General features: G+C 73.8%; 51 protein-coding genes. 28 read left to right on the top strand and 23 right to left on the bottom strand.

Features of this window, described 5'->3' with window-relative positions; genetic code table 11:
• Positions 1-114: 114 nt before the first annotated feature.
• Positions 115-705 carry a DedA family protein gene (locus ACFWI8_RS28785; protein ID WP_311597239.1) on the bottom strand — a complete coding sequence of 197 codons (591 nt, stop codon included), beginning with the start codon at positions 703-705 and terminating at the stop codon, positions 115-117.
• A 197-nt stretch (positions 706-902) separates the two neighbouring features.
• Between ACFWI8_RS28785 and ACFWI8_RS28780 the strand changes: the two genes are divergently transcribed.
• The 5 genes from ACFWI8_RS28780 to ACFWI8_RS28760 all read left to right on the top strand — a co-directional run bounded on the left by ACFWI8_RS28780 (position 903) and on the right by ACFWI8_RS28760 (position 5,362).
• Positions 903-2,024, top strand: a complete 1,122-nt coding sequence (locus tag ACFWI8_RS28780; RefSeq protein WP_387097398.1) for a sensor histidine kinase — start codon at positions 903-905, stop codon at positions 2,022-2,024.
• Positions 2,024-2,662, top strand: a complete 639-nt coding sequence (locus ACFWI8_RS28775; RefSeq protein ID WP_387097400.1) for a response regulator transcription factor — start codon at positions 2,024-2,026, stop codon at positions 2,660-2,662. The genes ACFWI8_RS28780 and ACFWI8_RS28775 overlap by 1 nt, the downstream gene beginning before the upstream one ends.
• 143 nt (positions 2,663-2,805) lie before the next feature.
• Positions 2,806-3,249, top strand: a complete 444-nt coding sequence (locus ACFWI8_RS28770; RefSeq protein WP_387097395.1) for a hypothetical protein — start codon at positions 2,806-2,808, stop codon at positions 3,247-3,249.
• 14 nt (positions 3,250-3,263) lie between these two features.
• Entirely contained in the window at positions 3,264-4,520 is a 1,257-nt protein-coding gene (locus tag ACFWI8_RS28765) for a glycosyltransferase family 4 protein (RefSeq protein WP_387097392.1), read from the top strand.
• Positions 4,517-5,362 carry a hypothetical protein gene (locus ACFWI8_RS28760; protein WP_387097389.1) on the top strand — a complete coding sequence of 282 codons (846 nt, stop codon included), beginning with the start codon at positions 4,517-4,519 and terminating at the stop codon, positions 5,360-5,362. The genes ACFWI8_RS28765 and ACFWI8_RS28760 overlap by 4 nt, the downstream gene beginning before the upstream one ends.
• On the opposite strand, the gene ACFWI8_RS28755 is transcribed toward ACFWI8_RS28760, so the two are convergent.
• From ACFWI8_RS28755 to ACFWI8_RS28725, 7 genes are all read right to left on the bottom strand, one after another.
• Entirely contained in the window at positions 5,359-6,483 is a 1,125-nt protein-coding gene (locus ACFWI8_RS28755) for a universal stress protein (RefSeq protein ID WP_387097387.1), read from the bottom strand. The genes ACFWI8_RS28760 and ACFWI8_RS28755 overlap by 4 nt on opposite strands.
• Before the next feature lie 7 nt (positions 6,484-6,490).
• A complete protein-coding gene (gene kdpC / locus ACFWI8_RS28750; protein WP_387097384.1) occupies positions 6,491-7,084 on the bottom strand; it encodes a potassium-transporting ATPase subunit KdpC in 594 nt (197 codons plus the stop codon).
• A gap of 8 nt (positions 7,085-7,092) precedes the next feature.
• Positions 7,093-9,141 (bottom strand): potassium-transporting ATPase subunit KdpB, encoded by a 2,049-nt coding sequence (kdpB, locus tag ACFWI8_RS28745; protein ID WP_387097381.1) that lies wholly within the window; start codon positions 9,139-9,141, stop codon positions 7,093-7,095.
• Positions 9,138-10,799, bottom strand: a complete 1,662-nt coding sequence (gene kdpA / locus ACFWI8_RS28740; protein ID WP_387097378.1) for a potassium-transporting ATPase subunit KdpA — start codon at positions 10,797-10,799, stop codon at positions 9,138-9,140. The genes kdpB and kdpA overlap by 4 nt, the downstream gene beginning before the upstream one ends.
• Positions 10,796-10,888: a K(+)-transporting ATPase subunit F gene (kdpF, locus tag ACFWI8_RS28735; protein ID WP_387097376.1), complete on the bottom strand. Its 93-nt coding sequence runs from the start codon at positions 10,886-10,888 to the stop codon at positions 10,796-10,798. Before kdpF ends, kdpA begins: the two co-directional genes overlap by 4 nt.
• 151 nt (positions 10,889-11,039) lie before the next feature.
• Positions 11,040-11,621: a TetR/AcrR family transcriptional regulator gene (locus ACFWI8_RS28730; protein WP_387097373.1), complete on the bottom strand. Its 582-nt coding sequence runs from the start codon at positions 11,619-11,621 to the stop codon at positions 11,040-11,042.
• Positions 11,622-11,713: 92 nt separating this feature from the next.
• Positions 11,714-12,514 (bottom strand): alpha/beta fold hydrolase, encoded by an 801-nt coding sequence (locus tag ACFWI8_RS28725; protein ID WP_387097370.1) that lies wholly within the window; start codon positions 12,512-12,514, stop codon positions 11,714-11,716.
• 107 nt (positions 12,515-12,621) lie between these two features.
• Here ACFWI8_RS28725 and ACFWI8_RS28720 point away from each other — a divergent pair, with 107 nt between their 5' ends.
• The 8 genes from ACFWI8_RS28720 to ACFWI8_RS28685 all read left to right on the top strand — a co-directional run bounded on the left by ACFWI8_RS28720 (position 12,622) and on the right by ACFWI8_RS28685 (position 20,153).
• Positions 12,622-13,878 (top strand): alpha/beta fold hydrolase, encoded by a 1,257-nt coding sequence (locus ACFWI8_RS28720; protein ID WP_387097367.1) that lies wholly within the window; start codon positions 12,622-12,624, stop codon positions 13,876-13,878.
• Between the two features lie 66 nt (positions 13,879-13,944).
• Positions 13,945-14,535 (top strand): winged helix-turn-helix domain-containing protein, encoded by a 591-nt coding sequence (locus tag ACFWI8_RS28715; RefSeq protein WP_387097364.1) that lies wholly within the window; start codon positions 13,945-13,947, stop codon positions 14,533-14,535.
• Between the two features lie 13 nt (positions 14,536-14,548).
• The gene (locus ACFWI8_RS28710) at positions 14,549-14,737 is read left to right on the top strand and encodes a hypothetical protein (RefSeq protein ID WP_387097362.1); all 189 of its coding nucleotides are present in this window, start codon (positions 14,549-14,551) and stop codon (positions 14,735-14,737) included.
• Positions 14,738-14,850: 113 nt separating this feature from the next.
• Positions 14,851-15,549, top strand: coding sequence for a FadR/GntR family transcriptional regulator (locus ACFWI8_RS28705; RefSeq protein ID WP_387097359.1), 699 nt, complete (start codon positions 14,851-14,853; stop codon positions 15,547-15,549).
• Positions 15,550-15,590: 41 nt separating this feature from the next.
• The gene (locus ACFWI8_RS28700) at positions 15,591-17,015 is read left to right on the top strand and encodes a four-carbon acid sugar kinase family protein (RefSeq protein WP_387097356.1); all 1,425 of its coding nucleotides are present in this window, start codon (positions 15,591-15,593) and stop codon (positions 17,013-17,015) included.
• Positions 17,009-17,857 (top strand): ketose-bisphosphate aldolase, encoded by an 849-nt coding sequence (locus tag ACFWI8_RS28695; RefSeq protein ID WP_387097355.1) that lies wholly within the window; start codon positions 17,009-17,011, stop codon positions 17,855-17,857. Before ACFWI8_RS28700 ends, ACFWI8_RS28695 begins: the two co-directional genes overlap by 7 nt.
• 30 nt (positions 17,858-17,887) lie before the next feature.
• The gene (locus tag ACFWI8_RS28690) at positions 17,888-18,799 is read left to right on the top strand and encodes an NAD(P)-dependent oxidoreductase (protein WP_387097352.1); all 912 of its coding nucleotides are present in this window, start codon (positions 17,888-17,890) and stop codon (positions 18,797-18,799) included.
• On the top strand, positions 18,792-20,153 hold the full coding sequence (locus ACFWI8_RS28685) for a gluconate:H+ symporter (protein ID WP_387097349.1): 1,362 nt from the start codon (positions 18,792-18,794) through the stop codon (positions 20,151-20,153). Before ACFWI8_RS28690 ends, ACFWI8_RS28685 begins: the two co-directional genes overlap by 8 nt.
• A gap of 12 nt (positions 20,154-20,165) precedes the next feature.
• Here the strand turns inward: ACFWI8_RS28685 and polX are convergent, their stop codons facing one another.
• Entirely contained in the window at positions 20,166-21,890 is a 1,725-nt protein-coding gene (polX, locus tag ACFWI8_RS28680) for a DNA polymerase/3'-5' exonuclease PolX (protein WP_387097346.1), read from the bottom strand.
• 154 nt (positions 21,891-22,044) lie between these two features.
• Between polX and ACFWI8_RS28675 the strand changes: the two genes are divergently transcribed.
• On the top strand, positions 22,045-23,199 hold the full coding sequence (locus tag ACFWI8_RS28675) for a site-2 protease family protein (RefSeq protein ID WP_387097343.1): 1,155 nt from the start codon (positions 22,045-22,047) through the stop codon (positions 23,197-23,199).
• A gap of 125 nt (positions 23,200-23,324) precedes the next feature.
• Here ACFWI8_RS28675 and ACFWI8_RS28670 read toward each other — a convergent pair whose 3' ends face one another.
• On the bottom strand, positions 23,325-24,338 hold the full coding sequence (locus ACFWI8_RS28670; protein ID WP_387097340.1) for a glycoside hydrolase family 5 protein: 1,014 nt from the start codon (positions 24,336-24,338) through the stop codon (positions 23,325-23,327).
• Between the two features lie 176 nt (positions 24,339-24,514).
• Entirely contained in the window at positions 24,515-24,853 is a 339-nt protein-coding gene (locus tag ACFWI8_RS28665) for an ArsR/SmtB family transcription factor (RefSeq protein WP_387097337.1), read from the bottom strand.
• Between the two features lie 114 nt (positions 24,854-24,967).
• Here ACFWI8_RS28665 and ACFWI8_RS28660 point away from each other — a divergent pair, with 114 nt between their 5' ends.
• Positions 24,968-26,023: a zinc-dependent alcohol dehydrogenase family protein gene (locus ACFWI8_RS28660; RefSeq protein ID WP_387097335.1), complete on the top strand. Its 1,056-nt coding sequence runs from the start codon at positions 24,968-24,970 to the stop codon at positions 26,021-26,023.
• Between the two features lie 138 nt (positions 26,024-26,161).
• Positions 26,162-26,902: an alpha/beta hydrolase gene (locus ACFWI8_RS28655; protein ID WP_387097333.1), complete on the top strand. Its 741-nt coding sequence runs from the start codon at positions 26,162-26,164 to the stop codon at positions 26,900-26,902.
• Positions 26,903-26,936: 34 nt separating this feature from the next.
• Here the strand turns inward: ACFWI8_RS28655 and ACFWI8_RS28650 are convergent, their stop codons facing one another.
• Positions 26,937-27,443, bottom strand: a complete 507-nt coding sequence (locus ACFWI8_RS28650; RefSeq protein ID WP_387097330.1) for a GNAT family N-acetyltransferase — start codon at positions 27,441-27,443, stop codon at positions 26,937-26,939.
• A 203-nt stretch (positions 27,444-27,646) separates the two neighbouring features.
• Here ACFWI8_RS28650 and ACFWI8_RS28645 point away from each other — a divergent pair, with 203 nt between their 5' ends.
• Both ACFWI8_RS28645 and ACFWI8_RS28640 read left to right on the top strand, forming a co-directional pair.
• Positions 27,647-27,859: a hypothetical protein gene (locus ACFWI8_RS28645; RefSeq protein ID WP_387097327.1), complete on the top strand. Its 213-nt coding sequence runs from the start codon at positions 27,647-27,649 to the stop codon at positions 27,857-27,859.
• Positions 27,856-27,996 carry a hypothetical protein gene (locus ACFWI8_RS28640; protein WP_387097324.1) on the top strand — a complete coding sequence of 47 codons (141 nt, stop codon included), beginning with the start codon at positions 27,856-27,858 and terminating at the stop codon, positions 27,994-27,996. Before ACFWI8_RS28645 ends, ACFWI8_RS28640 begins: the two co-directional genes overlap by 4 nt.
• A 1-nt stretch (position 27,997) precedes the next feature.
• On the opposite strand, the gene ACFWI8_RS28635 is transcribed toward ACFWI8_RS28640, so the two are convergent.
• From ACFWI8_RS28635 to ACFWI8_RS28600, 8 genes are all read right to left on the bottom strand, one after another.
• The gene (locus tag ACFWI8_RS28635) at positions 27,998-28,501 is read right to left on the bottom strand and encodes a hypothetical protein (protein WP_387097321.1); all 504 of its coding nucleotides are present in this window, start codon (positions 28,499-28,501) and stop codon (positions 27,998-28,000) included.
• A 98-nt stretch (positions 28,502-28,599) separates the two neighbouring features.
• Positions 28,600-29,826: a helix-turn-helix transcriptional regulator gene (locus tag ACFWI8_RS28630; protein ID WP_311598767.1), complete on the bottom strand. Its 1,227-nt coding sequence runs from the start codon at positions 29,824-29,826 to the stop codon at positions 28,600-28,602.
• A 172-nt stretch (positions 29,827-29,998) separates the two neighbouring features.
• Positions 29,999-30,775, bottom strand: coding sequence for a class I SAM-dependent methyltransferase (locus tag ACFWI8_RS28625; protein WP_387097317.1), 777 nt, complete (start codon positions 30,773-30,775; stop codon positions 29,999-30,001).
• 4 nt (positions 30,776-30,779) lie between these two features.
• On the bottom strand, positions 30,780-31,076 hold the full coding sequence (locus ACFWI8_RS28620) for a DUF6087 family protein (protein WP_387097314.1): 297 nt from the start codon (positions 31,074-31,076) through the stop codon (positions 30,780-30,782).
• 145 nt (positions 31,077-31,221) lie between these two features.
• A complete protein-coding gene (locus ACFWI8_RS28615; protein ID WP_387097311.1) occupies positions 31,222-31,869 on the bottom strand; it encodes a LysE family translocator in 648 nt (215 codons plus the stop codon).
• A gap of 30 nt (positions 31,870-31,899) precedes the next feature.
• The gene (locus ACFWI8_RS28610) at positions 31,900-32,451 is read right to left on the bottom strand and encodes a GNAT family N-acetyltransferase (RefSeq protein WP_387097309.1); all 552 of its coding nucleotides are present in this window, start codon (positions 32,449-32,451) and stop codon (positions 31,900-31,902) included.
• A gap of 43 nt (positions 32,452-32,494) precedes the next feature.
• Positions 32,495-32,956 (bottom strand): MarR family winged helix-turn-helix transcriptional regulator, encoded by a 462-nt coding sequence (locus ACFWI8_RS28605; protein ID WP_387097307.1) that lies wholly within the window; start codon positions 32,954-32,956, stop codon positions 32,495-32,497.
• A gap of 94 nt (positions 32,957-33,050) precedes the next feature.
• Entirely contained in the window at positions 33,051-33,293 is a 243-nt protein-coding gene (locus ACFWI8_RS28600) for a hypothetical protein (protein WP_387097304.1), read from the bottom strand.
• 343 nt (positions 33,294-33,636) lie between these two features.
• On the opposite strand from ACFWI8_RS28600, the gene ACFWI8_RS28595 reads away from it, so the two are divergent.
• A complete protein-coding gene (locus tag ACFWI8_RS28595; protein WP_387097302.1) occupies positions 33,637-33,888 on the top strand; it encodes a hypothetical protein in 252 nt (83 codons plus the stop codon).
• Between the two features lie 27 nt (positions 33,889-33,915).
• Here the strand turns inward: ACFWI8_RS28595 and ACFWI8_RS28590 are convergent, their stop codons facing one another.
• A complete protein-coding gene (locus tag ACFWI8_RS28590) occupies positions 33,916-35,832 on the bottom strand; it encodes a nitrate- and nitrite sensing domain-containing protein (RefSeq protein ID WP_387097299.1) in 1,917 nt (638 codons plus the stop codon).
• Positions 35,833-36,142: 310 nt separating this feature from the next.
• Between ACFWI8_RS28590 and ACFWI8_RS28585 the strand changes: the two genes are divergently transcribed.
• The 3 genes from ACFWI8_RS28585 (at position 36,143) to ACFWI8_RS28575 (ending at position 37,876) form a co-directional block, all read left to right on the top strand.
• Positions 36,143-36,868, top strand: a complete 726-nt coding sequence (locus ACFWI8_RS28585) for a TetR/AcrR family transcriptional regulator (RefSeq protein WP_387097296.1) — start codon at positions 36,143-36,145, stop codon at positions 36,866-36,868.
• Between the two features lie 11 nt (positions 36,869-36,879).
• Entirely contained in the window at positions 36,880-37,110 is a 231-nt protein-coding gene (locus tag ACFWI8_RS28580) for a hypothetical protein (protein ID WP_387097294.1), read from the top strand.
• A gap of 91 nt (positions 37,111-37,201) precedes the next feature.
• Positions 37,202-37,876 carry a hypothetical protein gene (locus tag ACFWI8_RS28575; RefSeq protein ID WP_387097291.1) on the top strand — a complete coding sequence of 225 codons (675 nt, stop codon included), beginning with the start codon at positions 37,202-37,204 and terminating at the stop codon, positions 37,874-37,876.
• Here ACFWI8_RS28575 and ACFWI8_RS28570 read toward each other — a convergent pair.
• Together ACFWI8_RS28570 and ACFWI8_RS28565 are read right to left on the bottom strand one after the other, a co-directional pair.
• Positions 37,824-38,321, bottom strand: a complete 498-nt coding sequence (locus ACFWI8_RS28570; RefSeq protein WP_387097288.1) for a roadblock/LC7 domain-containing protein — start codon at positions 38,319-38,321, stop codon at positions 37,824-37,826. The genes ACFWI8_RS28575 and ACFWI8_RS28570 overlap by 53 nt on opposite strands.
• Positions 38,318-40,612, bottom strand: coding sequence for a nitrate- and nitrite sensing domain-containing protein (locus ACFWI8_RS28565; RefSeq protein ID WP_387097286.1), 2,295 nt, complete (start codon positions 40,610-40,612; stop codon positions 38,318-38,320). Before ACFWI8_RS28565 ends, ACFWI8_RS28570 begins: the two co-directional genes overlap by 4 nt.
• A 391-nt stretch (positions 40,613-41,003) precedes the next feature.
• Between ACFWI8_RS28565 and ACFWI8_RS28560 the strand changes: the two genes are divergently transcribed.
• The 6 genes from ACFWI8_RS28560 to ACFWI8_RS28535 form a co-directional block, all read left to right on the top strand.
• Entirely contained in the window at positions 41,004-41,801 is a 798-nt protein-coding gene (locus ACFWI8_RS28560; protein ID WP_387097283.1) for a hypothetical protein, read from the top strand.
• A gap of 261 nt (positions 41,802-42,062) precedes the next feature.
• Positions 42,063-42,926, top strand: coding sequence for a lysozyme (locus tag ACFWI8_RS28555; protein ID WP_387097281.1), 864 nt, complete (start codon positions 42,063-42,065; stop codon positions 42,924-42,926).
• Positions 42,927-42,987: 61 nt separating this feature from the next.
• Positions 42,988-43,722, top strand: coding sequence for a spermidine synthase (locus tag ACFWI8_RS28550; RefSeq protein ID WP_387097278.1), 735 nt, complete (start codon positions 42,988-42,990; stop codon positions 43,720-43,722).
• Positions 43,723-43,975: 253 nt separating this feature from the next.
• Positions 43,976-44,833 carry a response regulator transcription factor gene (locus tag ACFWI8_RS28545; RefSeq protein WP_387097275.1) on the top strand — a complete coding sequence of 286 codons (858 nt, stop codon included), beginning with the start codon at positions 43,976-43,978 and terminating at the stop codon, positions 44,831-44,833.
• 5 nt (positions 44,834-44,838) lie between these two features.
• Positions 44,839-45,942: a sensor histidine kinase gene (locus tag ACFWI8_RS28540; RefSeq protein ID WP_387097272.1), complete on the top strand. Its 1,104-nt coding sequence runs from the start codon at positions 44,839-44,841 to the stop codon at positions 45,940-45,942.
• A 355-nt stretch (positions 45,943-46,297) separates the two neighbouring features.
• The coding region (locus ACFWI8_RS28535) for a hypothetical protein (protein ID WP_387097269.1) at positions 46,298-46,560 on the top strand (263 nt) is incomplete at its 3' end.

Below are 46,560 nucleotides of genomic sequence, written 5' to 3'. Positions count from 1 at the left end.
TTTGATTCCGCAACGAACCTCACTCCCCCCCTACAGAACCACCCGCTCCCCGCCCGCCGCCGCCGGGGCCGGGCGGGTGCCGCCGCCCCACGCCCGATCCCGCGGCCACGCCCGTTACGCGCGGCGCTTGCCCGCTCCCGGGCGGGTGACGCGGAAGGCGATGAACGCCAGCAGGGCGATGGCGACGCCGACCAGCACCACCTTGGAGTACACGGATACCAGGTCGGTGACGCGCTCCCAGTCCTCGCCGAGGCGGTAGCCGGCCAGGACGAAGAGGGAGTTCCAGATCGCGCTGCCCAACGTGGTGAGCAGCAGGAACGTGGAGACCCGCATCTTCTCGACGCCGGCCGGTACGGAGATCAGGCTGCGGAAGATGGGGATCATCCGGCCGAAGAAGACGGCCTTGGCGCCGTGCTTGGCGAACCAGGCCTCCGTCTTCTCGATGTCCGAGACCTTGACCAGCGGCAGCTTGGCGGCGATGGCGATCAGCCGCTCGCGGCCGAGCAGCGCGCCGACCCAGTAGAGGGCCATCGCGCCGACGACCGAGCCGATGGTGGTCCACACCAGTGCGGCCCACAGGCTCATGTTCCCCTGGCTCGCGGTGAAGCCGGCCAGCGGCAGGATCACCTCGCTCGGCAGCGGGGGGAACAGGTTCTCCAGGGCGATGGCGGCGCCGGCGCCGGGGGCGCCGAGCGCCTCCATCATGTCCGTGGCCCAGCCGGCTATGCCGCCGAGCTCTTCGGACGACTCGGCCGAGGCGGCCAGTAACACGGGTGCGGTGGATTCGATCACGGTAAAGACCGTACAAAATCTGCCGGGCGGCCCGCGATGCGGGCCGCCCCAAAGCACGGGTGAGGAAAACCGCAGTACGCCGGGGTCGTGGCGCCGGTTAGCGTGACGGCATGAACGAGGCCCTGCGCCGCTGGCTGCGCGCGGTGGCCGGCCTGGCGGAGGGCGGCGCGACCGGGCTGGCCGTGCTCCCCCTGACACCGCTCGTCGCGGTGAGTCTGCTGCCGCCGCTGCCGGCGTGGCGCCGCCGCGTGGTGGCGGCCGCCGGGCGTCTCGCCGACCTCGAGCGGGCGCGGCTCGCCCGGTTCCTCGGCGAGCCGGCGCCGACCGGCGCGCCGGGGCCCGGCGCGTTCGGCTATGTCGCGGCGCGGCTCGGCCCCGCCGTGCTCGGGGTGCTGGTGCTGGCCGCGCTGCTGGCCGGCGTCGTCTACTCGTCGATGCTGCTGTGGCTGTGGTTCGTGGCGCCGGACGATCCCGTCACGGTTCTCTCCTCCGGGGTCGGCGGGGTGCTGCTGCTGTTCCTCGCGGTCCACGGGGTGCTGGCCGTCTCGGCGCTCGAGGTCCAGCTGGCGCGGCGGTTCTTCGGGCCCGGCACGCAGCAGGCGATGCAGCGGCGGATCGACGAGCTGGCGGCCAGCAGGGCCGGCGTGGTGGAGGCCGTGCACGACGAGCGGCGGCGGATCGAGCGCGATCTGCACGACGGGGTCCAGCAGCGTCTGGTGGCGCTCGGCATGCTGCTCGGCCGGGCCCGCCGCCATGGCGCCGACGCGGACCACGCCGACGAGTTGCTGGCGCAGGCCGTGGCCGAGACCCGGCTGGCGCTGGCGGAGCTGCGCGAGGTGGCCTGGCGGGTCTATCCGGCGGTGCTCGACGAGGCGGGGCTGCCGGCCGCGCTCGAGTCGGTCGCGGAGCGCGCCCCGCTGCCGGTCGTCCTGGCGTACGCGGTGCCCGAGCCGGCGCCGCGCGCCGTGGAGACGGTGGCGTACTTCGTGGTGTCGGAGGCGGTGACCAACGCGGTGAAGCACTCGGGCGCCGGGCGCGTGACGGTCCGTCTGGAGCGGGACGGTGACCGGCTGACGGTGACCGTCACGGACGACGGGAAGGGCGGCGCCGACCCGGGCGGCGGCGGCCTCACGGGGCTGGCCCGCCGGGTCGCCGCGCTGGACGGGGTGCTGGGGGTGGCCAGCCCGCCGGGCGGCCCGACGACGGTCAGGGCGGAGCTGCCGTGCGGGTGATGCTGGCGGACGACTCGACGCTGCTGCGCGAGGGCCTGGTGCGGCTGCTGACCGAGGAGGGCCACGAGGTGACCGCCTCCGTCGGGGACGCCGAGGCGCTGCTCGCCGCCGTGGACCTGGACCCGCCCGAGGTGGCCGTGGTCGACGTGCGGATGCCGCCGACCCACACCGACGAGGGGCTGCGGGCCGCGTTGGAGATCCGCCGGCGCCGTCCCGAGGTCGGGGTGCTCGTGCTGTCGCAGTACGTGGAACGGCGGTACGCCGCCGAGCTGTTGGGCGGCGGCCCGGAGGGCGGGGTCGGCTACCTGCTGAAGGACCGGGTGGTCGAGGTGGACGAGTTCCTCGACGCGCTCGCCAGGGTGGGCGCCGGGCGGACCGCCTTCGATCCCGAGGTGGTGCGCCGGCTGCTGGCCCGCAGCTCGCACGTGGACCCGCTGGCCCGGCTGACGCCGCGGGAGCGCGACGTGCTGCGGGAGATGGCCGAGGGCCACACCAACTCGGCCATCGCGGCGCGGCTCTTCGTCTCCCGCAGCGCCGTCGAGAAGCACATCAACGCGATCTTCGACAAGCTGGAGCTGCACGGCGGCGCCGGCTACAGCCGCCGGGTGCTGGCGGTGCTGCGCTATCTCGACTCCTGAACCGCCTGAACCGTTATCAGCGGTGTGCGCCGGTTTTGACCCCGTTCCGCCGGGTACGAGCAGGAGTTCAGAAACCCGGGCGCACCACCGAGGGCGACCCGGGCGACCTGACCGACGACGAAGTCCCGGAAAGGATGGCGCACATGGACGCTTGGGGCCTGCTGGCAGGCCTGATCGCCTACACCCTCTGTTCCCTGGTCGCCGCGCGCGCCGCCTTCGCCGTGCAGCGCTCCCGCCTGATCGCGCAGGAGCCCCTGTGGCACCACGGCCAGGACCCGGTGGAGAGCTTCGAGAGCCACGACAGGTCGAGCGCCGCCACGGGTGCTTTCCTCTTCGGAATCGCATGGCCACTGACCGTGCCGGGGTACTGTGTCTACCGCTGCGCCACCTTCGTGATCACCGCGCGTCCGCGGGAGACCGACCACGAGCGCGAGCGCCGCGCCCAGCAACTCCAGCGGCGGATCCACGAGCTCGAACGGTCGCTTGACATGCCATCGCTCGACGAACGGCCCCACGATCCGTCCGTGCGGAGGGCTGTCACGACTCACGTTCCATCCGATGGCGCGCAACCACGCGTCACCCCCTGAAGGTCTATGTCGGCATGAAGATTTCCTTCCTCCTCCATAACGGCTATGGAATCGGAGGAACCATCAAGACCACGTTCAACCTGGCCGAGGCGCTCGCCGAGCGGCACGACGTGGAGATCATCTCGGTGTTCCGGCACCGGAAGGTGCCGAACTTCCCGCTCGACGAGCGGGTGCGGATGCGGCACCTGGTCGACCTGCGCACGGAGAAGGAGCACCCCCGGCACGTGCGGCCGGCCCGGGTGTTCCCCGCCTCGGAGTACCGCTACCCGCAGTACAGCGAGTTGACGGACGAGCGGATCGAGGAGTGCCTGGCGTCGCTCACCTCGGACGTCGTCATCGGCACCCGCCCGGGGCTGAACGTGCACCTGGCGTTGCAGGGCCCCCGGTCCGCGGTGCGGATCGGGCAGGAGCACCTGACGCTGAAGACCCACCCGCCGGCGCTGCGCAACGAGTTGCGCCGGGCCTATCCGCGGCTCGACGGGATCACCACCGTCACCGAGGCGGACGCCGAGGCCTACCGGACCCGGATGCGGCTGCCCGGGGTGCGGCTGATGGCGCTGCCCAACAGCATCCCCGAGCCGTCGATCCCGCCGGCCGACGGCGACGCGAAGATCGTCGTGGCGGCGGGCCGGCTGGTGCGGTCCAAGCGGCACGAACTGCTGGTGCGCGCCTTCGCGCGGGTGGTCGCCGAGCGCCCCGACTGGCAGCTGCGGATCTACGGCAACGGCGACCAGGAGGAGCCGCTGCGCGAGCTCGTCAACGAGCTCGGGCTCTACAACAACGCCTTTCTGATGGGCAAGGCGACGCCGATGGACGGCGAGTGGGTCAAGGCCTCGATCGCGACCGTCACCTCCAGCTTCGAGCCGTTCGGGATGACGATCGTGGAGGCGATGCGCAGCGGCCTGCCGGTGGTCAGCACCGACTGCGAGTACGGGCCCGCCGAGATCATCAGGGACGGCGAGGACGGCCGTCTGGTGCCGGTGGGCGACGAGGAGGCGCTGGCCGGGGCGCTGCTCGACCTGATTCGCGACGACGCGTTGCGGCACCGGATGCGCGCGGCCGCGCTGGAGAACTCCCGGCGTTACGACCCGGTGCCGGTGGTGGCGCAGGCCGAGGCGCTGTTCGAGGAGCTGCTCGAACGGAAGCGTTCGCTGCGCGGCAGGCTGCGGTTCCGGGTGCCGGCTCCGGCACACGTGGCGCACACGGTGCGGGATCTGGCGATGGCGGCGGCCATCACCACGGTGCGAGGGCTGCGGAAGGTGCGGCGATGAGCGAGACGGTGACCGGGGTGCTGGAGGAGACCCCCCACGCGGACTGCCGGGCGACGGCCGACGGGGTGCTGACGCTGGACCTGGCGCTGCCCTCGCTGACGGCGCCGCCGAGCCTGGAGCTGCGGCTGCGGGCCAAGGAGGGCGAGCAGCCACGGCACGCGCTGCCGGTGGAGTCGGCCGGCGCGGACGGCCGGTGGCGGGCGGTGCTCGGCGCGGAGCCGGTGCTGGCCGAGGGCCGGTGGGACCTCTACCTGCGGGTGGCGGAGGACGGTGACTGGCGGCGGGTGGCGCCCGGGGTGCGGGACCTGCGCGCGCTGCTGGCGCGTGAGCCGGCCGCCGTCGAGGGCCCGTTGGCGGTGCGGGTGCCGTACCGCACCAAGGACGGCTGGTTCGCGGTCCGTGCCTGGCTGCGGCCGGCGCTGGCCGAGGCGGGCCCGATCACGGTGTCGCCCGAGGGCTCGATGACGGTGCGAGCCCGGCTGCTCGGCGCGAAGCCGGGGCGCGGCGCGGCGGCGGTGGTGAAGCTGCGCGGCGGCGGCAAGCGGGGTCCTGCGCGGGAGGCGGAGCTGGTCGACGAGGGCGCCGGGGTGTTCTCGTTCACCGTGCCGTACGCGGAGTTGGTGGCGGAGGAGTCGGCGGAGGCGTCCGCGGTCTGGGACGTGTCGGTCCGGCCCGCGACCAGGGCGGCCCGGGTGCGGGTGGCGCGGCTGCTGGACGACGTCGCCGACAAGAAGGCCGTGTTCGTCTACCCCGCGACGCGGGTGGGTGAGGCCACCGTCCAGCCGTACTACACGGTCGACAACGACCTCGCCGTCCGCGTGGACCGCCAGGACCGGGCCTAGCCGGAGGACCGCCGCCCGCGCCGGAGCAGCCGGCCGTGGGCGGCCTCCTCGTGGGTGACGACGTAGCAGTCGAAGTCCTCGCCCGAGCCCTGGACGATGGCCGTGGCGATGCTGCGGTGGAACAGCGCGCCGAGCCGGCCGCGGCGGGTGGCGCCGATGACGATCTGCGACGCGTTGTGCTCGCGGGCGAAGTCCAGCACGGCGGCGGCCGGGTCCTCCGCGGTCACCTCGTGGTAGCTGCCGCCGGCGCGCTCCACCAGGGCGCGCTGACGGTCGAGCAGTTCCGGCGCGGCGCCGGCGAGTCCGTCGGCGCGGACGACGTGCACGGCGAGCAGTTCGCCGCCGGCGCCGCGCGCGACGATCCGTTCGGCGCGGCGGACCAGGGTGTCGCCCTCCGGCCCGCCGGACAGCGCGACCACCACCCGCTCCCTGGCGGCCCAGGGGCGGTGGATGTGCGCCTCGGTGCGGTAGCGCTGGAGCGCCTCGTCGACCCGGTCGGCGGCCCACAGCAGGGCGAGTTCGCGGAGCGCGGTGAGGTTGCCGACGCGGAAGTAGTGGTTGAGGGCGTCGTCGACCTTCTCCGGGGCGTACACGAAGCCGTCGCTCATCCGGCGGCGCAGCGCGTCGGCCGACATGTCGACGACCTCGATCTGGTCGGCGGCGCGCACCACCGCGTCCGGCACGGTCTCGCGCTGCCTGACCTCGGTGATCCGCTCGACCACCTCGTTGAGCGACTCCAGGTGCTGGATGTTGACGGTGGTGAGGACGTCGATGCCGGCGGCGCGCAGCTCCTCGATGTCCTGCCAGCGTTTGACGTTGCGTGAGCCCGGCACGTTGGTATGGGCGATCTCGTCCACCAGGGCCAGGTCGGGGCGGCGGCGGAGCACGGCGTCCAGGTCCATCTCGGTGAACGGCGCGCCCCGGTGGACGAGAGTGTGGCGGGGCACGGTCTCCAGGCCCTCGGCCATCAGCCGGGTCATGCGGCGGCCGTAGTCCTCCATGAAGCCGATGACGACGTCCACGCCGCGGCGGCGCTGGCGGCGGCCCTCGGCGAGCATGGCGTAGGTCTTGCCGACGCCGGGGGCGGCGCCGAGGTAGACGCGCAGGGTGCCGTGGGCCATCGGCCGGTCACTCCCTTCCGTCGAGCCCGGCGAGGGCCAGGTTGAGTTCGAGGACGTTGACGCGTTCGGCGCCGAGGAAGCCGAGTACCCGGCCGCCGGTGTGGTCGGCGACGAGCTGGCGGACCCTCCCGGGGTCGAGGCCCCTGGCGTCGGCGACCCGGTCGGCCTGGAGGCGCGCGTAGTCGGGCGAGATGTGCGGGTCGAGGCCGCTGCCCGAGGCGGTGAGCGCGTCGGCCGGGACCCGGTCCGGCGGCACGTCCTCGGTCCTGGCGACGGCGGCCCGGCGGCGGCCGACCTCCGCCGCCAGCGTCGGGTTGTCGGGGCCGAGGTTGCTGGCGCCGGAGGCGAGCGGGTCGTAGCCGTCGGGTCCCGCGGCGGACGGGCGGGGGTGGAACCAGTCGCGTCCGGTGAAGCGCTGGCCGATGAGGGTGGAGCCGACGGCGCGCCCCTGGTGGTGGGCGAGGGAGCCGTCCGCCCGATGGTGGAAGGCGAGTTGGGCGACGCCCCAGACGGCGAGCGGGTAGAGGGCGCCGAGCAGCACGGTGAGGAGCAGCAGCAGCCGCAGTCCGGCGGCGGCCTGTCTGAGCAGCTGTCGGGTCATGGCGGCGGTCACCGGATCCCGGGCAGCAGGTGCACGACGAGGTCGATCAGCTTGATGCCGACGAAGGGGGTGACGAGTCCCCCGAGGCCGTAGACGGCGAGGTTGCGGCGGAGCATGGCGGCGGCGCTGGTGGGCCGGTAGCGGACGCCGCGCAGGGCGACGGGCACCAGGGCGACGATGACCAGCGCGTTGAACACGACGGCGGAGAGGATCGCGGACTGGGCGCTGGCCAGGCCCATCACGTTGAGCCGGTCGAGCTGCGGGTGCACGCCGGTGAACATGGCGGGGATGATCGCGAAGTACTTGGCGACGTCGTTGGCGATCGAGAAGGTGGTCAACGCGCCCCGGGTGATGAGCAGTTGTTTGCCGATGGCGACGATCTCGATGAGCTTGGTGGGGTTGGAGTCGAGATCGACCATGTTGCCGGCCTCCTTGGCGGCCATGGTGCCGGCGTTCATGGCGACGCCCACGTCGGCCTGGGCGAGCGCGGGGGCGTCGTTGGTGCCGTCGCCGGTCATGGCGACGAGGCGGCCCTCGGCCTGTTCGCGGCGGATCAGCTCCATCTTGTCCTCGGGCGTGGCCTCGGCGAGGTGGCGGTCGACGCCGGCCTCGCGGGCGATGGCGGCGGCGGTGGCCGGGTTGTCGCCGGTGATCATCACGGTGGAGATGCCCATCCGGTGGAGTTCGGCGAAGCGTTCCCTGATGCCGGCCTTGACGATGTCCCGCAGCCGGATCACGCCGAGCACCCGGGCGGGCTCGCCGGGGGTGCGCTCGGCGACCAGCAGCGGGGTGCCGCCCTCGCCCGCGATGGCCTCGACCAGCGGCCCGATGGTGTCCGCCGGCCGGCCGCCCTCGGCGCGCACCCACTTCATGACGGCCGTCGAGGCGCCCTTGCGGATCCGGCGGCCGTCGCGCAGGTCGACGCCCGACATGCGGGTGTGCGCGGTGAACGGCACGAAGGTGACGTCGGTGACCCGCCCCTCCTCGCGGCCGCGCAGCCCGTAACGGTTCTTGGCCAGCACCACGATGGAGCGGCCCTCGGGGGTCTCGTCGGCGAGGCTGGAGAGCTGGGCGGCCTCGGCGAGCGCGTGCTCGTCGACGCCGGTGACCGGGATGAACTCGGTGGCCTGCCGGTTTCCGAGGGTGATGGTGCCGGTCTTGTCGAGCAGCAGCGTGTTGACGTCGCCGGCCGCCTCGACCGCGCGCCCGGAGACGGCGATGACGTTGCGCCGCACGAGGCGGTCCATGCCGGCGATGCCGATGGCGGAGAGCAGCGCGCCGATGGTGGTGGGGATGAGGCAGACCAGCAGCGCGGTGAGCACGGTGAGGGTCTGCTGGCGGCCCGCGTACGCGGCCAGCGGCTGGAGGGTGGCGACGGCGAGCAGGAAGACCAGGGTGAGGCTGGCCAGCAGGATGTTGAGGGCGATCTCGTTGGGCGTCTTCTGCCGGCTCGCGCCCTCGACCAGCGTGATCATCCGGTCGAGGAATCCCTCGCCTGGCCTGGTCGTGACGCGGACGGTGATCCGGTCGGAGAGCACCCTGGTGCCGCCGGTGACGGAGCTGCGGTCGCCGCCCGACTCGCGGATGACGGGCGCGGACTCGCCGGTCATGGTGGACTCGTCGACGGACGCGACGCCCTCGACCACCTCGCCGTCGCCGGGGATCAGCTCCCCGGCCTCGACCACCACGAGGTCGCCGACGGCCAGTCGGGGGCCCGGCACCCGCTCCTCGCCGCCGTCCGGGCGCAGCCGGCGGGCGACGGTCTCCTTCTTGGTGCGGCGCAGCGCCTCGGCCTGGGCCCGGCCCCGGCCCTCGGCGACGGCCTCGGCGAGGTTGGCGAAGAGCACCGTGACCCACAGCCAGGCGGCGATGGCGAAGCCGAAGAAGCTGGGGTCGACGATCGCGGCGACGGTGGTGACGAGTGAGCCGATCCAGACGACGAAGACGACGGGCGCGCGGACGGTGTGGCGCGGGTCGAGCTTGCGGGCCGCGTCGGGCAGGGCGGCGGCGAGCTGGCGCGGGGTGAACTCGCCCCGCCGGCGCGGGTGGTGGGTCACCTGAGCCCCTCCGCGAGCGGTCCGAGGGCGAGCGCGGGGAAGAAGGTGAGGCCGGTGACGATGACGGCGACGCCGGTGAGCAGCCCGGCGAAGACGGGCCGGTGGGTGGGCAGGGTGCCGCTGGAGACGGGCACCCGCTGCTGGGCGGCGAGCGAGCCGGCGAGGGCCAGGACCAGGACCATGGGCAGGAAGCGGCCGAAGAGCATGGCGAGTCCGAGGGCGGTGTTGTAGAAGGTGGTGCCGCCGGCCAGCCCGGCGAAGGCGCTGCCGTTGTTGTTGGCGGCGGAGGCGAAGGCGTACAGGGCCTCGGACAGGCCGTGCGGCCCGGGGTTCAGCAGGGCGTCGCGCGGTCCCGGGAGGGCGAGGGCCAGGCCGAGGCCGAGGAGCACGGCGAACGGCATGGCCAGCACGTAGAGGGCGACGAGGGTGATCTCGCGCTGGCGGATCTTGCGGCCCAGGTACTCGGGGGTGCGGCCGACCATCAGGCCGGCGATGAACACGGCCAGCACGGCGAGCACCACGAGCCCGTAGAGCCCGGAGCCGACGCCACCCGGCGAGATCTCGCCGAGCAGCATGTTGACGAGCAGCACGCCGCCGCCGAGCGGGGTGAAGCTGTCGTAGGACGCGTCGGCCGCGCCGCCCGAGGTGGCGGTGGCGGAGTGCCCGAAGAGCGCCGAGTTCCAGACGCCGAACCGCTGTTCCTTGCCCTCCAGGGCGGCACCGACCTCGCGGGGGACCGTGCCGTGGTGAGTGGTCTCGAAGACGGTGGTGAGGGTGAGTCCGGCGACCCACAGGGTGGTCGCCACGGCGAGCAGCGCCCAGCCGTGCCGGGTGGAGCCGACCATCCTGCCGAAGGTGCGGGGCAGGGCGCTGGGGATCAGCAGCATCAGGAAGATCTGGAGCAGGTTGGTGAGCGCGGTGGGGTTCTCGTACGGGTGGGCCGAGTTGGCGTTGAAGTAGCCGCCGCCGTTGGTGCCGAGCAGCTTGATGGCCTCCTGGGAGGCGACGGGCCCGCGCACGATGGTCTGGCTGCCGCCGTCCAGGGTGGTGAGGGTGTGGGCGCCGGCGAAGTCCTGGACCACGCCGCCGGCCGCGAGCAGCAGCGCGGCGACGAGGGACAGCGGCAGCAGGACGCGGACGACGGAGCGGACCAGGTCCACCCAGAAGTTGCCGAGTTCCTCGGTGCGTTCGCGGGTGAAGCCGCGGATCAGGGCGACGGCGACGGCGAGTCCGGTGGCGGCGGAGAGGAAGTTCTGCACGGCCAGGCCGGCGAGCCCAGCGAGCTGGCCCATGGTGGCCTCGCCCGCGTACCACTGCCAGTCGGTGTTGGTGACGAAGGAGACGGCGGTGTTGAACGCGCCGGAGGGCGGCAGCCCGCCGTGGCCGAGGGAGAGCGGCAGCACGCGCTGCAGCCGCAGCAGCGCGTAGAGGAACAGCACGGAGACGGCGGCGAAGCCGAGCAGCGAGAGGGCGTAGACCGTCCAGCGCTGCTGGGCGGCGGGGTCGACGCGGACCAGCCGGTAGACGAGGCGTTCCACGGCGAGGTGGCGCTCGGAGCGGTAGACCCGGGCGAGGTGGTCGCCGAGCGGGACGTGCACGGCGGCGAGCGCCAGCACCAGGACGCCGATGGCGAGCAGCCCGGCGAGCGTGTCGCTCACGAGAACCACTCGGGGAAGAGCAGGGCCAGTACCAGGTAGCCGGCGAGCGCGACGGCGACCACGAGGCCGACGATGTTCTCGGCGCTCACCTGCGCGCCACCCCCTTGACGGCCGCCGCCAGCAGGGCGAAGGAGACGACGGTCAGGGCGATGTAGGCCAGGTCGGGCATGGGGACCAGCATGTTGCGCGGTCCACGCGGCGCCCGGCGACCACACGCGGGGATCCACCCGAACGGCGGATCTACCGCGGCCTGGTCCAGTCGTCGGCGAGCCGGCAGAGGGTGTCGAGCGCGGCGGTGACGCGCCGGGTCTCGCCGGTGGTGAGCAGGTCGGCCTGGAGGCCGGCGTAGGCGTTGTTGAGCAGGGTGGCCCTGACCAGCGCCTCACCCGGGTCGAGGCCGCGCAGTTCGAGCGCCCGGGCGACGAAGCGGGCGCGGCCCGCGACGAAGGCGGGCGGGGAGCCAGTGAGCCGGCCGGCGGCCGCGAGCCCCTCGATCTCGTGGACGAGCCGGGTCCTCGGCAGTTCCTCCTCGCTCAGGTGCCGGTCCCAGGCGTCGCGGACGATCGCGCCGATGCCCACGGCCGGGTCGGCCCAGCCAGGCGTTGCGGCCAGCGCCTCGTGCTGCCGTTCGTCGAGCCGGTCGAGGACGGCGCGCAGCAGGGCGTCCTTGTCCTCGAAGTGGTGGGTGAGCACCCGGGTGGAGCGGCCGAGGGCGGCGGCGAGGGTGCGCAGCGAGAACGTGGCGAGGCCGGTCTCGGCGAGCCGGTCGATGACGTCGTCGACGAGGCGCGCTCGCCGCGCGGGGTCGGCGGTCCGTGCCATGCGGCACAGCCTAGGTGTCACGGTGTTCACGACGGAACGCCAGGGCGGTGGAGCCGTCCGGCGCCGTGCTCCCGCGTGGCGCTCGCGCACGCTTACGGGTGCGGGCCGGGTTCGCCGTTCCCCAGGAAGGCCAGGATCGCGCCCGCGACACCGCCCGGGTCCTCGTCGTGCACCCAGTGGCCGCGCCCGGGGAAGGTCACGAGCCGGGTGTCGGGCCGGCGCGCCGCCATCTCCCGCGCCAGCGCGGACGGCAGCACGGTGGATTCCCCGCCGTGCAGCAGCAGCGCGGGGCAGGTGGAGCCGAGCCAGTCGGGCCACCAGTCGCCGAGCAGCGCGCGCTGGGAGCGCAGCAGCGTCTCGGGGTCGAACGACAGGCCCCAGCCGTCGGGGTGTTCGGCCGCGCTCTCCAGGAAGTAGTCGGCGACCTGGCCGACCCGCTCGGTCAGCAGCGCGCGCAGCTCGGCGAGGCCGGCGGCGCGCCGTGGCCAGTCGCGGGTGTCGAGGACGGGCGGCTCGTTGCGGGCCGGTCCTTCGATGACGACGAGTCGGCTGACGAGGTCGGGGTGGTGGGCGGCGAGCCGGTAGGCGACGTTGCCGCCCATGGAGTGGCCGAGCACGGGCGGCGGCCCGGCGCGGAGGTGGTCGGTGAGGAATGCGGCGGCGTCGGCGAGGTACGCGTCGGGACGCACGTCGGCGACGGGCGTGGCGCTGCCGTGGGCGCGCTGTTCGAGGGCGATCACGCGGTGCGCCGGCGCGAGGCGGGCGGCGAGCGCGGCGAGGCCGCGGGCGCGGCCGAAGTGCCCGTGCAGCGCGAGCAGCGGGGCGCCCGGGCCGCCGAAGTCCACGTACGAGAGGTCGGTGCCGCGGACGGTGACGGGATGCGCGGTGGCCATGAGGCATAAGGGTAACAGTCGTTACCCTTACGCCTTGGGCGGCCGGATGCCGGACGCGTCCGAACGCGGTTCCATGGAGGAGGGCGCCGACCGGGAGGAGGCACCGGATGCTGTACGACGACCGGATCGCGGCGGGGCGCCGGCTGGCGCGCGATCTCGCGGGGCTGCGGAAGCGGGACGTGGTGGTCCTCGGGCTCCCCAGGGGCGGGGTGCCGGTGGCCGCCGAGGCGGCCCAGGCGCTGGGCGCGCCGCTCGACGTCGCCGTGGTGCGCAAGCTGGGCGTGCCGTTCCAGCCCGAGCTGGCCATGGGCGCCATCGGCGAGGACGGCGCCCGGGTGCTCAACGAGGACGTGGTGCGCACCGTGCGTGTCTCGGACGCCGAACTGTCCGAGGTGGAGGCCGCCGAGCGGGTCGAACTCGACCGGCGGGCCCGGGAGTACCGGGGCGGCGGCGGGCGCGTCTCGTTGGCCGGCCGCACCGCCGTCATCGTGGACGACGGCATCGCCACGGGCGCGACCGCCCGCGCCGCCTGCCGCTCGGCGCGGGCCCGCGGCGCGGCGCGGGTGGTGCTCGCGGTCCCGGTCGCGCCACGCGACTGGCGCGAACGGATCGGTGACGACGCGGACGAGTTCGTCTGCCCGGAGACGCCGGCCGAGTTCGTCGCCGTCGGTCAGTTCTACGAGGCGTTCGAGCAGACGAGCGACGCCGAGGTGATCGCCTGCCTGCGCGGCGGCGACCGCCGCGAGGTGACCATCGACGCGGGCGAGGGCGTCCGGCTGCCCGGCGAGCTGACGCTCCCCGAGGGGGCGCGGGGCGTGGTCGTCTTCGCGCACGGCAGCGGCAGCGGCCGGCTCAGCCCACGCAACCGCTTCGTCGCCGAAGCGCTCAGCGGCGCGGGCCTCGGCACCCTGCTGTTCGACCTGCTGACGCCGCGTGAGGAGCCCGACCGAGCCAACGTCTTCGACATCGGCCTGCTGGCGGCCAGGCTGCGCCGTGCCACCGAGGCCGTGCCGGACGACCTGGCGGTCGGCTACTTCGGCGCGAGCACCGGCGCGGCCGCCGCGCTCTGGGCGGCCGCCGAACCCGACTCCCGCGCCACGGCCGTCGTCTCCCGGGGCGGCCGCCCCGACCTGGCCGACGCCCGTCTCTCCGCCGTCACCGCCCCCACCCTCCTGATCGTCGGCGGCTCCGACCCGCAGGTGCTCGAACTCAACCGCTCGGCGCGCGAGTCGCTGCGCGGCGAGAGCCGGCTGGCGGTGGTGCCCGGCGCCACCCACCTCTTCGAGGAGCCCGGCGCGCTCTCCGAGGTGGCCGAGCTGGCCCGCGACTGGTTCCTCGACCACCTGCCGCCACGCGGCCGCTAGGCCGGGCCGCCGCGAGATGCGAAAGGAATATTGCGCAACTTTCCCTTCGGGTTGTACGGTCGTCGCATGACGGCCAAGGAGACCCGCCACCTCACCGATCTCGGCGCCCTCAAGGCGTTCGGGCATCCGCTCCGGCTGCGCCTGTACCGGGCGTTGTGCGTGGCCGACGCCGCCACCGCCTCCCAGCTCGCGGAGGAGGTGGACGAGACGGTGTCGCTGGTCAGCTACCACCTCAGGAGGCTCGCGGCGCACGGCCTGATCGAGGAGACCGAGAGCCCGCGCGGGGACGCGCGCGAGCGCTGGTGGCGGCGGGTCTCCGAGCACGTCAGCGTCCACGACGACGCCGTCGACGACGCACCCGAGGCCGCGGCGGCCCATGCCGCGCTGATGCGCACCATGTTCCGCCAACAGGTCGAGATGCGTGAGCGCTATCTGGACGAGCGGGCCGCCTGGGGCCCCGAGTGGCGCCAGGCCGACTTCGACAGGGAGTCGCTGCCTCGCCTCACGCCCGCCGAACTACGCGAGCTCGCCGAGGAGTTGCGGGAGCTGACCAACCGCTGGGAGGACCGCGCGCGGGCCGCCATGGCGGCCGGCGACACCGAGGGCCGGGAGAGCGTGGCCATCCATCTCTACGGCTTCCCGTTCCGTGGCGCGTGAGAGGCGGGGACCCGTGCACCCGGACGCCCACCTGGCCATCCACCGGCTCGGCGCGCACCAGCCGCGCCCACCCCACCACCCGGTTCGCCGGCCCCGCGCGGTGCGCGCCACCGTGCGGGCGCGCGTCGGCTGGGCACTGGTCGAGGCCGGGCTCCGACTGGTGAGCGTCCGGGGATCGGTCGCCGAGGACATCTCGCGGTAACGCTCCCGAAGGACCCTTGACACCTCGCCCGCCGAGTGCGACCGTTTCGACAGTTCAGATCAGACATCTGATGTCTGATGTGTCGTCGTCGCGCCCAACGGAGGGCTTTCGCCATGTCCATTCCGGACGATCTCGCCGAGCAGCTGCTCAACGCCATCATCGACGGCACGTACCCGCCGGGCTCGACGTTGCCGCCCGAGGCGGAGCTGGCCGAGGCGTCCGCCGTCAGCCGGCTGACCGTGCGGGAGGCGGTCAAGCACCTGCGCGCGCAGAACGTGGTGCGGGTCGTCCGCGGCCGTGGCACGTACGTGAACCCGCCGGACCGGTGGACCGCGCTGGCTCCCGTGGTCAAGGCGGCCTCGCGCGGCACCGGCGGCGGCCTGTCCGAGGCGCTGATCGAGGCCAGGCGGCTGATCGAGAACGGCGCGGCCGAGCTGGCCGCCCACCGCCGCACCGAGGACGACCTGGCCGAGCTGCGCGAGCACCTGGCCACCATGCGGGCCGCCGCCGAGACCGGCGACACCGAGCAGTTCGTGCAGGCCGACATCGACTTCCACGACGTCGTGCTGCGCGCCTCGGGCAACCTCTTCGTCCCGCTGCTCTTCGAGCCCTTCGGCGCGCTGCTGGCCCAGGGCCGCCGCGAGACCTCCGCCGTCCCGCGGATCAGGGCCAACGCCATCGACCACCACGAGGCCGTGCTCGACGCGCTCGCCACCGGCGACCCCGAACTCGCCCGCCGGGCCATGAACGCCCACATGAACCAGACCGCCGACGACCTGCGCACCCACGTGCTCAAGCCCGCACAGCCCTGACGCCCCTCCGCCCCCCGCCCCTCCGACAGGAACGACGCACCATGCCCCACCCGACCCCCGAGGCGGACGTCCTCGGCGGCCTGCCGCCGGTCCGCGCCATAGCCGCGGCCCGGGTCGCCGACCGCATCGCCGGCGGCCCCCGCCTGGTCGTGCTCGACGACGACCCCACCGGCACCCAGACCGTCGCCGACGTGCCCGTCCTCACCTCCTGGGCCGTGGACGACCTCCGCTGGGCGCTGCGCCAGCCGGGCACCGCCTTCTTCGTCCTCACCAACACCCGCAGCCTCGCCCCCGCCGACGCCGCCGAGCGCAACCGCCAGGTGGTCAGGGCGCTGCGCGCCGCCGCCGAGGCGGAGGGCGGCGTCCGCTACGTGCTGGCCAGCCGCGGCGACTCCACGCTGCGCGGCCACTTCCCGCTGGAGACCGACGTGCTGGCCGAGGAGCTCGGCGGCGTCGACGGCACGGTCCTCGTCCCCGCGTACGTCGAGGCCGGCCGGCTCACGATCCGCGGCACGCACTGGATGCGGGTGGACGGCGGCCTGCTGCCGGTCGGCGAGAGCGAGTTCGCCAGGGACGCCACCTTCGGCTACCGCGCCTCCGCGCTCCCCGACTGGGTCGAGGAGAAGAGCGCGGGGCGCGTCCGTGCCTCCGAGGTGCTCACCATCACCCTCGACGACCTGCGCACCGGCGGCCCCGCGCACACCGCCGGGCTGCTCCGCACCCTGCGCGACGGCGCCACCGCCGTCGTGGACGCCGAACGCGACGACGACCTGCGGACCCTGGCCCTGGCGCTCGCCGCGGCCGAGGAGGCCGGATCCCGGCTCCTCTACCGGGTCGGCCCCTCGTTCGTCAGGGCACGCGCCGGACAGGCCGGCCGGCCCCCGCTCACCCCGGCGGCGCTGCCCAGGCCGGCCGGCGCCGCGCCGCACGGGCTGATCGCCGTCGGCTCGCACGTCTCGCTCACCACGCGGCAGTTGGCGCGGCTTCGGGAGCGCGGCGGGATCGCCGAGTTCGAGCTGGCGGTCGACACGCTGCTCGACCCCGAGCGCCGCGACGCGCACGTGGCCGCCGTCGCCGGCGCCGCCACCGCCGCGCTGGCCCACGCCGACGCCGTCATCCACACCAGCCGCACCCTGGTCACCGACGCCGACGCCGACGCCAGCCTCGACATCGCGCGCCGCGTCTCGGCGGCCCTCGTCGACACGGTCCGCCAGGTCAACGCGGCCCGCCGGCCCGCCTTCGTGGTGGCCAAGGGCGGCATCACCTCCAGCGACATCGCCACCGAGGGCCTCGGCATCGACCGCGCCTGGGCCCGCGGCACGCTGCTCCCCGGCATCGTCTCGCTCTGGGAGCCCGTCGCGGGCCCGGCCGCCAACACCCCCTACGTCGTCTTCGCCGGCAACGTCGGCGACGACGACGCCCTCGCCGACGCCGTCGACCTGCTCAGGAACGCGAAGACATGCTGATATCCGGAACCGACGCCCTGCGGCGGGCCGCCGCCGAGGGCCACGCCCTGCCCGGCTTCGTCGCCTACAACCTGGAGACCGTCCAGGGCATCACGGCCGCCGCCGAGGCCGCCGGCCGCCCGGTGCTGATCCAGGCCGGCTCCAGCCCCTTCAAGCACGCCGGGCGTGACGCCCTGATACGGCTCGCCCTGGACGCCGCCGCCGCGTCCGACGCCCCGCTCGGCGTCCACCTCGACCACAGCCGCGACCTGGACGAGATCACCGCCTGCCTGAGCGCCGGTTACACCTCGGTGATGGTCGACGGCTCACACCTGCCGTTCGCGGAGAACGTCGCCCTCACCCGCGAGGCCACCCGCCGCGCCCACGACCACGGCGCCTGGATCGAGGCCGAACTGGGCGCCATCGCCGGCGACGAGGACGTCTCGACCGACGCCGACGCGCGCGGCGCCGCCATGACCGACCCCCGGCAGGCCGCCGAGTTCACCGCCGCCACCGGCGTCGACGCGCTGGCCGTCGCCGTCGGCAACGTACACGGCTTCACCCGCGACCCCGTCCGCCTCGACCTCGACCGGCTCGCCGCCATCCACCGCGCCGTGCCCGTGCCGCTGGTGCTGCACGGCGCGAGCGGCCTGCCGGAGGCCGAACTGCGCGGCGCCCTCGCCCGCGGCGTCGCCAAGGTCAACGTCAACGCCGAACTGCGCCGCGCCTACCTCACCGCGGTCCGCGACCGGCTGCCGGACGCACTGCCCGACTCCGACGCCGTCGCCGTCTGGGCCGCCGGCCGCGACGCCGTCCGGGACGCCGCCCTGCGCGTCATCCACCAGCTCTCCCCCGCCTCCTGAACCACCACCCACACCTTCCGGAAGACCGTCATGCCCACTGCCACCCCCCGCGTCGCCGTGCTCGGCCTGGGCGCCATGGGACTGCCCATGGCCCGCAGGATCGCCACCCGACTCCCCGTCACCGTCTACGACGTCGCCGCCGACCGCCGCGCCCTGCTGGCCGCCGAAGGCGCCCGCGACGCGGCCTCCCCCGCCGACGCCGCCCACGACGCCGACCTCGTGCTGCTCGCGGTCCGCGACCGCGCCCAGCTGGACGCCGCGCTGTTCGGCACGGACGGCGCGGCCGGCGCGCTGCGCCCCGGCGCGACCGTGATCCTCACCAGCACCATCGGCCCGGACGCCGCCCGCGAGACCGCGGACCGGCTCGCCGAGCTCGGCGCGCACACCGTGGACGCGCCCGTCAGCGGCGGCCCGGTGCGCGCCAGCGAGGGCGACCTGCTGATCGTCGTCGGCGGCCACCCGGCGGCGCTCGACACCGCCCGACCGGTTCTCGACCTGCTGGCCTCCACCCTCACCGTGGTCGGCCCGCGCCCCGGCGACGGGCAGGCGCTCAAGGCCATCAACCAGCTCCTGGCCGGCGTGCACATCGCTGCCGCCGCCGAGGCCGTCGCGCTCGCCCGCGGTCTCGGACTCGACCCGGCCACCGTCGTGGAGAGCCTGCGGCACGGCGCCGCCGGCTCCTTCATGTTCGCCGACCGGGGCCCGCGCATGGTCGAGACCTACGCCGAGGGCCCGGACCCCGAGGTGAAGTCGCGCCTCGACATCTTCGTCAAGGACATGGGGATCGTCACCGACGTCGCCAAGTCGGCCCACGTGCCGGTGCCGTTGGCGGCGGCCGCCGAGCAGCTCTACCTGCTGGGCGAGCGCGCCGGCCTCGGTGCCCGCGACGACTCCTCGGTCGTGACGGTGCTCTCCCCGAGAGGGGCCACGGGCGATGAGTGACACCGGCCTGCTGCTGACGGCCGCCGGCGGCGTCGCGGCCCTGCTCCTGCTGATCATCAAGGGCCGCGTCCAGCCCTTCGTCGCCCTGGTCGTGGTCAGCGTCGCCGTCGCCCTCGCCGCGGGCGTGCCGGCCGACGAGCTCGTCTCCACGGTCGAGGAGGGCATGGGCTCCACCCTCGGCCACATCGCCACCATCATCGCGCTCGGCGCGATGATCGGCCGGCTGATCGAACTCTCCGGCGGCGCCCACGCGTTCGCCCGCTCCCTGATCGACCGGTTCGGCGCGAGACGGACCCCGCTGGCCCTCACCTCGGCCGGCTTCATCCTGGGCATCCCGGTCTTCGTCGAGGTCGGCATGATCATCCTGATGCCGATCGCCTACGGCGTCGCCCGCACCTCGCGCAGGCCGCTGCTGGTCTACGCGCTCCCGATGTGCGCCGCGCTGCTCACCGTGCACGCCTTCCTGCCGCCCCACCCAGGCGCGGTCGCGGTCGCCGAGACCATCGGCGCGGACCAGGGCCTGGTGCTGCTGATGGGCCTGCCCATCACGGCGATCGTCGTCGCCGTCGGCTACCTGATATCCCGACGGATCACCCGCCGCGAGTACCCGATGGACCCCGCGCTGCGGGCCTCCGTCTACGACGCCGAGGAGACGGCGACCGACGGCACGGACGGCGAACGCCCGCCCTCCTTCGGCATGGTGCTGACGCTGGTCGTCACGCCCATCGCGCTGATCCTGCTGGGCACCCTGGCCGAGAACTTCCTCGCCGAGGGCTCCTACCCGCGCGCCGTCCTCACGGTGCTCGGCGCGCCGCTGGTCGCCCTGCTGGTCGACGTCGCCCTGTGCGGCTACTTCCTCGGCATCCGGCGCGGCTGGGACCGCGCCAGGGTCGGCGAGGTGATGGCCTCGGCGGTGCCGGGCGTGGCGATGGTGATCCTGATCGCGGGCGCCGGCGGCATGTTCGGCAAGGTCCTGGTCGCCAGCGGCATCGGCGACGCCGTCGCCGACCTCCTGGACAAGACGGGCCTGCCGGCGCTGGCGCTCGGCTTCCTCATGACCATGGCCCTGCGGGCCGCCCAGGGCTCCACGACGGTGGCCCTCATCACCACGGCGGGCATCCTGACGCCGCTGCTGGAAAGGGGTGACCTGTCCACGGCCCAACTCTCCCTCGTCGCCCTGGCGATGGGCGCCGGCGGACTCGCCGTCTCGCACATCAACGACGCCGGCTACTGGATGTTCACCCGCCTCACCGGCCTCGACGTCTCCGCCGGCCTACGGACCTGGACGGTCCTCACCACCCTGATGGGCGCGACGGGCTTCGCCCTGACGGCGGCGGTCTGGCCCCTGCTGTAGCGATGCCGCCCCTCACGGCCGCAGAAAGCGACGCAGCTTCGTCAACGGCCACGTGTTGATGACCTCGGCCGGCGTCAGCCAGCCCCGCTGGGCCGTCGCCACCCCGAACCGCACGTTGGCCAGCTCCGAGACCGCGTGCGCGTCGCTGTCGATCGCGAAGCGGACGCCGTGTCGCCGCGCCAGCAGCACGTGTTCGTCGCGCAGGTCGAGCCGTTCCGGGTGGCCGTTGACCTCCAGCGCCGTTCCGGTGCGCGCGCAGGCCGCGAAGACCGCGTCGAGGTCGACGTCGATGCCGGCCCTGCGGCCCAGTTTCCGTGTCGTCGGGTGGCCGATGACGTTGACGTGCGGGTTCTCGATGGCCCTGATGAGGCGGCGGGTCTGGGCGGCGCGGTCGAGGCCGAAGTGGGAGTGGACGGAGGCGACGCACAGGTCGAAGCCGGCGAGGAAGTCGGCGGGCCAGTCCACCTCGCCCTCCGGGTCGATGTTGAGCTCGGTGCCGTGCAGCAGCCGCAGCCGGCGCCCGTACCGGTCGGCGAGGGCCCGCACCCGGTCCCGTTGGGCGAGCATCTTCTCGCTGGTCATCCGCTGCATCTTCAGCTCGGGCGCGTGGTCGGTGACGGCGTAGTAGGCGTAGCCCCGCCGCGCCGCCGCCTCCACCATCTCCTCCAGCGACGCCAGGCCGTCCGTCAGGTCGGTGTGCGTGTGCAGGTCGCCGCGGAGGTCGTCCTCGCCGACCAGCGTGGGGAGTTCGCCGCGCTGGGCGGCGGCCACCTCGCCGCGGTCCTCGCGCAGGGTCGGCGGGATCCACGGCAGGTCGAGGTGGGCGTAGACCTCCTCCTCGGTGCGGGCCGGCAGCGGCTTCTCCCGCTCGGCGTCGAAGACGCCGTACTCGGAGAGCTTCAGGCCCTTGCGCTGCGCGATCTCGCGGGTGCGGATGTTGTGCTGCTGGGCGCCGGTGAAGTACTGGAGGCCGGCTCCCCACGAGTCGGGCGGCAGCACCCGCAGGTCGATCTGGAGGCCCTTGGCGGTGCGCACCGACGTCTTCTTCAGCCCGTGCACGACGACCTCGGCGGCGGTCGGCAGCTCGGTGAAGGCCGTCATCACGGCCTCGGCGTCCTCGTCGGGGGCGGCGACCAGCACGTCGACGTCGCCGATGGTCTCCTTCATCCGCCGCACCGAGCCGGCGTAGGCGCACCGCTCGCAGCCGGTGGCGGCGACGAGTCCGGCGACGGTCTCCTCCGCGATCCGCAGCGCCTCGCCCAGCAGGATCCGGCCGCCGGAGGCCCGCATGAGTTCGACGCCGTGCAGGATGTTGTCGGCGGCCTTGGGGCCGAAGCCCTTGAGCCCGGTGAGCCGGTCCTCGTGGACGGCGGCCACCAGTTCGTCGACGGAGGCCACCTTCAGCTCGCGGTAGAGGGTCATGGCCCGCTTGGGGCCGAGGGTCGGGATGGACATCAGCTCCCGGACGCCGGGCGGCACCGTGGACCTGGTCTCCTCGATCGCGGCCACGTGCCCCGTGCTCAGGTATTCGGCGATCTTGTCCGCGATGGACTTGCCGACGCCCGGGATGCCCTTGAGCGCCTTGGCGTCGAGCCCCGACACGTCCTGCGGGAAGCCGCCGACGGCGCGTGCCGCGCGCTCGTAAGCGCGCTGCTTGAACGCGTCCCCGCCGGTGATCGCGATGAGGTCGGCGTACTCCTGGAGCAGCGCCTCGACCTCCTCGTTCGGCCGAGCCATGGGTTCAGTCTAGGAAGCGGGGCGCGCCCCGGCACGGCGAGCGGTCGCGGCCACGGCGCGGGGCGGCGCGCCGCGGCACGAGGAATGGCCCGGCCGGTCGCGGGTACTCGGCGCCGGTCAGTGGCACAGGGGGCCGAGGGTGAGGTGGTGACCCGTGCGCGCGACCTTCGTTCTGGGGCGGATCGCCGGCATCAGGATCGGGGTCAACTGGAGCGTCCTGGTCATCTTCGCGCTGATCGCCGCCGTGCTGGCCGCCGGCCGGCTGCCGGCCGACTACCCGGGGCGCGGCTGGGTGATCTACACCCTGGTCGGCATCGGGACCTCCGTCGTCTTCTTCGCCTCGCTGCTGGCGCACGAGTTGGCGCACGCCATCCTGGCCAGGCGCAACGGCGTCGAGGTCGACGACATCACGCTGTGGCTGCTCGGCGGGGTGACCCGGATGCGGTCCGAGGCACCGACGCCGGGCGCCGAGTGGCGGATCGCGGGCGTCGGCCCGTTGGTCAGTCTGCTGCTCGGCGGCGTCTTCGTGCTGCTGACGTGGCTGTTGCACGCCACCGGGGCGTCCGGGCCGCTGGTGGAGGGCGCGGCCTGGCTGGCCACCATCAACATCCTGCTGGCGGTCTTCAACGTCATCCCGGCCGCGCCGCTGGACGGCGGCCGGCTGCTGCGCTCGTTCCTGTGGTGGCGCACCGGCGACCGGCTGCGGGCGACCAACGGCGCGGCGCGCGCCGGACAGGTGTTCGGCTGGCTGCTGGTGGGTTTCGGGCTCTGGGCCTTCCTGTGGAGCGCGTCGTTCTCGGCGCTGTGGCTGGCGCTCGTCGGCTGGTTCCTGGTGCTCGCGGCGACGGAGGAGGCCAGGCAGGCCAGGCTGCGGGAGCTGCTGTCCGGGGTGGCGGTCCGGGACACGATGACGCGGGATCCGGTCACGGTGCCGTCCCGGGAGACGGTCGGCGAGTTCCTGTCCGGGGAGGCGCTGGCCGGCCGGCACGCGGCGTTCCCGGTGACCAGGGACGACAGCGGCGAGGACGGCCACGCGGTGGGGCTGCTGACGATGGACAGGGCGGAGCGGGTGGAGCAGGACGAGCAGGGCAGGACCACGGTCGGCGACATCATGCTGCCGCTGGACGAGACCCAGGTGAGCCGGCCGGACGAGCCGCTGTCCGAAGCGCTGACCAGGATGACGCCGGGCCCCGAGCACCGGCTGCTGGTGCTCGACGACGACGGCCACCCGGTGGGCATCGTCTCGCCGGCGGACGTCGACCGCACGGTGCGGCGGGTCGCGGCCGACCACGGTGGCGGCCGGGGGTGAGGTGGGTCAGCCGGCGGCGCGACGCTGGTCGGCCAGCCAGCGGTCCGCCCCGGCCGGATCGCCGAGGCCGGGGCGTCACTGGCGCTGGTCGAGCGCCCGCGCGCGGCGCACGCCGCGCACGGCGCTCAGTAGATGTCCGCCTCGCGGGAGGTGGCGGCGATGCCGTTGGCCCCGTTGAAGAGCCGCTGGCCCCAGGAGGTCAGCTGCGAGGCGTTGAAGCCGGTCACCAGGTCCAGGTACTCGACCCCGCCGCTGTTCCCCGACCACGACCAGCCGAGGTAGCCGATCCGCAGCTGCTGCGCGGTCGCCATGATGGTGTCCTCGTCCGGGTTGCCGTCCGAGTGGTTGTGTCCGAACTCGCCGACAACGATGGGGAGTCGGGCGTTGACGAACGCGTTGAGGTAGTCGCGCACCTCGGCCGCCGTGTCGTAGACCCCGTACATGTGGACCGAGAAGAGCGTGTTGCGGTCCGGGTCGGAGTTGAAGACGGCCTGCGCGTTGGACCGCATGGTCCCCGACCAGTCCTGGCCCCAGTTGGGCGCGTCCACCATCAGCGTGTGGTCGAAGCCGGCGTTACGCAGCCTGCTGATCGCGTTCCGCGTGTCGGCTGTCCACCCCGCGGCGTTGTTGTTGCCGTAGGGCTCGTTGCCGATGTTGATGACGACGTAGTTCTCCTGGCCGGCCAGCGCGCTCTGCACGCTGATCCAGTAGTCGGCGGCGCGGCTGAGCGAGACGGCGCCCGACTGCTCGCCGTAGCCGGTGGTGTCGTGCGCCTCCAGCACGCAGATCAGCCGGTTGGCCTTGCAGAGGTTGACGACGTTGGTCACGTCGGCGGCGTCGTTGCGCGTCCAGCGGTCGCCGGTGGAGAGCACCACCCGGACCGTGTTGGCACCGAGCCGCTTGATGTCGGCGAAGGAGTTGGTCTGCGAACGGAACCAGGTGTGGGCGTGGTTGACGCCCCGCATCACGAAGTCGTTGCCCGTCGACTCGACCAGCCGGCCGTTGCTGATCCGGAGGCCGACGGCGGCCGTGTCGACCGGCTCGGCCTGGGCGGCGCCCGGACCGCCGAGACCGATGAGACCGATGAGGGCCGCGAACGCGGCCACCACCAGAGCGCCTGAGCGCGTGCGTGCTTTCATGGCCTGCTCCTCGAGGAGATCCGTCCCGTGGGACTCCAGTGTTTGGGAGCGCTCCCAAAGCCCATCAGGCCAGCCTGTCCGAGCCATGTCAACCCACGCGACCCATCGAGCCCCGGACGAACCTCAGCACCAACGCGCGGCGGGGGCGCCGACGGGCGCCGCCCACCCCTCGCCGCTCACGCCCGGCCCCGGCCGCCCACCAGGGCGGGCAGCAGGCCGGGGAACGCCGCCTCGAACTCCTCGCGGCGCAGCGCGTTCATCCGGGACGTGCCGACGTAGTACTGACGGATCAGCCCCGCTTCGCGCAGCACGTGGAAGTGGTGGGTGGCGGTGGACCTGCTGACCGGCACGTCGAAACCGCCGCAGCTGATGTCCCGGTCCGAGGCGTAAAGATCGGCGACGATCCCCCGGCGCACCGGGTCGACCAGCGCCTCGAGCACCTGCTGCAGGCCGATCGCCCCGACCTCCGGATGGGGCGGGACCCGCTCCCGCCCGTCGCGCCGCGTTCTCACCACGCCGCCATGGTACGACGTTCATCAAAGTTTGACAGCCATCGTACTTATGGGCTTGGCTGAGGCGAGGACACGGTGAGCCGGCGACACGGCGACGTTCGAGAGGGATGAGGCGCGATGACCGCGACGGCGAGGACGGTACGGTTCCACGAGCTCGGCGGTCCCGAGGTGCTGCGCGTCGAGGACGTGCCGGTCGGCGACCCGGGCCCGGACGAGCTGGCGATCCGCGTCGACGCGATCGGCCTCAACCGGGCCGAGGCCCTGTTCCGCGCGGGCCACTACATCGAGGACGTCAGGGAGTTCCCGGCCCGGCTCGGCTACGAGGCGGCGGGCGTGGTCGAGGCGGTCGGCGCGGGCGTGACCGGCTTCGAGGTGGGCCAACCCGTCAGCGTGGTCCCGGCGTTCTCGCTCAACGACTACGGCGTCTACGCCGAGCGCGCCCTCGTCCCGGCGGCGGCCGTGCTGCCGCGCGCGGCGGGGATCGACGCGATCCAGGGCGCCGCCGTGTGGATGCCGTACGTCACGGCGTACGGCGCGCTGGTCGAGGTCGGCGGGATGCGGGCCGGCGACACGGTGCTGCTGACGGCCGCCGCCAGCAGCGTGGGCCTCGCCGCGATCCAGCTCGCCCTGCGCGTCGGGGCGGTGCCGATCGCCACCACCCGCTCCCCGGCCAAGCGGGCCGCCCTGCTGGAAGCCGGCGCCGCCGAGGTGATCGTCACCGGCGAGGAGGACGTCGTCGAGCGGGTCACCGAGTTGACCGAGGGCCGGGGCGCCGAGTTCGTCTTCGACGCGGTGGCCGGCCCTGGCGTGGTGGACCTGGCCCGGGTGGTGGCCCCCGGCGGCACGCTCTTCCTCTACGGGGCGCTCAGCGGCCAGCCGACGCCCTACCCGGGCTTCCAACTCGGCATGCCGGCGCTGAACATCCGCACCTACACGCTCCACGAGACCACGAGGGACGCCGAACGCCTGCGCCGCGCCGAGGCGTTCGTCACCTCGGGGCTGCGGACCGGGGCGTTCCGCCCCGTGGTGGACCGCGTCTTCCACGGCCTGGACCAGATCGTCGAGGCACACCGCTACCTGGAGGCGAGCGCCCAGGTCGGCAAGATCGTCCTCACCGTCGACCACGACGGGCCCGGCGAAAACCCGTTGGCGGACCGCGGCGGCCGCTGCTAGCTTGCTGGCGGCCGTGCGAGAGAACGAGGAGGTGGTACCCGTGACCGCGATATCGACATGGGTGCTCCCCTCCGGGGTCACGGTCGGGCGATAGGTCGTCCGGGAGCGCCGTTCAGCGCACTCCCGAAAGGCACGACCATGCCTCTTCACCTCACGTCCGAACAGCGCCTCGACGACGGCGTCCTGGAACGCGAGTTCACCCTCGGCGAGATCCCCGGCATCCTGTGGACGCCCCCGTCCGCGTCCACGCCGGTGCCGCTGATCCTGCTCGGCCACCCCCCGCTCGGACTGCGCCCGATGTACCCCCGCCTGGTGGCACGGGCCCGGCAGGCCGCGGCTGACGGCTTCGCCGCGGCCACCGTCGAGCTCCCCGGCAGCGGCGACCGGCCCCGTCGGGCCGCCGCCGAGCAGGCCCGCGCCGACCTTCGCCGGGCGCTCGAAGCCGGCGAGCGGGTCGGCGACGAGATCGTCGACGCGCTCATCCTGCCGCTCGTCGACCAGGCGGTCCCGGAATGGCAGGCCGCCCTCGATGCCCTCCTGTCGCTGCCGGAGATCGGCGGCCCGGTCGGGTACTCGGGGGGACTGATCTCCATCGGCGTGCGCCTCGCGGTGGTCGAGCCGCGCGTCGTGGCCGCCGGTCTGTTCGCCGGAAGCCTCGTGCCGCGCGCCATCTTCGAGGAGGCCCGCCGGGTCACCATTCCGCTGCACGTCCTGCTGCAGTGGGACGACGAGGGGAACGACCGGCAGGCGGCGCTCGACCTGTTCGACGCCTTCGGCTCCAGGGAGAAGACGCTGGTCGCCAACATGGGCGGGCACACCGGCGTCCCACAGTCCGCGGGGGACGCCGCGGCCCGGTTCTTCACCCGGCACCTGAGCTAGCAGCGACCACCCCCGGCCGGCAGGGCACGGCCTCTCACAGGTCCCGGCGCATACAGGTCCGGGGCCATCGGTCCAGGCCGTGTGCCGCCTCGCGGTCCCGGATCTTCCGCAGGCCGGGGGTGAGGTCGCTGTCGTCCAGGGGATGGAACCCGCAGCGCGCGTAGTAGGGGGCGTTCCACGGGACCTCGGTGAACGTGGTGAGGGTCAGGGCGGGCGCGCCCTCGCTCGCGGCGTGCGCGGCCAACTGGTCGAGCAGCGACCGGCCGACGCCACGGCGCGCGCTGTCCGGGTGCACCGACACCTGCTCGACGTGCAGGTTTCCCTCGACGCGGTCGGCGATCAGGTAGGCGACCGGGGTGTCGGCGTCGTCGACCGCGACCCAGGCGAGCCCGGCGCGGTGGTAGCGGGCGAGTTCGTCGAGCGGCAGCGGCTCGTCCTCGGCGATCTCCGCCATGCCGACATCCCGGAAGCACTGCCCGGCGGCCCTCTCGATGTCCTGCAGCAGCGGCAGTTCGTCCAGGTGCACGGCTCGTATGCGCATGAACGCATTGTCCGGGCTCGGCGGGCTCGCGCCACCGAATAACGGATCCCGAGCGCGGGGCCGGCGCGGAAGCCGACCGATCCCGCCGGGCCGTCGAGAGGGTGTGTGCGCCGAAGTACTTGGAAGTTCCAAGGAAAGGTGTGGGAGGAGGAGGTGACGGGGCGGGCGGTGGCCCGGACCGGGCTACCGGGTAATGGTGCCCCATGACTTCCGCCTTACGACTCGAAGCCGTCGACCGGGACAACGTCGGCGCGGCCTGCGAGCTGGACGTCCGGCCCGATCAGCAGGACCTCGTCGCCCCCGTCGCCGTGTCGCTCGCCGAGGCGTACACCTGCCCCGACGTGGCCTGGCCCCGACTCGTCCACGACGGCGATCGCCTCGTCGGTTTCGTCATAGGCGCGGACAACACCGGGTGACCGTGCTGTGGGTCCCGCGCCCCGGCGGCGCCGAACCGTTCTACCGGGCTCTCGGCTTCCGGCCGACCGGCGAGACCATCGCCGGCCAGGTCGTCGGCGAGCGTTTCCACGACCAGCCACCGCCGCCGGCTCGTTGAGCTACCGCGCCCGGCCCGGCTGCCAGGCGCAGTCGGGCGCGTGGTCCGCGCGATGCTCGACCCGGTGACGGCAGTACGAGCACGTGGCGACGGGAACGGCCGTCGGCGCCTCGCGGCCGGTGACGACGGTGACCACGTCGGCGACCAGCGCGTCGCGCAGCGCGCCGGCGTCGGTCAGGCAGTCGCCACGCGGCGGCAGCAGCCAACGCACCGGTTCCCGCGTCCAGTCGGCCGGCGGCACGCCCACGTAGTGGCCGTGTCCGAGGATCCGCACCGCGCCGAGCGCCCACGCCTCGGCGGCACCCGGCGCGACGAACCACCGGGCCACGCCCGCGCCCTGGTCCTCCACGACCGGCCCGCAGCGCCACGCGAGCCGCGCCATCGCGCCCCAGACCACCGAGCTCGGCGCCTCGGCGACGTCCCACCAACGACCCGCCGGCACGTCACGCACCCCGGCGGACGCGGGCGGGATCCACACGGGCAGCGGAGAGAGGAAGAAAGCCACGCGAGTGAAACTACGAGCTGTAGCCGATCGGCTACAGGCATGGCGCGTGGCCGTCTCGCGCCGCCTGGCCTACCAGGGGAGACACGGAGCATGTCCGCTCACCGCACCCTCAGGAACTCCCCTACCTCCCGCTGCTCCCACGTGAGCGGACGGCGCTTCGCCCGCCGGGCCGCCCGGAAGACGTCTCGCGCCAGCCCTTGGTGCTGGAGCCAGCCGGGGGTCGAGTTCCGCAGCGCCGAGAGGATCCGGAACGCGTCGTCCGCCTGCCGGAGTTGCGTGTGGGCGTGCGCCACGTCGAGCAGGTGTCGGTTCCGGGTGTTCGACGTGAGCGTGAGGGTGGGCGGCAGACGTCGCGCGAGTCCGAGCACCCGCTCCGGGCGGCGGGCCACCGAGTGGTTCTCAATCGCCTGAAGCGCGACGCTGCTCCAGTCGAACCGCCCCCAACTACGCATCTCCGTGGCGGTCCTGCCACCGAGGGCCAGCGCGGCGGTCCGGGCGACGCGCAGCATTTCCCGGGCCTCACCGGGCCTGTTGTTCCGGGCCGCCGCCGAGGAGCCGCGCAGCAGGAGGCGCCCCCAGACGCCGAGTTCGCCGCGCGACGCGCGCGAGATACGGGGCTCTACCTCGTCAGCCGTGGCGACCGAGATCAGTTCCGTCTCGTCGAGCCGCCCCTGACGTAGGAGCATCCACCCCTGCAAATAGACGCCGGCTGCCCCGCGGGCTCGGTCTTCGACGGCCGCCGCGTCTCGCACCGCGTCCCGGAGAGCGATGTGGGCCAGGTCGTACGCGCGAACGGCCGTGAGATACCGGCCGGCCATCAGCAGAACGTCGGCGCGCAGTTCCAGCGCTGCCGCACGGTCGTCCCCGTCGTCGAACCGATCGACCGCGAGGTGCGCGGCCTGAACGAGCGGAGGCAGCAGCTTCCCCAACTCGTCGTAGTCGTCCTGGTAGTACGAGCCCACGACGGAGTCGGCGGCCCGGCGCAGCCGGTCCAGAGCGACCGGCTCGTCGGCATCGGTCAGGCTCAGGCGCCCGCCGATGGTGACCGGCGGCGAGATGGCCTGTCGCAGCGGCATCAACGCCATGGTCCGGTCATCGGCGTGCGGGTCCGCCCCGAGCGCGGGCGGATCGAACAGTTGGCTGGTCCGCAGCCCCAGCGCGCTGGCCAGCGCGTGATAGGTGTCGATCCGGCAGGTGCCGCCCCGCTCGATCTTCTTGACGACGCCGACGCTGAGTCCAGCGCGCTCGGCCAACTGTTCCTGGGTGAGGTTGAGGGCGTCACGAGCCCGCCGCACCCGCCGCCCGATGGCCAGATCCTCGTCCATGACGCATCCCCGTTCGCATGCCGCGCTCGCGAGTCGCTGCCAGCATAGGGCGGGAATTTCCGTTACGTGCCCGCTTCGACCATCACCGGCACCTGCCACGATGGACGCATGCCCACCATCGAGCCCTCCGGCCGTTCCCGCGCCGTTGGCGCGGGACGCTCGGACCCGATCGTCACCGTCGACCGGACGCACGCCGTCGTGGTGGCGCTGCGGCGTGGGCTGTTGCCGCCGCCGTGACGGCGGTGGCCTCGGCGACGAGCAGCGCGCAGCGCACGGTGCCGTCGTCGCGGCGGCCGAGCGCCGTCAGCGGCAGGATCCGCACCGTGAAGCCGGCGGCGGCCAACTCGCGCCGCACGTCGGGGAGTCGGAAGGTGCGGTAGTACATCACGAAGCGCGGGCGCCAGACCGCGTTGCGCAGCCGCATGGCGGCGTCGAAGCCCCACAGGGCCCAGTAGGGCGGGGAGCCGACGCGGGGCGGCGCGGCCATCGGGAAGGCGAAGCGGCCGCCGGGGCGGAGCGTGGCGCGGATGCCGGCGAAGAGCGCGGGGCGTTCGTGCGGCAGGAAGTGGCCGAAGGCGCCGAGGCTGATCGCGAGGTCGAAGGTGGCCGGCGCGAACGGCAGCGCCCGCGCGTCGGCGCGCACCCAGCGCGGCCCTCCGGGGTGTGCGGCGCGCGCCCGGGCGAGCATGCCGGCGCTGAAGTCGACGCCGACCACCCGGTCCACGGCGAGGCGGCGCAGCACGCCGACGCCGGCGCCGGTGCCGCAGCAGACGTCGAGGGCGGCGTCGAACGGGCCGAGCGAGCGCAGCGCGTCGGTCATCGCGTCGAGCACCGGGTCCGGGGTGCGGAACGAGGTGTGGTCGAACTTCGGCGCGAGCAGGTCGTATCCGTGCTCCACCGAGGACAGCGCCTGCGCGGTGAGCTCGCGGACGGTCGGGCCACGCGTCACCGGCTCAACTCCCCTCGCCCCGCTCCTGGGCGGCGCGCCCGTGCCGGCCGACGGCCGGCGGGCAGGGCGTGGGGTCGGTGCCGGCCGTCTCCGGGTAGAGGATCCGCTTGGCCTCGGCCAGGTTGGCGACGACGGCGACGGCCTCCCACTCGTAGCCGTTCCACCGGCTGACGAGGCGGGGCGCCGCCGGGTCCACATGGCCGCCGGCCGGCGGGCCGGGGGTGAGCGTGACCACCCGGTAGCGATCGGCGCGGCGCCGGCTGCGTCGCTCTGCCCAGTCGGACAGCGGCTCCTCTTCCATGCGAACGGTTCTTTCTCTGGCGCGAACGGGGCGGAGTCCCTCCATGACACCACGACCCACCGTCAGGCACCCCCGTCTCGCGGGGAATCGTGACGCACGGCCGCCGCGCACGGGGGGCACGGGGGACGCACGGGGGCGCGGTCGGTCAGTCCGTGCGGCCGGTGGCCGCCACCGTGACGCCGAGACCGATCATCGCGAAGCCGCCGAAACCGCCGATGGCCGAGAGCCGTCGCGGGGAGCGCGCGAACCAGCCGCGGGCCCCGGCGGCGACCAGGCCCCAGACGCTGTCGAGGGTCAGGGCGATGGCGTTGAAGACCAGGCCGAGGAGCAGCATCTGGAGCGTCACGTGGCCCTGTGCCCGGTCGATGAACTGCGGCAGCACGGCGGCGAAGAAGACGATCGTCTTGGGGTTGGTGACGCCGACCACGTACCCCTCCCACAGGGTGCGCAGGCCGCGTCGGGCCGCTGCCCCGTCGCCCTCGGCGGCGAACTCGGCGCGCAACGAGCGACGTTCACGGACGGCCCGGACGCCCAGGTAGACCAGGTACGCGGCACCGGCCAGCTTGAGGGCGGTGAAGACGAGGGCCGAGCGCTCGACGATCGTGCCGACGCCCAGGGCGACGGCGATCACCAGGGTGTAGGCGCCGAGCGTGTTGCCGACGACCGTGGTCAGCGCGGCGCGACGGCCGTGGGCCAGGGCCCGGCCGATCACGAAGAGAACGCTGGGCCCCGGGACGATGATCAGCAGGAAGGACATGGCCGCGAAGGCGAGCAGCCGGTCAGGGGACGTCATCCGGCCATGGAAGCACGGTCGGTGACCGGGTCACAGCCCTTTTCCGCGACGGTGGTCGCGCTCCCAGTCCTCCCGGGTGAGCGCGTACTCGACGTCGCCGTGTTCGGCGCCCTCTGCGGGCTCCGGCCACTCCTCGAAGAAGGTGCGGACATGGCGGAGCCCGGCCTTCTCCAGCACCCGGCGGGAGCGGGTGTTGACGGCCATGGTGGTGGCCAGGATCCGCCGGGCGCCGAGCTCGGTGAAGCCGATCCTGACCAGGGCCCTGGCACCCTCGGTGGCGTAGCCGCGCCCCCAGGCGGCCCGCAGCAGCCGGTAGCCGAGCTCCCGCTCCCCGGGGTCGGCCAGTGCGCGGAGTTCGAACCAGCCGACGAAGGCGCCGCCCGCGAGCTCCTCGGCCGCCCAGTAGCCGGGGCCGAGCAGCCTGGGCAGGGTCACGGTCCGCACGGTCTCGGGGTCGAGCGGGCGGCCGGCGTCGAGGTGGCGCATCACCTCGGGGTCGCCGTCGAGTTCGACCAGCGGGCCGAGGTCGTGGGCGGTGAGGGGGCGGAGGCGCAGCCGCGCGGTGGTGAGGAAGGCGTCCACGCGTCGATCATGGGCGACGGCGCCCGCCCGGGGCCAGGCGTTTTCACCCCTGGGCCAGCGGCTCCTCGCCCACCACCTCGCGCAGCCGGTCGTTGGCCTCCTCCAGGACCGCGAGGGCGATCTCACGGCGCTCGGGGTCGACGGCGCCCATGGTCAGCTCGGCCAGCTCGGCCCAGGTGCGCTCGATGGCGGGGAGCAGCCGGTGCCCGGCCTCGGTGACGACGATGCGGACCTGGCGGCGGTCGGTCGGGACCGGCTCGCGGCGGAACCAGCCGCCGGGTTCGAGGCGGGCCAGGCTGCGGGTGGCGGTGGGCTGCTCGATGCCGAGGGTGGCGGCCAGTCGCGAGACGGTCATGCCGTCGGGCTCCTGGGCCAGGACCCACAGCAGCACGTCCTGCCCGGGGTGCAGGCCGAGGGCCGCGAGACGGCGCGCCTTGGCCGCGCGGTACAGCTGGCTCGTCTTGTTCAGCGCCCGGTTGACGCGCCTCACCTCACTCGCTTCCACGCCTCGATCCTACCTGCACATAGTCGGCTAACAGTTAGTCGACTATGCGGATCGGCTTCCCCGCCGGGCAGGCGTCCCGCTCCGGCGGAAGCGGTCAACGGGTGCCGGAGGAGCGGCGGTTGGCCTCGGCCACCCGGGCGCTCAGCGACTCGCTCAGCGAGACCTGACGCACGTCGCACGGCCGCGCCGTCCACTCCAGGCCGCCCTCCAACGGGCGCAGCCACACCTGGCCGCCCTCGTAGGCCATGACGCGGCCGATCCGGTCGCGCCGCACGTCCCGTGCCATGGCGCCGACCTCCGGCAGCCCGCGCCCTTCCGCCCGGATGTCCTGCTCCATCGCGTCAGCTCCTTCCTGACCGCCGGCCGAGGGCCGGGGCCGGTGCCGGTGCGCCCACAGGAATCACGTCCGAGCGGCGCCGGCGGTTCATTCCGTCTTCCGGGGGAATCGGAAAACCCGCAGGCCGGACGGCACACGGGCGGGCGGAGACCGGCGCGACGGGTCACCGTTGCCGGGATATATCCTGAACTCAACGCCAGAGTCTGGGACTTCCACCGTGAGCCGCCCGGGTGTCGCCCGGATCAGCCGGTCGCGGTCGGACTATCAGGTCACGCTCCGCCCCAGATCGGCTACGCTGCATGACACGCGCCAGGACGAGCGCCAAGCCGCACCGGGGACCCACATGGACGTGACCTACCGCCTCAGGTACGACCCGATGGCGGAGGCTGCCCACGACGCGCTGCCGCCCGACGTCAGCGAGCGGCTGACCCTGGGCATGGCGGGGGCCTGCGAGGACCCGCTGCGGGCCACCGAGCCGTACGGCCACGACGACCCGGTGATGCGGATGGTGGTGACCGAGCAGGCGTTCGCCGTGGTGCTCGCCGGCCACCGCTTCAAGACCATGACGGTCCTGCAGATCAACCACCTGTGCTGAGCGGCGGGCGCTGAGCGGCGGCGCCGGTCAGCGCCGCCTGCCGATCATCCGCGCCGGCGGGGGAGGCTCGGCGTGCGCCGCCCGGCCCGCGGCACGCGGGTGCACGAGGTCGGCGGGCAGCGCCACGTAGGCCGAGACGCCGGCGCCGCGCGCCGCGGCCGTGGTGGGAGCGCTCTGGGTGTGTCGCACTTCCACCTGGACGCCGAGGCGGGCGGCGATGGTGCCGACCACGAAGTGGCCGAGGAACCGGGTGGGGGCCACCAGGAACGAGTCCTCGCCGCGCAGCCGGGCGTTGGCGAGGTCCAGCTCCTCATCGGTCATCCCGTCGCCGCGGTCCACGATGGCCAGGCAGTACTCGGGTCCGTCCCACCAGCCGTAGACCTCCACGAGCCGGCCCTGCGGCGAGGCGGTCAGCGCGTTCTCGATCAACTCCGCGAGCAGGTGCGAGAGTTCGTAGAAGGCGCCGCCGTGCACCGAGCACGGCTCGGCCTCGACGAGGGTGACCCTGCGGTAGTCCTCCACCTCGGAGACCGCCGAGTGGACCACCTCGGCGATCTCGGCGGTGCCGGTCCAGACGCGGGGCGGCAGCTGCTGGCCGGTGAGGATCAGCAGCGAGTCGGCGTTGCGGCGCATCCGGGTGGCCAGGTGGTCGAGCTCGAACAGCTCGCCCAGCGCGTCCGGGTCCAGTTCCTTGCTCTCCAGCGCGGTGATCAGCCGGAGTTGCCGGCGCACCAGGCGCTGGTTGCGGTGCCCGAGGTTGGCCAGCGACTCGGTGCCGTTGCGGCGCAGCACGGTCTGCTGGGCCGCCAGGCCGACGGCGGTGCGCTCCACGTCGTGCAGCGCGGCGGCCAGCCGGGTGACCTCCTCGGCGCCCCCGGCCAGTGTCGGGTCGGGTTCGGGCGGCAGCAGGTGCTCCGCCTCCTCCGGCTCGGCCTCCTGGATGGAGCGGACGGTCTCCGGGAGCCGGTGCCCGGCCACGGTCTCGGCCTGCCGGGTGAGCTCGTCCAGCGGGCGGGCGATGGAGCGGGCGGCGAGCACCGCGAGCCCCACGGCCACGCCGAGGATCAGCAGGCCCAGGGCGACGAAGCCGGCGAGCTGCCGGGTGGCGGCGGCGCTGAGCCGGTCGGCGCGCTCGGCGACGTCCTCCCCCACCTGCCGCTGCGTCTCGTGCAGCCCGTCGGTGAGCGCCGTGCTCGCGGTCCACCAGTCGTCGGCCTGGGCGTCGAGCGGGGAGCCGTCGGCGCCGGCGTCGGCCAGCTGTTCGAAGGTGGCGACCCGCGTCGCGTCCTCGGTCTCGAACGCCGCGTCGAGCGCGGCCCGTTGCTCGGCGGTCGCCACCTGCTCGTAGCCGCGCAGCGCGGACTCGCGGGCGGCCCTGGCGCCGGCGAACTCCACGTACTGGCCCTCGGTGAACCGGCCGGCCACGAACACGCCGTTCATCAGACCGCGTTCCTCGGCCAGCGCCTCGGTGGCGCCGGCCAGCTCCTGCAACGCGGCCATGCCGTCGCCGAGGAGCCGGTCGCCGTGGTTCGAGCCCTCGGCGAGCTGGGCGTCGTTCAACTCGGCCATGGCGGTGGCGAAGAAGCCGAGTGCCTCCTCGCGGTCGATCGACTCGTCGTCCACTCCCTCGCGGACGGCGGGGAGTTGGTCGAGCGAGCCCAGCGCGTCCTCGAAGGCGGAAGCCGAGTCGCGGTCGACGCGGCGTTGCAGTTCGGCGTGGATGGCGTCCACCCGTCGCCTGGTGTCGGCCAGTTCCGGCCGGTAGCGACCGGCGCCGCCGAGCAGTCCGCTGGTGAGTCCGTGTTCGCGTTGCAGCTCGCGGACCAGGTTCTGGGTGTCGAGGGCGAGTTGGACCCGCTCCCCGCTCTCCCGCGCCGCCGACCAGTCCTCCGCCCGGTCCCCCACCGCGATCCCGGTGAGCACGAGCAGCAGGGACGTGGGCACGGCGAGCACGATGGCCACCCGGCCGCGGATGGTGCTCCAGCGCGGCAGCCAGCCGGTCAGGACCCGCCTCCCGGGCGGCCGCCCGGACCGTCGTCCGGGCCCTCGCCGCGTACTCGACACACGCGTCATAGCCACACAGCACAGCGTCACGTGGTTACCGAAGGCTCCGATACCCGTGGCCGCGAAGTGAACAAGTGGCGTGAATCGGGCCCTCGGCGGGCGCGAAGGGGACGGGTTCGAGCCCCACGTCATCCGGACAGTGACGCTCCGGTTCACCCTCGGACCGGCCCGGGCCGTTACCCTTCAGCTCATGAGCAGCCGCCCCGACCCGCCCGGTCCGGCCTACCGCAGACTGAGCGTGGAGGAGCGCCGTGGCCAGCTGATCGCCACGGCGCAGGCGCTGTTCGCGCGCAGCGTGCCGGAGGAGGTCTCGCTGGACGACGTGGCCCGCGAGGCCGGGGTCTCCCGGCCGCTGGTCTACCGCTACTTCCCCGGCGGCAAGCAGCAGTTGTACGAGGCGGCGCTGAGCAGCGCGGCCGAACAGCTCGAACTGTGCTTCGCGGTGGCCGAGTCGGGCGCGCTGAGCCAGCGTCTGGCGGCCGGCCTCGACCGCTACCTGGCCTTCGTCGACGGCCACGGCGAGGGCTTCACCGCGCTGCTCAAGGGCGGCAGCGTGGTGGAGACCAACCGCACCACGGCCATCGTCGACCGGGTGCGCCGAGCGGCGGCCGCCCAGGTGCTGCGGCACATGCGGGTGCCGGAGCCCAGCCCGCCGCTGCGGCTCGTCGTACGCACCTGGATAACCACCGTCGAGGCCGCCTCGCTGATCTGGCTCGACGAGGAGAAGGAACTGCCGCTCGACCGGCTGCGCGACTGGCTGGTGGACCAGTTCGTGGCCCAGCTGGTGGTCACCGCGGGGCGGGACAAGCCCACGGCGCGCTTCCTGCGCGCCGCCGCCGAGCTGGAGGAACCGGGCGGCCGGATCGACCAGTTGTTCGAGCGGACCATCGCGATGATGACGCCCGCGGGCGCCTGACGGGCGGCGGCATGCGGAGCGAACACACGCCCTTCGTCGGCGGGCCACTCGACGGCCGGACGCTGCCGGTGCTCGTCGGGCCCACGGGCAAGCCGCCACGCGTCTACCGGGTGCCGGTGCCGGGCGACGAGGTGCATCCCGACCGGGTCTACGTCTACCGTCTTGAGCCGATCGGGCACAGCAGGCTGCTGCGGCTGCCGCGCGGCTGGCAGTACGTCTATGACCCGGACGCCGGAGACTGACCACCCCTTCGGACCCGCTCGGCGCGCGCCGGCCGCGCGGCCGTGCGCACCATGCGCGTGACCACTGCGCGAGCGGCACGGAGGTGCGCCCTTGACCCGACAGCGCCGATGGGCGGCGGCCCTGGCCGTGCTGGCCCTCACCGCCGTCCCGGTGCGTCCGGCGGCCGCCGAGCGCTCACCGCAGGAGGAGTTGCGCGCCCTGTACCGGGAGACCGGGGAGGCGACCCGGGCCCATGAGGAGGCCGTCGCCCGGCTGGCCGAGCGGCGGGACGAGGCCCGGCGCCTGGAGGAACGGCTGGCGGCGACCCGCTCCGACCTGGCCGCCGCCCGGGAGGCGGCCGGCCGCGTCGCCCGCGCCCAGTACCGCGGCGGCCTCCAACTGCCGCCCGCGCTCGCTCTGTTGCTCGGCGAGGACCCGGGGCAGGCGCTGCACGACCAGACGGTGGCGGCCCGGGCTGCGGCGGCCCGGGCCGCCGAGATCGACCGTCTCGACTCGGGCGAGCGGGCCGCCGACGAGCTGGCCACGGCGGCCCGGGCGGCCCTCGACGCGGAGCTGGCCGCCGCCGAGGAGGAACGCCGCCGGCGCGACGACCTGCACCGCCGCCTCGACGAACTGGCCGCCCTGACGGCCGGCCTCACCCCGGAGGACCTGACCGAGCTGGCACCACCTCAGACGACGGAGCAGGCCGGGGGGCCGGCCGAACCGCCGGAGGCTAGCGGGGTCTCGGCGTCGCCTGGCGCAGTTCGGCCCGCAGCTCGGGGGTGAGCAGGTGGCCGGCCCGGCCGACGAAGAGCGCCATGTGGTAGGTCACCACACCCATGTCGGCCTCTGGGTCGGTGTAGACGCCGAGCAGCGAGCCGTCGCTGATGGACATGACCAGCAGGCTGCCCTCCGCCATGGCCACCAGCGTCTGCCGCACCTGGCCGCCGTCCATCAGCGCGGCCGCGCCGTTGGTGAGGCTGCCGAGCCCGGAGACCACGGTGGCCAGGTCGGCCGCCGCACCCAGCGGCCCGGTCAGCGACCGGCGGCGCCGACCGCTCCCCGCCGGGTCCCCCGGGGGCTCGGAGGACAGCAGGGGCAGTCCGTCGGCGGAGACCACGGCGACCGAGAGCACCCCGGGCACCTCCTCCACCAGTCGGGTGAGCATCCAGCGCAGGTCCTGCCCTCCACTGCGGCTGGCGCCCGGCGGGACCTGGATCTGCGAGGTCATGACGGCATCTCCTCTCCGGTCGCTGCGGAGCCACGGAAGTCTCCCGGATAGCCACCCGCGGCCTGGGCCGCGTCCCGGTGGCCGTCACGCGCGCCACGCTGGAAGCCGCCGAGCCGACGACGCAGCTCCTCGGGGTCGACGGCCGGGGTCCGGCCGCCGTTGGGGTCGTCGAAGGGGGTCGGCACGCCCCTGGTGCGCCGCGGCAGGCCGCTGTCGGTGATGGCGTGCGCCGGCGGCGGCTGCGGCTGGAACCTGGGCGCGGTGTCCGCGGCGTGCGCGTGCTCGGTGTGCTCCGCCGCGCGCGCGTACTCGGCGGTCCTGGCGTCGGGGATGGGCACGGGCCCGGTGCCCCCCGGCTCGCGGACCGGCAGTGTGGGCGCTGTGCCGTGGCTCGGGTAGGGCTCGGTGACGTCCTCGACGAGGCGGGCCGGCACCGCGACCTCGGCGACCGTGCCGCCCGTCGGTCGGGCCCGCAGCCAGCAGCGGAGGCCGTGCCTGGCGGCCAGCCGGGCCACGGTGTAGAGGCCCATGCCGATGCCCATGCCGGCCTCGGGGACCGAGGCGGCGCCGGGGGGCGGGGTGACCGGGTCGGCGATCCTGGCGTTGAGCTCGGCGAGCCGCTCCTGGCTCAGGCCGAGGCCCTCGTCCTCGACGGTCATCAGCAACTCGCCGTCCGCCCAGCGGCCGGTGAGCCTGACCCGGGCGCCGGTCGGCGAGTAGGCGGTGGCGTTGTCGAGCAGTTCGGCCAGCAGGTGGCTGAGGTCGCGGGCCGCGACCCCGGTGATCCACACCGGCGGCGGCGCGGGCGCCGTCTCCACCAGCTCGTAGCGCTCTATCTCGCTGACGGCGGCGCGGGCCACGTCGATCAGCGGCATCGGCTCGTTGAGCTGCTGCGGGGGCTCGGCGCCGGCCAGCAGCAGCAGGTTCTCGCCGTGCCTGCGCATCCGGGCGGCGAGGTGGTCGACGGTGAACAGCACCGCGAGCCGGTCCGGGTCGGTCTCCTGCGACTCCAGGCCCTCGATGACGGCCAGTTGCTCGCCGGTGAGGATCAGCAGCCGCTGCGCGTGGTGCGCGAACATGCCGTGCACCGCGCCGTGCAGCGCCGCGAGCCTGGCGTGCAGTTCGTTCTGCTCGGCGAGCAGCCGGTCGCGCTCGGCGCGCAGCCCGCCGGTGTCCTGGGCGATCTCGGCGGCCTGCTGGGCGGCCTCGGTCGCGTGCTGGTGCAGGCTGAGGGCACGGGCGTGCAGCGCGTTGACGGAGGCGACGACCTCGGCGAACTCGTCGTTGCGCCCCGAGTACTTGACGGGCTCCTGCCCGGTGGGGTCGGCGGCGACCCGGCTGCTGCCGAGGCGGACGGCGGCCAGCGGGCGGGTGAGGGAGCGCGCGGTCCCCACGCTCACGCCGATCCCGAGGACCAGCGCCACCAGCAGGACGCCGCCGGCGAACGTGAGCTCCTGCACCTCGCCGTCGCGCAGGCTCCGCACCCGGTCGGTGTGCTCGTCGGCGAGGTCGGTGAGCACGCCCCGCTGGAGCCGGGTGCGGTCCAGCAGCGTGTCGTGGACCTGGCTCTCGTCCAGCGCGTGGTCCTCGGGCGAGAGCACGGGCGCGTCGGTGAGGACGAGCAGCAGCCCGGCGGCGGCCTCGGCGCCGCCGCCGGTGAGGGCGTGCTCGTAGGCGCCAGCGGCCCGGGGGCCGGCCGTGGCGGTGAAGTCGGCGAGGGCGGCCTCCTCGCGCACCCGCTGCCGCTGGGCGAGGGTGGTGAGCTCGCGCTGCTCGCCGGGTCCTGCGAGGGCGGCGAGCAGCAGGCCGCGGGTGGCGGACGAGGCGTCCACGGCGCGGGCCAGGTCGGGCAGCGCGTCGGCGGCGGGGTCGTCGGCGTCCTGGGGGGCGGCGTCGACGGTGTCGCGCAGGAAGCCGTCGAGGGCCTGGACGATGGCGGTGTAGGCGTCGAAGGTCGCCAGTGGCGTCGCCTCGGCGGAGTGGGCGAACTCGCGGGCCGCCGGCAGGCCGGCGAGCGCGGCGCCGGTCTCCTGGTCGAGGGAACCGCCGAGGCCGGCGGCCGCGTCGTCGACATGGGCCAGCTCGTCCTCGCCGCGGGCCGCGCCCGGGTTGCCGGCGGCGACGGCCGCGACCAGCGCGTCACGCTCGTCGGCGACCAGGTGGGAGAGGGTGACGACCTCCTCGGCGACCTGGGAGCGCTCGTGCAGCCGCCGGGCCTCGTCGTAGTCCTCCGCGGTGCCGAGCATGGCGGGAGCACCGGCACCGAGCACCGCGACACCCGTGAGGAGCACACCGACCACCAGCCGGGTACGCACTCTCGCCCGCCGCCGCGCCGCACGCGTCCGGGTACCTGACGGTGCGGAGTGGGACGGGTCGGCGGGGTCGTGCAGTGTGGTCTTCCGCACCTGTGCTCGCATTCTCGTCACTTTGGGCACCGAACGTTGCCAGCGCCGACCGGGCAGAAGAGCGGTGTCCGCCCGGTCTTACCCGAAGGAGTGAACCTTACGGGGGAGTTGGCGGACAAGCCGACGTCGGAACCCGGCCTGCTCAGGGCCCCGATTCGACTGGAATTCCGCCGCGTCTCCTGGCAAGATCCCCTGTCCCCGCGTCAATACCCGCTGTTATACCCGCCGTTATCCCCACAATCACTGACATATCCCAGCCTACGGCAGACTGGTCGCCATGCGCATCCAGTCCGCTACCGAACCGGGCACCCCCGGCCTGCCAGACGAGGACTACGTGGCCGCGGCGACGCCCGCCTCGGGCGCGGGCGGCGCCCTCGTGCTGCTGGACGGCGTGACGGCGCCGACCGAGCCCGTCGGCTGCCGGCACAGCGTCGCATGGTTCTCGTCGAGGCTCGGCGGGGCGCTGCTCGAACTGCTCGGCTCGCGGGCCGAGATGTCGCCCGCCTCCTGCCTGGCCGAGGCCATCGACCGGACGGCCGACGCACACCGCGAGACGTGTGACCTTTCTCACCGCCGCACCCCGCAGGCCACCGTCGTCTGCGCCCGTTGGACGGCCGAGACCGTCGAGTACCTGGTGCTTTCCGACTCCGCGCTGCTGATCGAGGACCAGGAGGGTGAGGTCCACCCGGTACTTGACACGCGCCTCGACGATCTCCGGCCGGCGGCGCTGAGGTTGCCGCGCGGCGAGCGGGCGGCCTTCGTCGAGGGCCTGCGCAACATGCCGGGCGGCTTCTTCACGGCGGCGGCCGATCCGGCGGTGGCCGAGCTCGCCGTCACCGGCGCGCTGCCCCGGAGCCGGGTGCGCTCGCTGGTGGCCCTCAGCGACGGACTCGGCCGCTGGGTCGAGACGTTCGGCCTCGGCAACTGGGCCGACCTGTTCTCGGTACTGATCGCGGACGGGCCGCAGGCGGCCATCAGGCAGGTGCGGGAGGCCGAGGCCGCCGACCCGGCGGGCACGACGTACCCGCGCGGCAAGACGCACGACGACGCTTCGGTGTTGCTCGCCGAGCTCTGATCCCGGCGCACCACCCGAGGCTCCGCGCGGAGGAAACCACGGGGGTCCCGGGGAGTTTTCACGCCTGAAAGTTGAGGACCGGTCAGCCGCCCTGGCAGATCCGTTCGCGATCGCCACCGGGGTAGACCAACGGCGTGACCGGTGCCCTCTTCCGCCTCACCAAGCACTCCCATTACCTTCACGATTGACGTGATCACACCATGTGAGCGCGACGAGCTGCTTCGCCCACCCCCACACCTCACGGCTCGAAAGGCTCGGCCCATGCTTGGTTCCGGTAGGTCAAGAACGCGTCCCGGCGCCCGCCGCCGCGGCATACCCGCCCTGCTCTCCACGGTCGTCGCCACCCTGGCGCTGCTGATCGCCACCCCCAACGCCGCGACCGCGGCCGAGGCCGGCGAGCGCGGCGAGCCGGCCGTCGGCTCCGCCTACCTCGGCTCCGAGATCCTCGAGCACGAGGGCGGCCAACGTGTCACCGAGGACACGATCGTCACCCCGCTCGCCACGGTCGAGGGCGTGGACGTCTCCAGCCACCAGGGCAACGTCGCCTGGAGCACGCTGTGGAACGCCGGCAACCGGTTCGCCTACGTCAAGGCGACCGAGGGCACCTCGTACCGGAACCCGTACTTCGCGCAGCAGTACAACGGCTCCTACAACGTGGGCATGATCCGCGGCGCCTACCACTTCGCGCTGCCCAACAACTCCAGCGGCGCCGCCCAGGCCAACTACTTCGTCGACAACGGCGGCGGCTGGTCCCGGGACGGCAGGACCCTGCCGGGCGTGGTGGACATGGAGTACAACCCCTACGGCGCCACCTGCTACGGGCTGAGCCAGTCCGCGATGGTCAACTGGATCCGGGACTTCGCCAACACCTACCGCGCCCGCACCGGTCGCGACGTGGTGATCTACACCTCCACCAGCTGGTGGACCACCTGCACCGGCAACTCCAGCGCCTTCGGCTCGACCAACCCGCTGTGGGTCGCCCGCTACGCCTCCTCGCCCGGCACCCTGCCGGCCGGCTGGGGCTTCTACACCTTCTGGCAGTACACCTCGACCGGTCCGACCGTTGGCGATCACAACGTCTTCAACGGCGCCATGGACCGGCTGCAGGCGCTCGCCAACGGCTGACGCCACCGCCGGAGCGAACCACCGCGAACGTGCGAAGGGGGCCATGCGCGATGATGGGCGCATGGCCCCCGCTCCGTTCCCCAACCCAGCTCCCCCCGCCGAGGACGGCCGGCCGGTCGTCCTCGACCGCAGGGAAGGGCCGTTCGGCGAGGTGGTGTTGCGCCGCCACGGCGCGCTGCTCCAGATCGTCGCCAACGGCTGCTTCCTGATGGACACCTCGGACGGCCGCTCGGAACGCCTGCTGGTCACCGAGGCGTTCGCGGCCCTGGCCGGTGGGGGACCGGCCGGCGCGCCACCCGAGGTGCTGATCGGCGGCCTCGGCGTCGGCTTCTCGCTGGTCGCCGCGGCCACCGAGCCGGGCTGGGGCCGCATCACCGTGCTGGAGCGGGAGGCGGCCATCATCGACTGGCACCGGGCGGGCCCGCTCGGCGAGTTGACCGCGGGCGCGCTCGCCGACCCCAGGGTGCGGCTGGTCCACGACGACCTGCTGGCCCACCTGCGCGGCGTCCACGCCGGGTACGACGCGTTGTGCCTGGACATCGACAACGGTCCCGACTGGACGGTGACCGAGGACAACGACGGCCTCTACTCCCCCGCCGGGCTCGCGGCCTGCCGCGCCGCGCTCCGCCCGGGCGGGCTGCTGGTCGTCTGGTCGGCACACGGCTCCGAGCGTTTTGTGGAGAATCTACGGAAGGCCGGTTTCGCCAACGTTCGCACCAGAGAAGTCCCGGTTGCCCGAGGCGTTCCCGACGTGCTGTTTCTCGCCAGCCACCATCTCGCCAGGCAGTCCGCGTAGCCGCGGCCTTCCCATCGGGCCTACGCTGCTGCCCAGTGCCTACCAGCACCTTCACAGTCTCTGTGCAATCAGCACAGTCGCGCGGACCGCCACGACCGTTGGTCCACCCCGTACTTCGAAGCACACCCCGAAGCACACCGAAGCACACCGCAGAAATTCAGCAAAGAGCACAGCAAGAGAGCACAGCCAGCCGACTGGCACCACGATCCCGGGGGCGGGATAGATGAATCAGACGGACACCAGGACTCAGCCGATGGACCACACCCATCAGGAGAAGACACCCAAGCTCAACGGCCTGGGCGGGACCTCCGCCCCGCCGGAGCCGGCAGGACAGGAGCGCACCGGGCACCACAACTCCACCGCGACCACCCCAGGGGCGCAGCGCCGGGTCCTCGTCGTCGAGGACGACCCGACCATCGTCGAGGCGATCGCCGCCCGGCTGCGTGCCGAGGGCTTCCTCGTGCAGACCGCGGCGGACGGCCCGGCGGCCGTCGAGACCGCCGCCGCCTGGCACCCCGACCTGCTCATCCTCGACGTGATGCTGCCCGGCTTCGACGGGCTCGAGGTCTGCCGCCGGGTGCAGGCGCAGCGCCCCGTGCCGGTGCTGATGCTGACCGCGCGGGACGACGAGACGGACATGCTGGTCGGCCTCGGGGTCGGCGCCGACGACTACATGACCAAGCCGTTCTCCATGCGCGAGCTGGTCGCCAGGTCGCACGTGCTGCTGCGCCGCATCGAGCGCGCGGCGGTGGCCGCGACCACGCCCCGGCCGGGGAGCGTGCGCCTCGGCGACCTGGAGATCGACCGCACCCAGCGGCGGGTCCGCGCGGCCGGCAAGGACATCCACCTCACGCCGACCGAGTTCGACCTGCTGATGTGCCTGGCCCGTTCGCCGCGCGCCGTGCTCACCAGGGAGCAGTTGCTGGCCGAGGTCTGGGACTGGGCCGACGCCTCGGGCACCAGAACGGTGGACAGCCACGTCAAGGCGCTGCGCAGGAAGATCGGCGCCGAGCGGATCCGCACCGTGCACGGCGTCGGCTACGCGCTGGAGACGCCGCCCGGCTTCGCCGGTGAACCGGCGGCCAGGAGCCAGGGCGGATCCGAGGTCTGAGCCGCGTGTCCGTCCTGTCCGACCTGGTCAGACGCCCGGTCTGGCGGCGGGCCTGGCCCGCCGTGTGGCGGCTGCTGCGCCCGATCGACCCGATGCGCTCCGTGAAGGCGGCGCTCGGCTGGCTGGTGATCATCTCGGTCGCCATCACGACCCTGCTGATCCTGGTGGCCTACCGCTCGGACCTGGGGCTCCAGCTGATCGCCATCTTCGCGATCATCGCCTCGCTGCTGGTCACGCAGTTCGTGGCGCACAACCTGGCGACCCCGGTGCTGGAGATGACGTCCGCGTCCCGGGCCATGGCGCGGGGCGAGTACGGCCGGCGGGTGACCGTCACCCGTCGGGACGAGCTGGGCGACCTCGCGCACGCGTTCAACCGGATGGCCGCCGACCTCCAGGCGGCCGACCGGCACCGCAAGGAGCTGGTCGCCAACGTCTCCCACGAGCTGCGCACCCCCATCGCGGGGCTGCGCGCCGTGCTGGAGAACGTGGTGGACGGCGTCTCCGAGGCGGATCCGAAGACCATGGCCACCGCGCTGCGGCAGACCGAGCGTCTTGGCCGGCTCGTGGAGCAGCTGCTCGACCTGTCACGCCTGGAGAACGGTGTGGTGCCGCTGCAGGCCGGCTTCTTCCAGGTCGAGCCGTATCTCACGGCCGTGCTGGGCGACGCCCAGGTGGCCCAGAAGCGCGGCAACGGGCGCACCGACGTGCGGCTGCGGCTCGACGTGACGCCGGTCGGCCTGCGGGCGCACGCCGACCGCGAGCGGCTCGACCAGGTGGTCACCAATCTGGTGGACAACGCGGTCAAGCACAGCCCGCCCGGCGGCCAGGTCACCGTGGTGGCGCGCCCCGGGCAGCTGCCGGGCGGCCTGGTGCTCGAGGTGCTCGACGAGGGTCCCGGGATCCCGCCGGAGCAGCGCGAGCTGGTCTTCGAGCGCTTCGGCCGGGGCACGATCGACGGCGTCACTCCGAGTGACGGCGGGACCGGTCTCGGGCTCGCGATCGCCCGCTGGGCGGTGGATCTGCACGGCGGGACCATCGCGGTGGCCGAATCCCGACGGGGTTGCCGGATCCGGCTCACGCTCCCAGGTAACGCGAAGGCAAACAGTTGACGTAGAGTCGGTCCGGATACCTGCCCCCAGGCCTGGCGGCCTGGGAGGTGCCCCCACGCCGGGCGCTCCGGCGCCGACGGCTGCCCGCACGTGTCGGGCGCCGCGCGCCGGCATCGACGCAGCTCGGGTGCGGGGGCCGGCCGGCCGCCACGGTGCCGTGGTCAGGCTTTGCCTTTTCGTTGCCTCTTTGAGCCGAACTTGGTGCCGTTCCCGAGGATTCAGCCGCTGAAACCCCATCCGGAATGTGGCGTAGGCCACGTCTGAGCTGTGAGGACTGCGCCTGACGGTGGTTGGGGCGTAGCCTTGTTTTCCGCTGTCCAATCACCTTGCGAAGCGGAAGAGGGCGGTTGCCGCCGTGTCGCCACAGTCTCCGAACACCTCCAGCGTCGACACCGACCAAGCAGCAGGGAAGAACCCTGCGGCTGGCTTCGGTGCAAACGAGTGGCTCGTCGACGAGATCTACCAGCAGTACCTCCAGGACCCGAACTCGGTCGACCGTGCCTGGTGGGACTTTTTCGCCGACTACAAGCCGGGCACGGATGGTGCGGCGGCGGCCAGGCCGGCCGTGAGCACGCCGGCCGCCGCGGCGCCCGCCACCGCGCCGGCGGCCCCGCAGGC

This window comes from Streptomyces sp. NPDC127098 (assembly GCF_042722465.1).
GTDB classification, from domain to species: domain Bacteria; phylum Actinomycetota; class Actinomycetes; order Streptomycetales; family Streptomycetaceae; genus Streptomyces; species Streptomyces millisiae.
Note: the sequence above shows the minus strand (reverse complement) of the source record. Positions and strands in the feature narration are given on the sequence as shown.

Excerpts from the sequence above, each read along its gene's own strand:
- ACFWI8_RS28785 (WP_311597239.1), bottom strand. The coding sequence starts at position 705 with ATGATGGAGGCGCTCGGCGCCCCCGGCGCCGGCGCCGCCATCGCCCTG.
- ACFWI8_RS28780 (WP_387097398.1), top strand. The coding sequence starts at position 903 with ATGAACGAGGCCCTGCGCCGCTGGCTGCGCGCGGTGGCCGGCCTGGCG.
- ACFWI8_RS28775 (WP_387097400.1), top strand. The coding sequence starts at position 2,024 with ATGCTGGCGGACGACTCGACGCTGCTGCGCGAGGGCCTGGTGCGGCTG.
- ACFWI8_RS28770 (WP_387097395.1), top strand. The coding sequence starts at position 2,806 with ATGGACGCTTGGGGCCTGCTGGCAGGCCTGATCGCCTACACCCTCTGT.
- ACFWI8_RS28765 (WP_387097392.1), top strand. The coding sequence starts at position 3,264 with ATGAAGATTTCCTTCCTCCTCCATAACGGCTATGGAATCGGAGGAACC.
- ACFWI8_RS28760 (WP_387097389.1), top strand. The coding sequence starts at position 4,517 with ATGAGCGAGACGGTGACCGGGGTGCTGGAGGAGACCCCCCACGCGGAC.
- ACFWI8_RS28755 (WP_387097387.1), bottom strand. The coding sequence starts at position 6,483 with ATGGCCCACGGCACCCTGCGCGTCTACCTCGGCGCCGCCCCCGGCGTC.
- kdpC (WP_387097384.1), bottom strand. The coding sequence starts at position 7,084 with ATGACCCGACAGCTGCTCAGACAGGCCGCCGCCGGACTGCGGCTGCTG.
- ACFWI8_RS28730 (WP_387097373.1), bottom strand. The coding sequence starts at position 11,621 with ATGGCACGGACCGCCGACCCCGCGCGGCGAGCGCGCCTCGTCGACGAC.
- ACFWI8_RS28725 (WP_387097370.1), bottom strand. The coding sequence starts at position 12,514 with ATGGCCACCGCGCATCCCGTCACCGTCCGCGGCACCGACCTCTCGTAC.
- ACFWI8_RS28720 (WP_387097367.1), top strand. The coding sequence starts at position 12,622 with ATGCTGTACGACGACCGGATCGCGGCGGGGCGCCGGCTGGCGCGCGAT.
- ACFWI8_RS28715 (WP_387097364.1), top strand. The coding sequence starts at position 13,945 with ATGACGGCCAAGGAGACCCGCCACCTCACCGATCTCGGCGCCCTCAAG.
- ACFWI8_RS28705 (WP_387097359.1), top strand. The coding sequence starts at position 14,851 with ATGTCCATTCCGGACGATCTCGCCGAGCAGCTGCTCAACGCCATCATC.
- ACFWI8_RS28700 (WP_387097356.1), top strand. The coding sequence starts at position 15,591 with ATGCCCCACCCGACCCCCGAGGCGGACGTCCTCGGCGGCCTGCCGCCG.
- ACFWI8_RS28695 (WP_387097355.1), top strand. The coding sequence starts at position 17,009 with ATGCTGATATCCGGAACCGACGCCCTGCGGCGGGCCGCCGCCGAGGGC.
- ACFWI8_RS28690 (WP_387097352.1), top strand. The coding sequence starts at position 17,888 with ATGCCCACTGCCACCCCCCGCGTCGCCGTGCTCGGCCTGGGCGCCATG.
- ACFWI8_RS28685 (WP_387097349.1), top strand. The coding sequence starts at position 18,792 with ATGAGTGACACCGGCCTGCTGCTGACGGCCGCCGGCGGCGTCGCGGCC.
- polX (WP_387097346.1), bottom strand. The coding sequence starts at position 21,890 with ATGGCTCGGCCGAACGAGGAGGTCGAGGCGCTGCTCCAGGAGTACGCC.
- ACFWI8_RS28670 (WP_387097340.1), bottom strand. The coding sequence starts at position 24,338 with ATGAAAGCACGCACGCGCTCAGGCGCTCTGGTGGTGGCCGCGTTCGCG.
- ACFWI8_RS28660 (WP_387097335.1), top strand. The coding sequence starts at position 24,968 with ATGACCGCGACGGCGAGGACGGTACGGTTCCACGAGCTCGGCGGTCCC.
- ACFWI8_RS28655 (WP_387097333.1), top strand. The coding sequence starts at position 26,162 with ATGCCTCTTCACCTCACGTCCGAACAGCGCCTCGACGACGGCGTCCTG.
- ACFWI8_RS28650 (WP_387097330.1), bottom strand. The coding sequence starts at position 27,443 with ATGCGCATACGAGCCGTGCACCTGGACGAACTGCCGCTGCTGCAGGAC.
- ACFWI8_RS28645 (WP_387097327.1), top strand. The coding sequence starts at position 27,647 with ATGACTTCCGCCTTACGACTCGAAGCCGTCGACCGGGACAACGTCGGC.
- ACFWI8_RS28630 (WP_311598767.1), bottom strand. The coding sequence starts at position 29,826 with ATGGACGAGGATCTGGCCATCGGGCGGCGGGTGCGGCGGGCTCGTGAC.
- ACFWI8_RS28620 (WP_387097314.1), bottom strand. The coding sequence starts at position 31,076 with ATGGAAGAGGAGCCGCTGTCCGACTGGGCAGAGCGACGCAGCCGGCGC.
- ACFWI8_RS28615 (WP_387097311.1), bottom strand. The coding sequence starts at position 31,869 with ATGACGTCCCCTGACCGGCTGCTCGCCTTCGCGGCCATGTCCTTCCTG.
- ACFWI8_RS28600 (WP_387097304.1), bottom strand. The coding sequence starts at position 33,293 with ATGGAGCAGGACATCCGGGCGGAAGGGCGCGGGCTGCCGGAGGTCGGC.
- ACFWI8_RS28595 (WP_387097302.1), top strand. The coding sequence starts at position 33,637 with ATGGACGTGACCTACCGCCTCAGGTACGACCCGATGGCGGAGGCTGCC.
- ACFWI8_RS28585 (WP_387097296.1), top strand. The coding sequence starts at position 36,143 with ATGAGCAGCCGCCCCGACCCGCCCGGTCCGGCCTACCGCAGACTGAGC.
- ACFWI8_RS28580 (WP_387097294.1), top strand. The coding sequence starts at position 36,880 with ATGCGGAGCGAACACACGCCCTTCGTCGGCGGGCCACTCGACGGCCGG.
- ACFWI8_RS28570 (WP_387097288.1), bottom strand. The coding sequence starts at position 38,321 with ATGACCTCGCAGATCCAGGTCCCGCCGGGCGCCAGCCGCAGTGGAGGG.
- ACFWI8_RS28560 (WP_387097283.1), top strand. The coding sequence starts at position 41,004 with ATGCGCATCCAGTCCGCTACCGAACCGGGCACCCCCGGCCTGCCAGAC.
- ACFWI8_RS28555 (WP_387097281.1), top strand. The coding sequence starts at position 42,063 with ATGCTTGGTTCCGGTAGGTCAAGAACGCGTCCCGGCGCCCGCCGCCGC.
- ACFWI8_RS28550 (WP_387097278.1), top strand. The coding sequence starts at position 42,988 with ATGGCCCCCGCTCCGTTCCCCAACCCAGCTCCCCCCGCCGAGGACGGC.
- ACFWI8_RS28545 (WP_387097275.1), top strand. The coding sequence starts at position 43,976 with ATGGACCACACCCATCAGGAGAAGACACCCAAGCTCAACGGCCTGGGC.